The sequence below is a fragment of the Streptomyces sp. TAA486 genome (assembly GCF_000426165.1).
The window spans coordinates 172,198-229,686 of the sequence record NZ_AUEV01000006.1 but is presented as its reverse complement, the minus strand read 5'-3'; the positions used below and the strand labels follow the sequence as shown (position 1 = coordinate 229,686).

48 protein-coding genes, 2 pseudogenes and 1 riboswitch (2 of these 51 cut by a window edge) are annotated in these 57,489 nt (G+C 70.7%); of the genes and pseudogenes, 16 read left to right on the top strand and 34 right to left on the bottom strand.

Annotation, left to right across the window (positions count from 1 at the left end):
- Positions 1-705, bottom strand: partial view of an L-glutamate gamma-semialdehyde dehydrogenase gene (pruA, locus tag I004_RS0109865; protein WP_028435345.1) — the 5' portion only. Its footprint begins 927 nt before the window's first position; the window shows 705 of its 1,632 coding nt (coding positions 1-705); it begins with the start codon at positions 703-705; its stop codon lies beyond the left edge, outside the window.
- Positions 706-746: 41 nt separating this feature from the next.
- Positions 747-1,676: a proline dehydrogenase family protein gene (locus tag I004_RS0109860; RefSeq protein ID WP_028435344.1), complete on the bottom strand. Its 930-nt coding sequence runs from the start codon at positions 1,674-1,676 to the stop codon at positions 747-749.
- Positions 1,677-1,939: 263 nt separating this feature from the next.
- Between I004_RS0109860 and I004_RS0109855 the strand changes: the two genes are divergently transcribed.
- On the top strand, positions 1,940-3,169 hold the full coding sequence (locus tag I004_RS0109855; RefSeq protein ID WP_028435343.1) for a helix-turn-helix domain-containing protein: 1,230 nt from the start codon (positions 1,940-1,942) through the stop codon (positions 3,167-3,169).
- Positions 3,170-3,288: 119 nt separating this feature from the next.
- On the opposite strand, the gene I004_RS39430 is transcribed toward I004_RS0109855, so the two are convergent.
- From I004_RS39430 to I004_RS0109835, 3 genes are all read right to left on the bottom strand, one after another.
- Positions 3,289-3,960 (bottom strand): hypothetical protein, encoded by a 672-nt coding sequence (locus I004_RS39430; RefSeq protein WP_158677021.1) that lies wholly within the window; start codon positions 3,958-3,960, stop codon positions 3,289-3,291.
- 905 nt (positions 3,961-4,865) lie between these two features.
- Positions 4,866-5,240 (bottom strand): hypothetical protein, encoded by a 375-nt coding sequence (locus tag I004_RS33210; protein ID WP_037975729.1) that lies wholly within the window; start codon positions 5,238-5,240, stop codon positions 4,866-4,868.
- Between the two features lie 122 nt (positions 5,241-5,362).
- Positions 5,363-5,486: riboswitch (cobalamin riboswitch) on the bottom strand.
- Between the two features lie 207 nt (positions 5,487-5,693).
- On the bottom strand, positions 5,694-6,644 hold the full coding sequence (locus tag I004_RS0109835) for an aminoglycoside phosphotransferase family protein (protein WP_028435340.1): 951 nt from the start codon (positions 6,642-6,644) through the stop codon (positions 5,694-5,696).
- A 282-nt stretch (positions 6,645-6,926) separates the two neighbouring features.
- On the opposite strand from I004_RS0109835, the gene I004_RS33205 reads away from it, so the two are divergent.
- From I004_RS33205 to I004_RS0109820, 3 genes are all read left to right on the top strand, one after another.
- On the top strand, positions 6,927-7,190 hold the full coding sequence (locus tag I004_RS33205) for a hypothetical protein (RefSeq protein ID WP_037975634.1): 264 nt from the start codon (positions 6,927-6,929) through the stop codon (positions 7,188-7,190).
- 107 nt (positions 7,191-7,297) lie between these two features.
- Complete coding sequence (locus tag I004_RS33200; RefSeq protein WP_051344917.1) at positions 7,298-9,568, top strand: heavy metal translocating P-type ATPase; 2,271 nt, start codon at positions 7,298-7,300, stop codon at positions 9,566-9,568.
- Positions 9,565-10,074: a copper chaperone PCu(A)C gene (locus I004_RS0109820; RefSeq protein ID WP_051344891.1), complete on the top strand. Its 510-nt coding sequence runs from the start codon at positions 9,565-9,567 to the stop codon at positions 10,072-10,074. Before I004_RS33200 ends, I004_RS0109820 begins: the two co-directional genes overlap by 4 nt.
- A gap of 78 nt (positions 10,075-10,152) precedes the next feature.
- Here I004_RS0109820 and I004_RS0109815 read toward each other — a convergent pair whose 3' ends face one another.
- Positions 10,153-10,794: a sigma-70 family RNA polymerase sigma factor gene (locus I004_RS0109815; protein WP_028435338.1), complete on the bottom strand. Its 642-nt coding sequence runs from the start codon at positions 10,792-10,794 to the stop codon at positions 10,153-10,155.
- Positions 10,795-10,843: 49 nt separating this feature from the next.
- Here I004_RS0109815 and I004_RS39830 point away from each other — a divergent pair, with 49 nt between their 5' ends.
- Entirely contained in the window at positions 10,844-11,119 is a 276-nt protein-coding gene (locus I004_RS39830) for a zf-HC2 domain-containing protein (RefSeq protein ID WP_037975632.1), read from the top strand.
- 186 nt (positions 11,120-11,305) lie between these two features.
- On the opposite strand, the gene I004_RS0109805 is transcribed toward I004_RS39830, so the two are convergent.
- From I004_RS0109805 to I004_RS0109790, 4 genes are all read right to left on the bottom strand, one after another.
- Entirely contained in the window at positions 11,306-11,944 is a 639-nt protein-coding gene (locus tag I004_RS0109805; RefSeq protein WP_051344890.1) for a hypothetical protein, read from the bottom strand.
- 219 nt (positions 11,945-12,163) lie between these two features.
- Positions 12,164-12,832, bottom strand: coding sequence for a DUF5134 domain-containing protein (locus I004_RS0109800; RefSeq protein WP_028435336.1), 669 nt, complete (start codon positions 12,830-12,832; stop codon positions 12,164-12,166).
- Positions 12,829-14,247, bottom strand: a complete 1,419-nt coding sequence (locus tag I004_RS0109795; RefSeq protein ID WP_028435335.1) for a PepSY-associated TM helix domain-containing protein — start codon at positions 14,245-14,247, stop codon at positions 12,829-12,831. The genes I004_RS0109800 and I004_RS0109795 overlap by 4 nt, the downstream gene beginning before the upstream one ends.
- 301 nt (positions 14,248-14,548) lie before the next feature.
- Positions 14,549-14,764: a hypothetical protein gene (locus tag I004_RS0109790; RefSeq protein WP_028435334.1), complete on the bottom strand. Its 216-nt coding sequence runs from the start codon at positions 14,762-14,764 to the stop codon at positions 14,549-14,551.
- Positions 14,765-15,057: 293 nt separating this feature from the next.
- Here I004_RS0109790 and I004_RS0109785 point away from each other — a divergent pair, with 293 nt between their 5' ends.
- Together I004_RS0109785 and I004_RS0109780 are read left to right on the top strand one after the other, a co-directional pair.
- Complete coding sequence (locus I004_RS0109785) at positions 15,058-15,735, top strand: class I SAM-dependent methyltransferase (RefSeq protein ID WP_028435333.1); 678 nt, start codon at positions 15,058-15,060, stop codon at positions 15,733-15,735.
- A gap of 38 nt (positions 15,736-15,773) precedes the next feature.
- Positions 15,774-15,947: pseudogene (locus I004_RS0109780) on the top strand (GNAT family N-acetyltransferase); the annotation flags it as partial.
- 28 nt (positions 15,948-15,975) lie between these two features.
- On the opposite strand, the gene I004_RS0109775 reads toward I004_RS0109780, so the two are convergent.
- From I004_RS0109775 to I004_RS33190, 3 genes are all read right to left on the bottom strand, one after another.
- Positions 15,976-16,539 (bottom strand): DinB family protein, encoded by a 564-nt coding sequence (locus I004_RS0109775; protein WP_078510978.1) that lies wholly within the window; start codon positions 16,537-16,539, stop codon positions 15,976-15,978.
- A gap of 118 nt (positions 16,540-16,657) precedes the next feature.
- On the bottom strand, positions 16,658-18,301 hold the full coding sequence (gene serA / locus I004_RS0109770; protein ID WP_051344889.1) for a phosphoglycerate dehydrogenase: 1,644 nt from the start codon (positions 18,299-18,301) through the stop codon (positions 16,658-16,660).
- Between the two features lie 246 nt (positions 18,302-18,547).
- A complete protein-coding gene (locus I004_RS33190) occupies positions 18,548-21,088 on the bottom strand; it encodes a glycoside hydrolase family 3 C-terminal domain-containing protein (RefSeq protein WP_051344888.1) in 2,541 nt (846 codons plus the stop codon).
- 229 nt (positions 21,089-21,317) lie between these two features.
- Between I004_RS33190 and I004_RS0109760 the strand changes: the two genes are divergently transcribed.
- Positions 21,318-22,334, top strand: a complete 1,017-nt coding sequence (locus I004_RS0109760; RefSeq protein ID WP_028435329.1) for a GlxA family transcriptional regulator — start codon at positions 21,318-21,320, stop codon at positions 22,332-22,334.
- 103 nt (positions 22,335-22,437) lie between these two features.
- Positions 22,438-23,064: a DJ-1/PfpI family protein gene (locus tag I004_RS0109755; protein WP_028435328.1), complete on the top strand. Its 627-nt coding sequence runs from the start codon at positions 22,438-22,440 to the stop codon at positions 23,062-23,064.
- Positions 23,065-23,088: 24 nt separating this feature from the next.
- Here the strand turns inward: I004_RS0109755 and I004_RS0109750 are convergent, their stop codons facing one another.
- The 6 genes from I004_RS0109750 to I004_RS0109725 form a co-directional block, all read right to left on the bottom strand.
- A complete protein-coding gene (locus I004_RS0109750; RefSeq protein ID WP_028435327.1) occupies positions 23,089-23,712 on the bottom strand; it encodes a histidine phosphatase family protein in 624 nt (207 codons plus the stop codon).
- Positions 23,713-23,841: 129 nt separating this feature from the next.
- The gene (gene ilvC / locus I004_RS0109745) at positions 23,842-24,840 is read right to left on the bottom strand and encodes a ketol-acid reductoisomerase (RefSeq protein WP_028435326.1); all 999 of its coding nucleotides are present in this window, start codon (positions 24,838-24,840) and stop codon (positions 23,842-23,844) included.
- A gap of 156 nt (positions 24,841-24,996) precedes the next feature.
- Positions 24,997-25,521 (bottom strand): acetolactate synthase small subunit, encoded by a 525-nt coding sequence (gene ilvN, locus I004_RS0109740; RefSeq protein ID WP_028435325.1) that lies wholly within the window; start codon positions 25,519-25,521, stop codon positions 24,997-24,999.
- A gap of 48 nt (positions 25,522-25,569) precedes the next feature.
- Positions 25,570-27,438: an acetolactate synthase large subunit gene (locus I004_RS0109735; protein WP_028435324.1), complete on the bottom strand. Its 1,869-nt coding sequence runs from the start codon at positions 27,436-27,438 to the stop codon at positions 25,570-25,572.
- A 237-nt stretch (positions 27,439-27,675) separates the two neighbouring features.
- Entirely contained in the window at positions 27,676-30,840 is a 3,165-nt protein-coding gene (locus tag I004_RS33185; RefSeq protein WP_051344916.1) for a diguanylate cyclase domain-containing protein, read from the bottom strand.
- 538 nt (positions 30,841-31,378) lie between these two features.
- Positions 31,379-32,368: a 2-hydroxyacid dehydrogenase gene (locus I004_RS0109725; protein ID WP_051344887.1), complete on the bottom strand. Its 990-nt coding sequence runs from the start codon at positions 32,366-32,368 to the stop codon at positions 31,379-31,381.
- Between the two features lie 129 nt (positions 32,369-32,497).
- Between I004_RS0109725 and I004_RS0109720 the strand changes: the two genes are divergently transcribed.
- The 4 genes from I004_RS0109720 to I004_RS33180 all read left to right on the top strand — a co-directional run bounded on the left by I004_RS0109720 (position 32,498) and on the right by I004_RS33180 (position 35,315).
- Positions 32,498-33,508, top strand: a complete 1,011-nt coding sequence (locus I004_RS0109720; RefSeq protein ID WP_028435322.1) for an aldo/keto reductase — start codon at positions 32,498-32,500, stop codon at positions 33,506-33,508.
- Between the two features lie 134 nt (positions 33,509-33,642).
- On the top strand, positions 33,643-34,806 hold the full coding sequence (locus tag I004_RS0109715; protein WP_486579882.1) for a PQQ-dependent sugar dehydrogenase: 1,164 nt from the start codon (positions 33,643-33,645) through the stop codon (positions 34,804-34,806).
- 36 nt (positions 34,807-34,842) lie between these two features.
- Positions 34,843-35,070 carry a DUF6191 domain-containing protein gene (locus I004_RS0109710; RefSeq protein ID WP_028435320.1) on the top strand — a complete coding sequence of 76 codons (228 nt, stop codon included), beginning with the start codon at positions 34,843-34,845 and terminating at the stop codon, positions 35,068-35,070.
- Entirely contained in the window at positions 35,070-35,315 is a 246-nt protein-coding gene (locus I004_RS33180; RefSeq protein ID WP_037975630.1) for a DUF6191 domain-containing protein, read from the top strand. Before I004_RS0109710 ends, I004_RS33180 begins: the two co-directional genes overlap by 1 nt.
- Before the next feature lie 51 nt (positions 35,316-35,366).
- On the opposite strand, the gene I004_RS33175 is transcribed toward I004_RS33180, so the two are convergent.
- Together I004_RS33175 and I004_RS39425 are read right to left on the bottom strand one after the other, a co-directional pair.
- Positions 35,367-38,480, bottom strand: a complete 3,114-nt coding sequence (locus tag I004_RS33175; RefSeq protein WP_078510976.1) for a helix-turn-helix transcriptional regulator — start codon at positions 38,478-38,480, stop codon at positions 35,367-35,369.
- Between the two features lie 68 nt (positions 38,481-38,548).
- Positions 38,549-38,716 carry a hypothetical protein gene (locus tag I004_RS39425; RefSeq protein ID WP_158677020.1) on the bottom strand — a complete coding sequence of 56 codons (168 nt, stop codon included), beginning with the start codon at positions 38,714-38,716 and terminating at the stop codon, positions 38,549-38,551.
- 303 nt (positions 38,717-39,019) lie between these two features.
- Between I004_RS39425 and I004_RS40220 the strand changes: the two are divergent.
- A pseudogene (locus tag I004_RS40220) lies at positions 39,020-39,100 on the top strand (hypothetical protein); the annotation flags it as partial.
- A 357-nt stretch (positions 39,101-39,457) separates the two neighbouring features.
- On the opposite strand, the gene I004_RS0109690 reads toward I004_RS40220, so the two are convergent.
- The 12 genes from I004_RS0109690 to I004_RS0109635 form a co-directional block, all read right to left on the bottom strand.
- Positions 39,458-40,072: a GHMP family kinase ATP-binding protein gene (locus I004_RS0109690; protein WP_028435319.1), complete on the bottom strand. Its 615-nt coding sequence runs from the start codon at positions 40,070-40,072 to the stop codon at positions 39,458-39,460.
- Between the two features lie 6 nt (positions 40,073-40,078).
- Positions 40,079-42,436 carry an MMPL family transporter gene (locus I004_RS33170; RefSeq protein WP_051344886.1) on the bottom strand — a complete coding sequence of 786 codons (2,358 nt, stop codon included), beginning with the start codon at positions 42,434-42,436 and terminating at the stop codon, positions 40,079-40,081.
- 387 nt (positions 42,437-42,823) lie between these two features.
- The gene (gatB, locus tag I004_RS0109680; protein ID WP_028435318.1) at positions 42,824-44,332 is read right to left on the bottom strand and encodes an Asp-tRNA(Asn)/Glu-tRNA(Gln) amidotransferase subunit GatB; all 1,509 of its coding nucleotides are present in this window, start codon (positions 44,330-44,332) and stop codon (positions 42,824-42,826) included.
- Positions 44,333-44,345: 13 nt separating this feature from the next.
- Positions 44,346-44,591 carry a hypothetical protein gene (locus tag I004_RS0109675; protein WP_028435317.1) on the bottom strand — a complete coding sequence of 82 codons (246 nt, stop codon included), beginning with the start codon at positions 44,589-44,591 and terminating at the stop codon, positions 44,346-44,348.
- The gene (gene gatA, locus I004_RS0109670) at positions 44,588-46,081 is read right to left on the bottom strand and encodes an Asp-tRNA(Asn)/Glu-tRNA(Gln) amidotransferase subunit GatA (protein WP_028435316.1); all 1,494 of its coding nucleotides are present in this window, start codon (positions 46,079-46,081) and stop codon (positions 44,588-44,590) included. The genes I004_RS0109675 and gatA overlap by 4 nt, the downstream gene beginning before the upstream one ends.
- 3 nt (positions 46,082-46,084) lie before the next feature.
- The gene (gene gatC, locus I004_RS0109665) at positions 46,085-46,381 is read right to left on the bottom strand and encodes an Asp-tRNA(Asn)/Glu-tRNA(Gln) amidotransferase subunit GatC (RefSeq protein WP_028435315.1); all 297 of its coding nucleotides are present in this window, start codon (positions 46,379-46,381) and stop codon (positions 46,085-46,087) included.
- A gap of 215 nt (positions 46,382-46,596) precedes the next feature.
- A complete protein-coding gene (locus I004_RS0109660) occupies positions 46,597-47,820 on the bottom strand; it encodes a cytochrome P450 (protein WP_028435314.1) in 1,224 nt (407 codons plus the stop codon).
- A gap of 239 nt (positions 47,821-48,059) precedes the next feature.
- Positions 48,060-48,425, bottom strand: coding sequence for a PH domain-containing protein (locus I004_RS0109655; RefSeq protein ID WP_028435313.1), 366 nt, complete (start codon positions 48,423-48,425; stop codon positions 48,060-48,062).
- A 411-nt stretch (positions 48,426-48,836) separates the two neighbouring features.
- A complete protein-coding gene (locus I004_RS33165; protein ID WP_199779361.1) occupies positions 48,837-51,122 on the bottom strand; it encodes a bifunctional diguanylate cyclase/phosphodiesterase in 2,286 nt (761 codons plus the stop codon).
- Between the two features lie 256 nt (positions 51,123-51,378).
- On the bottom strand, positions 51,379-53,559 hold the full coding sequence (gene ligA / locus I004_RS0109645; protein WP_028435312.1) for an NAD-dependent DNA ligase LigA: 2,181 nt from the start codon (positions 53,557-53,559) through the stop codon (positions 51,379-51,381).
- Between the two features lie 15 nt (positions 53,560-53,574).
- Positions 53,575-54,609 (bottom strand): methionine synthase, encoded by a 1,035-nt coding sequence (locus tag I004_RS0109640; RefSeq protein WP_028435311.1) that lies wholly within the window; start codon positions 54,607-54,609, stop codon positions 53,575-53,577.
- Positions 54,606-55,295, bottom strand: a complete 690-nt coding sequence (locus I004_RS0109635; protein WP_028435310.1) for an SDR family oxidoreductase — start codon at positions 55,293-55,295, stop codon at positions 54,606-54,608. Before I004_RS0109635 ends, I004_RS0109640 begins: the two co-directional genes overlap by 4 nt.
- A 143-nt stretch (positions 55,296-55,438) precedes the next feature.
- Between I004_RS0109635 and I004_RS0109630 the strand changes: the two genes are divergently transcribed.
- Together I004_RS0109630 and I004_RS0109625 are read left to right on the top strand one after the other, a co-directional pair.
- Positions 55,439-56,467: an ATP-binding cassette domain-containing protein gene (locus tag I004_RS0109630; protein WP_028435309.1), complete on the top strand. Its 1,029-nt coding sequence runs from the start codon at positions 55,439-55,441 to the stop codon at positions 56,465-56,467.
- Positions 56,464-57,321, top strand: coding sequence for an ABC transporter permease (locus I004_RS0109625; protein WP_028435308.1), 858 nt, complete (start codon positions 56,464-56,466; stop codon positions 57,319-57,321). Before I004_RS0109630 ends, I004_RS0109625 begins: the two co-directional genes overlap by 4 nt.
- Before the next feature lie 89 nt (positions 57,322-57,410).
- Here I004_RS0109625 and I004_RS0109620 read toward each other — a convergent pair whose 3' ends face one another.
- Positions 57,411-57,489 carry the final stretch of an LOG family protein gene (locus I004_RS0109620; protein WP_028435307.1) on the bottom strand. It continues 446 nt past the right edge of the window, so the window shows 79 of its 525 coding nt (coding positions 447-525); the start codon falls outside the window, past its right edge; the stop codon is at positions 57,411-57,413.

The window sequence follows — 57,489 nt, the reverse complement described above, 5'->3', positions numbered from 1 at the left end:
GGGCATGCCGGCCTCCTCCAGCATCTCCATGAGGAGCACGGCGGAGTGGGTCTGCGTCGGGGAGGGCTTCCAGACCACCACGTTGCCCATCAGCGCCGGCGCGGTGGGCAGGTTGCCGGCGATGGCCGTGAAGTTGAAGGGCGTGATCGCGTAGACGAAGCCCTCCAGCGGCCGGTGGTCGAGGCGGTTCCACACGCCCTTGGGCTGGATGGGCGGCTGCTCCTCGAGGAGTTCGCGCGCGAAGTGCACGTTGAAGCGCCAGAAGTCGATCAGTTCGCACGGTGCGTCGATCTCGGCCTGCTGGATCGTCTTGGACTGGCCCAGCATGGTGGAGGCCGCGATCGTCTCGCGCCACGGTCCCGACAGAAGCTCGGCGGCCTTGAGGATGATCGCGGCACGGTCGTCGAAGGACAGCGCACGCCACGCGGGCGCTGCTGCGAGGGCGGCGTCGATGGCGTCCTGCGCGTCCTGCCTGGTGGCGTTCGCGTAGGTGCCGATCACCTTGCTGTGATGGTGCGGCTGCACGACGTCGACACGTGCGCCGCCGCCCATCCGCTTCTCGCCGTTGATGGTCATCGGCAGATCGACCGGGTTCTCGGCGAGCTCCTTGAGCTTGCGCTCCAGCCGGGCACGCTCGGGGCTGCCGGGCGCGTAGGTGTGGACCGGCTCGTTGTACGGGGCGGGGACCTGGGTCACAGCGTCCATGGCTGCCGTCTCTCCTTCTTACGAGGGCACTGTCTGGGTGTTCAGCCGCGGGTGGCGAGCGAGCGGAGGAAGAATCCGAGGTTGGCCGGACGCTCCGCGAGGCGCCGCATGAAGTATCCGTACCAGTCGGTCCCGTAGGGGACGTATACGCGCATCCGGTGGCCCTCGGCCACGAGCCGTGACTGCTCGCTGTCGCGGATGCCGTAGAGCATCTGAAACTCGAACTCGTCGTGCTTGCGCCCGAGACGCCGCGCCAGCTCCTGCGCGATGGTGACCATCCGCGGATCGTGCGTGCCGATCATGGGGTAGCCCTTGCCCGAGAGCAGGATCTTCAGGCACCGCACGTACGCGCGGTCCACTTCGGCCTTGTGCTGGTGGGCGACCGACGCGGGTTCTTTGTATGCCCCCTTCACCAACCGTACGCGCGAGCCCTCCCCCGCCAGGGCCCGGCAGTCCTCCTCGGTGCGGAAGAGGTAGGACTGCAGCACGGCCCCGGTCTGCGGGAAGCTCTCGCGCAGATCGGCGAGCACGGCGAGGGTGGAGTCCACGGTGGTGTGGTCCTCCATGTCCAGCGTCACGGTGGTGCCGGCCTCGGCGGCCGCCTCGACGACCGGCCGGACGTTGGCGAGCGCGACGTCGTGGCCGCCGTCCGGCAGCGCCTGCCCGAAGGCGGAGAGCTTCACCGACATCTCGGCCCGCTCGCCCAGGCCCTCGGCGGCCAGGGCGTGGGCGAGCGCGAGGTAGGCGTCGCGGTTGCGCAGCGCCTCCGCGCGGTCGGTGGTGTCCTCGCCGAGGTGATCGAGGGTGACGTCGAGACCGCGGCCGGTCAGCGACCGCACGTTCTCCATGCACGCCTCCAGCCGCTCGCCCGCCACGAAGCGGTTCACGACGGGGCGTGTGACCGGCGTCGACGCGACGAAGCGGCGGATGCCGTCACTTCGCGCGGCGGCCAGGAGCACTGGACCGAACACGGGCACCTCCACTGACGTTCTTCTTCGCGCTCCGGGCGTTACGTGGCGGGCCCGTTCGGCCGGAGGGGAAAGGCCCACGGAAGAACGGAACGCCACGGCGTCGGAAGCCACCCTGAATCTAAGGATCGCGCCATTCCGTGACCATCGACAGCTGTCACGCATCCGTGTCCCAGATCTCAGACATCTGTACGAGAATGGTGGCGCGGGGCGCCCGTAAGGGGCGGAGACGGCACGGCGGCACGACGCGGAACAGCGGGATGATCATGCGCGAGGACTACCAGGCACTCATCGACGAGGTCTGCGCGCTGCTCGGAACCCCCGCGACCCTGGAGGCCCGCGACTTCGCGCTGATCGCCTTCGGCGCCCACGAGGGCGACGGCGAGGGCGCCGAGCCCACGCTCGACCCCGTGCGCAGGCGCTCCATCCTCGGACGCCGCTCCAGCGCCGAGGTGCGGGCGTGGTTCGAGAGCTTCGGCATCACCAGGGCCGCGTCTCCCGTCCGCATCGATCCCGAACCGGCGGCCGGCGTCGAGCACGGGCGCATCTGCCTCCCCGTACGGCACGCGGGCGTCGTGCGCGGCTACATCTGGCTGATGGACGACGGAGCGCTCGACCTCGCCGACCCACGGCTGGCGTCGGCCATGGCGGTGGCGTCGCGGATCGGGGCGCTGCTGGCGGCCGAGACGCAGGCGGAGGCGCGCTCGGGCGAAGTGCTGCGGGCGATGCTCACCGAGGAAGACCGAGGCGGGGGCGAGGAGTTGGCCGCGGAACTGGCTGAGCTGCTCGGGCCCGCGGCGTCTGGCCCGCTGGCGCTGCTTGCTGTGGGCCCCTGGCCGGCGGACGACGCGAACGGCGGCGGCGAGAGCTCCGGGAGTACGGGCGCACCCGTGCTCCCGCATGTGATGGCGCAGTGCGTGCTTTCGGCGCGGCTCGCGCGGCCAGTACCCGGAGGTGCGTCGGCGTCGGAGCGTGCGCCGGACCGCGAGCCGGTGCTCGCCTCCCTGGTGCGGCTGCGCTCGGCGGAGGTCCACGCTCCGGCCCGTACGGCCGCCGGGCACCTGCTGCGCGTGCCGCGCTCCCCCGCCGCCGCGGGGGTCAGCGCGCCGCGCCGCGGGCTCTCCGACGCGGTCGCCGCCTGGCGGGAGGCGCTCGCGGCGGCACGGGCCGCGGGCGCTGAACCGGAGCGGCTGGGCCCGGTCGCCGAGTGGGACGCGATCGGCCCGTACCGGTTGCTGGCCGCCCTGCCCGCCGACGCCGCCCGTGATGCGGCCGTGGCGCCACTGCTGCATCCCGCACACGGCGAACTGGCGCGCACGGCCGAGGTGTTCCTCGACCACGCGGGCCAGGCGGGGCGAACGGCCGCCGCATTGGGCATACACCGTCAGACGCTCTACTACCGCCTCTCCCGTATCGAAGCCCTCACGGGCCTCGACCTCGACGAGGGCGGCTCCCGGCTGCTTCTGCACATGGCGCTCAAGGCCGCGCGGCTCTGACTGCTCCATGGTCCGCGATCCAGTGAGCAACGTCGGCGGAGCATGAGCACTCGACGAACAATATCGGCGCTCGCTGAGCAATGATTGCGGACAGTCCCCCGGCGCTTGTTCACGCCAGGCTACCGAGTAAAGATGTGCAGCTTGGGGGAGAATACGGTCTGATTACCCACGTCCGCAGTCAGTCGCATCTGAGCATGATTGGGAATATTCTGTTGGTAATCCTTCAGGTGTAGAACATATCGATACGGTGCCTGCGCCGGCAAATAGACCGGGTCGTCGAGGGTGTGCTCTACGCGTATATCCACTGCGTCGGGTGACATGTGGTCCATGAGGTCCACGTCGTAGTTTTCGTGCAGGTCGGGCATTGGGAGGACGTATTTATCCGTGGGTGGCTTCAGCTTGGCAGCTTGCGGGATGCCGTAAAGATATATTACCTGCTGGAGCGAGTCGAGATTCACGCCCACTTTGGACAGTACGGCAGGAGAATCCCCTCGGTTCAGCAGGACCAGGTCGAAGAAGAGATCGGCACCGTAGACGAGGCTCTTCAGGCTGAAAAGGCGATCACAGGGTTCAGTGAATTCGCATTTGAGAACCTGAGGCCTGTGCGGAAACTCGGCCCACTGCGGTTCCGTGCGGTCCGGAATTCCGATGTGCTCGAATTCGATGAGGCGAGCGGTGTTAAAATTGTTGAAATCGCCGATGTGTATACCTGTGTTGGCGTACACATTCGCTGATGCGTCCCCAGTTCGGCTGGCTCTGTACTCGGCGCTTCCCTCTGCGTGATCGCTCATGTGTTCCCCGTTGAGTTGAGTTGTCGGGTGTTTCCCGCATCGGTCACCCTTGCTGGGTCCCCGTGTTGGCGTGGCCTTCGCAGGACTCGGTATTGCCTGTGCGCTCGACCTCCGTGGAGCTCAGCGTCTCGAAACCTGGCTGACACTCCTATGCTTGCGTTGCCGATCTTGGTCGTTCCTTGCCGCAGCTATCGTCGTTGCACTCGGCGCCGCTTGCTGCGCTGCCTGGACGGCGACGGCCACGGCAGCCACAGGGCGCTGGTTCTGAAGTGGCAATCGACTTGTTTCTTCTCTCGGTGCTCGGGCGATTCTCAAGATCAGCTGTAGTCAACTCCGGTGCTGGCACTGCTGCCGGTGCCCTGGGCGGAGGCATCCCCTGTCCTCACCGCCTTCGCCGACCCGGTCCCCGCGCCTCCCGGGCGTCGCACACCAGTGTTGGCCGTGCCGCCGTTCCTTCCCTCGGCCTTTCCAGTGTCGACGGCAACGTCCACCGGTCCCACAGCTGGGGCAGGGGGACGTTGCATGAGCGCCCAGACCAGGGCGGCGATGCCGGTGGCGCCCTGGACCGAAGCGCCAACCAGCTGGCCGGCATTCGGACTCTCCAGTAGCCAGACCAACGGTGTCGACACAATGCCAGCCACGGCGGCCACGATGACCGTGATCTTCCAACCTCGCGACACATCCACCCCCTACCAACGCAATCCCCACAACTCCCCAGCCCGGGTCTCACGCCTTCCGCTGGGCTCCGGTGACCCAAGTACCGTCGTCTCACCCGCTATTGGGCACGCAGGGAACCAGAATAGTGCCACTGCCTTTCACCGCCGAACGGATGGCTACGTTCTACCGAACGCCGTGAACGCGCCCCGCGTCCGCAGTGAAAAGGCACCTGAGCAATGTCGGGGGGATCATGAGCACGAACTCGGCGACGCAGCGCGGCGATTCTCGGCAAGCCCCCGTCGCGGCGGCGTGATGGCGTGCAGATCGAGGATCTCCGGCCGCGGAGCGATGCCGGGGCCGCCCGCCCGCACCCAGGCGGTGACGTCCTCGGTCGCGTCCGGGCTGTTGACCAGTCCCAGCCAGACGGGTCGGGCGCCGGCGGCACGGCCGGCGGCAGAGGGCTGTACGACGATGACGTTGGCCTGGTCGCATACGTCCAGACAGGCGGACACGCGAACTGGTGCCTCCTCCCGCAGGCGAGCCGTCTGCGCCGCGTGATCCAGTCCGGTCACCTTGGAACTGCCGCAGCAGCAGTCCCGGCACACGACGATCCGGCACGGCACAATGCCGGCCGTCTCCGCTGTCTGCGCTTCGTCTGATGCCTCATCGACCGATGCCTCGGGCACGCCGAACCTTCCCTCTCTCCGGGGAGATCCGCCCCGGTACGTCGAGGTGGCGACCGCGTGAGTCTCCTGGCTCTCGGGTCACAGCTCGTCCCGGCCTTCCCACCCGCCTGGGGCAGTGGCCTGTCGGGGATCCGCTCGCCGATCACAGTGGCGGGACCGCGCCGGATTCACACCGGCTTCCTCGGACCGCCGTCGCCATGTCATCGGCCATCATTCCATCCGGTTGCCGTCCACGCCCGAGGGCCTCTGCGGGCGCCGATGCGGCGCCCCACGCGGAACGGCGCGAGCACGGGAGTTCAGTGCATGCCGAACGAGCAGGGAGCGATGTCCGGCCACTCCCGGGGGATCCGTGACGTGATGGCTTCCGTTGCCGGCCGTCGCTCGTCGATGTCAGCCGGCGACGCCCCCTGCGAACGGCATCGTCTGCCACTGGGTGATGGCGGGGTTCAAGTACTCGAGCAGCGGGGGCAGTTGAGGCGCGAGCGCGAGGGCGGCGATGACGCGCAGCATGCCTACGGCGTTCACGAAGCGCATGACGTCCTCGTTCAACGGCCTCAGGCCGTTGCGCTCCGCGCCGCGGTTGTAGGCGGATTCGAGGACGGGACCGAGGGTGGCCAGGTCCCACTCGACGGGGCCCAACGTGACGAGTTCGAAGTCGGCGTAGAGCTTCCCGTCCACCCCGGAGAAGATGTTGGCGGGCGGGCAGTCGCCGTGGATGGGTTGCAGGTCGATCCCCGGGAACGCCTTCTCGAACGCCGCGCGTGAGCTCACGAGCGCTTCCAGGACCTGCCACTCGCGTCGTGCGCGGTCCAGATCGCTCGGAACGATGAGGTCGGGGCGGTCGTCGAGCAGAGCAAGGCTTTCCGCGATGACCTGCGGTTCGGCCGCGGACAGGAACGACAGCCGGCCGGGGTACGCGCGCAGTGCGGCGTGCAGGTCGGCAACGATCTCGGCGTTCGCCACGTAGTCGGGCTCCTTGTCGCGGTCCTCCTCGACGAACTGCCAGAACGTCATCGAAAGTCCGTCGCGCTGTACGGGCTCCCGTGGCACGAGAGGACTGGGCGGGATCACCGGGGCTCCCTGGCCTGCGAGCCACCGCGCCACGTCCAGCTCCGCCTGCTGGCGGCCGGCCTGGGAATCGAGATCCGCGGAGTGCGGCAGGACGGTGGGAATCCGGGCCACGACGGGTGAGGGCGCGAGGTGGACGACCACGGAGAACAGCTCGTGGAGCACCTTGGCATCGGTCACGGTGAGTCCGAGAGCGCGCCCCGCTCCGACGGCCGCGTCGACTGCTGCGGAGGTGCGTCGGGCAATCTGCTCCGGCGTCACGAAATCGGGCATGGCCCGATCGTTCCATGTCGCAGCATGGCGTGGAACGGCCGGCCGACGGGCCGAGGCCGAACCGCGCGGCGATCGGCGGCCGGCACCAGGTGGTCCGGGCGTCCTCGCTGGCGCTCCTCGACTGCGGGGCCTCATGAGGTGACCCAGGCCACACGAGCCGTCTGGAACTACCCGCTCCTCGCGCCCGACACGTTGAGGGAACACATAGGGCTCGCGGCAAAGCCGCCGGGGGAGGAACCGGCAACTGCGTCCCGACGTCGTTCACCGACCAAGGGAGCGCCCATGACCGACCTCGCCTCCGACGAAGACCGGCGGCCGGCCGCACGTTTCCGGCGGTGGCTGCCGGCACCGTCCGTGGCCGGGTTCGTCCTGCTGCTTGCGGCTGTGTTCACGCTCTCGTACGCGGTCGGCACCTTCGCCGGGCCGGTGGCCCCGGGCATGCGGCCGATTCACGGTGACAGCGACGGTTCGAAGACCGGTGAGCACGGAGAGATGCGCGGCACCCATGGTCTGAGGATCCCCGCCCAGCAGGAGGCGGGACGGTGACTGACGACAGGCCCGGCGCGGCTTCGCCCCAGGAGCCCACGCCCAAGGCCGACGACGCCACTTCCCACCAGTCCCCTCCCGTCGACAGCGTGCTCGTCGTCGGAGGGATGACGTGCGCGGCGTGCGTGGGACGGGTCGAGAAGAAGCTCAATCGGCTGGAGGGGGTCTCGGCGACGGTCAACCTCGCCACCGGCCGGGCCCGGGTGGCCCACCCCGCCGCGCTCCCCCTGGAGAGGCTGATCGCCACGGTGGAGGGGGCCGGATTCACCGCGAGCCTGCCGCAGCCGGCTCCGCCGCCGACCGCCGGCAACTCGTCCGGGGCCGCTGCCCCGGCCCTTTCCGCTCCGGGTGACGAGACGAGAGAGCAGGCGTGGAACCGGCTGATGGTCACGCTCGTGCTGTCCGTGCCTGTCCTGGCGCTGTCGATGGTTCCCTCCTGGCAGTTCCGCAACTGGCAGTGGCTGTGCCTGACCCTGGCGGCGCCTGTCGCCACGTGGAGCGCCTGGCCCTTCCATCGGCGTGCCCTGCGCGGTCTGGGGCACGGCGAGGCCACCATGGACACGCTCGTCTCCCTCGGAGTCGTCGCCTCCTTCTCGTGGTCCTGCTACGCCCTCTTCGGCGGCGGGGCAGGCGTGCCGGGCATGACGATGCCCTTCTCGCTGCTCCCCTCTCCCGGCGGCACCGCCCACATCTATCTCGAAGCGGCCGTCGCCGTACCGCTGTTCGTCCTCACCGGCCGCATGCTGGAGAGCAGGGCCAGGCGCCGCACCGGATCGGCCCTGAGCTCGCTCGCGGAACTCGCCGCCAAGGACGTACTCGTGGACGTGGACGGTGACGAGCGGCGCATCCCGATCGGCGAACTGCAGGTCGGCGACCACTTCCTGGTCAAGCCCGGGGAGCGGGTGGCCACCGACGGCACTGTCGTCGAAGGCAACTCGGCCCTGGATCTCTCCCTGATCACCGGGGAGAGCCGCCCCGTCGAGGCGGGACCCGGCGCCCCGGTCGTCGGCGGGGCCCTCAACTCCGGTGGTCTGCTTCAGGTACGTGCGAGCGTCGTCGGGGCCGACACCCAACTCGCCCGCATCACAAGCCTGGTGGAGGAGGCGCAGACCGGTAAGACGACGGTGCAGCGTCTGGCCGACTCCGTCGCGTCCGTCTTCGTCCCCGCGGTGCTGACGGTTTCCGTCACCGTCCTCGGCTTCTGGCTCGGGGCCGGCGCCGCAGCTCAGTCCGCCATCACGGCAGCAGTTGCCGTGCTCGTCGTGGCCTGTCCGTGCGCGCTGGGTCTGGCGACGCCGACGGCCCTGCTGGCCGCCACCGGCCGCGGTGCACAACTGGGCATCCTGGTCAGGGGTCCACGGGCTCTTGAGGCACTGCGCCGCATCGACACCGTGGTGCTCGACAAGACAGGCACGCTCACCACCGGACGCATGAGTGTCCTCGGCGTCACCACGACCGACGACGGCGACACCGTGAAGTCCCTCCGCCTGGCAGCCTCCGTCGAACGAGCCTCGGCACATCCACTGGCAACTGCGATCACCGCGTACGCAGTGAGCCTGGAGCAGGCACAACCCCTGGCCCGTGCAAAGGACTTCAGGGACGTACCGGGCCAAGGTGTCCAGGCCGACGTCGAGGGCCACCTGGTGAAGGTGGGCCAACCCGCCGACGAGGACGGCCTGCCCGGTCCGCTCCGTGACGCCGTGCGAGCAGCGGACGAGGAGGGCCGGACCGCTGTGCTCGTCACGGTCGACGGCGTTCCCGACAGCGTCATCCGACTCGCGGACGCACTGCGCAGCGACGCCTACCGCGCCGTGGACCGTCTGCGCCGTCTCGGACTCGACCCGGTCATGGCGACGGGGGATGCCGAAGCCACAGCGCGTGCCGCCGCCGGGCAGTTGGGCATCACCGACGTCCACGCGGGAGTCCGGCCGGAGGACAAGGCGGCGCTCGTGAGAAAGCTGAAGGAGGACGGAAGCCGGGTCGCCGTGGTCGGGGACGGCGTCAACGACGCCGCGGCACTCGCAGAGGCGGATCTGGGCATCGCCATGAGCGGCGGTGCGGACGCCGCGATCGGCGCCGCCGACATCACCTTGACCCGCGAGGACATCCAATCGCTCCCGGACGCGGTGCACTTGGCGCGGCAGACCCTCGGCACCATCCGCATGAACCTGCTGTGGGCCTTCGGCTACAACCTCGTCACCGTGCCGCTGGCTGCCGTCGGCCTGCTCAACCCGATGTTCGCCGCGGCCGCCATGTCCGCGAGTTCGCTCCTCGTCGTCGGCAACAGCCTTCGGCTGCGGACCTGGAGCCCCGCGCCCACGAGGGGCCACGCTCACACGGCGTCCCCGCTCAAGACCGGCTTCCAGGAGACGGCATGAACGCACCTGCCCGTACCGGAGCCGCACGCGCCCTCATCGGACCGCTGCGGGCAGCCGTCGTTCCGATCGCGACCTGCCTCGCTGCTCTGACGGCTCTCACGGCGTGGACAACCGCAGGAAACGCCGGACAGCCACGCGGACTTGAGGTCTCGCAGGGCCGCATCTTCACACCGCTGCAGGAAGGCGCCACATCGGCCTTCTTCACCATCCGCAACACCGGTGACGTGAGCGAACGACTGACCAGTGTCACCGCGGCGCAGGGGAACCGGACCATGCTGAGCCGGAACGTCACCACGAGCGGGGGCGCCCGGAGCATGAGGATGGTGCCCTACATCTCGGTGAGCCCGCACAGCACCCTGCGCATGTCGCCGTACGCCCTGAACGTCATGGTCACGCCTGCACCGAAGATCAAGGCAGGCGAACGCGTCCGCTTCACGCTCCACTTCGAAGACCTGCGGCCTGTCACTGTGCGGGCCGTCGCCGTCCGGCCCGGAGAGGTGCGCTGACCGGCCGGATCCACGGCCTGGAGAGCAGAGGCGGCGGCCCCTGAGCGCATCACGCGTTCAAGGGCCGCCGCCTTCCCGTCAAGCGGCCGATCCCGCCAGGGCAACCTGACGGTCACTCGGTTCCGCGTACTCGCGGGCGCGGGTCGTGGCGGTGTCATCGCCCGCCGGGAGGTCCTGCTCCGCCTCGTCCAGCAAGGCGATCAGGCTTTCGCGCGCCCGGGCGACCCGGGAGCGCACCGTTCCCAACGGGCAGCCGATCACCGCTGCCGCCTGGGCGTAGGACAGTCCGAGGAGCTGGGTGAGGACGAACGCCTCGCGTCGCTGACCATCGATCACGGCCAGCAGTTCGCTCAGCGCCACTCCCTCCTCGAACCCCGGCAGACCGCGCGGCTGCGCCTTCTCCAGCGCCGCCTCCCAGTCGTCCGATCCCGTGAGCCGGGGCCGGCACGAGCTGGCGCGGATACGGTCGGCCACCGCTCGCCGGGCGATGGTGAGCAACCACGTGCGGGCCGAGGACCTGCCCTCGAACCCCGGCAGACTCCGCAGCGCGCGGAGATAGGTCTCCTGGACCAGATCGTCCGCCGCCTGTGCGTCGCCGCTGAGGTGCGTCACGAACCGGCGCACATCGAGCTGCGTGGCCCGGACGAACTGGTGCGCGGCCTCTTCGTCTCCGGCGCGGGCGGCCAACGCCCATGCCGTCGCTTCCGTGTCGTCAGCCATCGTGAGGCTCCCCACTCCACCGCCGGTGCGGATCGGGGAGGATGAAGGCATGCTCTGCTCCCGTGCCCGCACCGCGCTCTCCGCCCGGCTCGACGAGGAGGATCTGCCTCCAGGCGTCACCGAGCGGCGGTTGCAGGAGCACCTCGCGGGATGCGCCGACTGCCGTGCGTGGGAGGCCAAGGCGCTCCGTCTGCACGGTGCCGTCGCCGACGAGGTCGCGGGCGGCGCAGATTCCGTAGGGCAGGCTCCCGATCCGGGCTCGCCCGGAGAGAGCTCCGACGATCCCGCTCCTGCTTCGGGGAGTTCGGGCCGACAGGCCTGCTGAGCCGATGGGTTTCGGCGTTGTGTCCGGCGGGGCGCCGGGTTGTCCGGGCGCCCGCGTACGCGCAGGGGTCATCATCTGAGGTCCTTCGAGTGATCCGGCTGCCGGCGTGCGGCGAGCCGGTGAACGGTCCCGGTGCGCCGGTACCCACTTGGGGGGCGCCGGCAGGGGCTTTCGGCCGTGCTGTCGTCAGACAGCCAGGCCAGCCGGCGGACCTCTCAGCCAGATGACGTGGCTCAGGAACAGTTGCAGCGGCGCACGCTCGTGTCCCCACCGCTCGGGACGCAGTATGGGAAGGAGGGCCGGCAGGGACGGAGCGGGAGCGAGGACGAGCGGCGCGAACAGCCTCGCGGACGCCGCCCGCAGAAGCCGGAAGACGGCCCGTTCGCCGCCCCACATCCACCAGGCGCTGAGCAGCGCCACAAGGAGGTGGGCGGCGAGCATTCCCGCGGAGTCGGCATGTCCGCCGTGGAGCGCGCCCGAGGCGTCCGCCCCGGACCCTTCGGCTCCCGCCGGCGCATGTCCCGTCATCCCCTGATGCATCTGCGTGCCGTGAGCGTGACCGGACATCGACCCGCCCGTTCCGTGGGATGCGGCATGTCCGGCCGGATGATCGGCACCGTGGCCGGCGCCGGACGGAGCGGCTGCCGGAGGCGTCATGGCCTGGCCCAGCGAGAACGCCTGGTGCAGGAAGATCTGCGTGACAACCGTCAGAGCGCCGACCAGCAGCGGACCGCGCTCCCGACCGGTCAGGAACCAGGCGACGCCTGCGGTACCGGCCCAGCCGACGGCGAGCATCCAGCCGGGCACCGCCTGGCCGGACGTCATCGCATGCCCCAAAGCCGCAAACATCACGCAGACAGCCGCGAACACTCCGGCGCGCAGCACTCTGAGGACGCTTCCCGCTTGCATGGTCCGCTCATCGTCGCACCTGGTCAGCGGGCCGAGAACGGGAGGCCGAAAACCGCTCACTTCCGGACAGGAACTGTGAGCCCGATGCGTGACGACGTGGCGGGGCCGGGACCCCTCACATCCCGCCCCGCCACGTCAGCCGAGGAGTACGAACATGACGGCCATCAGCAGCGCCATCGTGCCGTGGCACAGAAGATCCCCGGGTACTTGCTGCGCCCCGCCGACCTGTGCCGGACCTTCCGGGCCGGGCGCTGTCGTGCGTGCCGCGTCGAACCCCCGGGCCAGCCACCACAGGGCAAGGGCCAGGAAGGCTGCGGCCAGGATCCAGGCCACGGTCTGCTGGGTCGGGCCGCGCAACGACATCGCTGCCAATTCGGTCGGCGCCGCGGCGTGATGGCCACCCGCCGCTCCGTGCCCCATGGCACCGGATGCCTGGTGGGCACCGCCCATCGAGTTGTTCATCGCGTGGAGCATCCAGGCCATCCCTGCCATGACCGCGGTGTGCGGCAACGCGGCAAGAACCTTCTGAGAACGGGAGGGGCCGGTGCTCTTCTGCCCCGCTGCGGCGGCCGCCACCGGGTACCAGAGCGCCGCGGCGCCGAAGAAGACCACCTGTGGGATGGCTGGTACGTCCATGCCCGACGGCCAGCACATCACGGCCATGGCCACCGCCATGGTGGCGTGCAGCAGGTGCGAGAGACCGGCGGCGGGCCGAGGAGACCGGACAGCCCGCCACAGTGCGTAGAGCGCCAGCAGCGCCAGTGCGGCGGTGAGTATCCAGCGCAGGCCGGGCGCGGCGATCACACGCCCACCTCCTTCGGCTGACGGTTCCGGCGCACCCTGCCCGCCAGCAGATCCAGGACCATGAACAGCAGAAGGGGGATGCCGAACCACGGGAGCCAGTAGGCAGCCAGCGCCGTCACGACGGCGGCCGGAGCCAGTACCCGACCGGGGATGCGGCGCCAGGCCCCTCGCGCGGGAGCCCGTCCGGGCCGTTGCAGCCGTCCGCTGCCGGATCCTCGCGTCGGCCTTCGCAGCCACCACATCCGGTATCCCCAGAGGATCATCGCGATCAGCGCGAGGGCCAGCAGCGCCAGCACGATCTGGTTGATCAGGCCGAACAGCAGGCCCATGTGTGCGTCGACGCCCCAGCGGGACAGCTTCGCCAGCAGGGGGTAGCCGTCGAAGCGGAGGGTCGCGGTGATCTCGCCGGAGTCCGGCGCGACCGCGACGGAGTCCTGCCGTTCGGGCCAGGAGCGCGTGTTCTCCTTCACGACATATCCGCTGCCGCTGTCAGCAGGGGGCGTGATGTCCAGAACGCCGCCGAGTCCTGCCTCCCGCGCCGCACTGACAGCACCGTCGAAGCCGATGTCCCGGCCGTCCGCCTTCCCGGGGTCCTCAGCGTGCGGAGCGGTGGCCGCGACCTCCGGCGTGGGGCTGTTCAACTGCTCCCGCAGCTGCGTGATGTTGGCCCCCGCGTACGCGGACCAGGTCAGACCCGTCGCAGCCAGACCCAGCAGGCCGGCGGCCGCCCACAGCCCGACCGCGCCGTGCCAGGACCTCACCCGCCGCCGCCCGGCAGGTGCCGACTGCTCCGGCAGCAGGGTGCGGCGCAGCCTCCGGCGTGAACGGCGCATCCCGATCCACAGCACCAGCCCGCCACCGACCTCGACCCACAGCCAACTCGCCGCGATCTCGCTGTAGTTCCGGCCGAACTCGCCCAGGTGGAGATTGCGGTGCAGATCGTCGAACCAGGCGCGGACCGGGAGCCACTGCCCGAAGGTCTCCAGCGTGCCGAGCACCGAGTGGTCGTAGGGATCGACGAAGGCAGTCCGCGTGTACCCCTCCTTCAGCCCGGGCTCCTCGAAGACGACCCGGGTGCTGTCCTCGGGATCCGGCCCTGTCGTGACCGAAACGAGGGTGCCGTCCGGCACGGCCTTCTTCGCGGCTGCCACCTGAGCCGCCAGCCGATCCGGTTCACCTCGCGGGGTCACCTTCAACTCGTGCTGGTAGAGCGTCCTCTCCAGCTGCGGAGTCGCCGTGTAGAGGAGACCGGTGACAGCCGCGACGAGCAGGAACGGAGCGATGAAGACACCGGCGTAGAAGTGCAGGCGCAGCAGCAGCGCTCGCAACCCCGCCCGCGTACCGGTGGGTCCGGTTGCCGGGGCATCGGAAGGCAGCTCCTCCACCTGCGGCGATGTGGCCGTGCTGGTCACCATGGTGTCCTCTCCCTGCTGCCATCGGTCCCCGAAGGGCGGGGTGCAGGGAGGTAGTCGGACCGAGGGACGAGGGGGTTCCCGTCCGCTCCACACATGGCTGTGTGAAGCACCTCACGTGGCCACTTTCGAGCGAGTCCTGGCGGTCCGGCCACGTCGACGAGCGGCGCCCCGGACAGCACGCGCGTCTCTCCCCGTTCGGCGAGCCTGAGCCCGCCGAACAAGGAGCCTCGTTGCCGGATCGACGACCCGGGCTTCACTGCGGATGCGGGGCCGGTGACGAGGTAGGCCACGCGAGCACGCGCTAACTCATGCCGAGCCCGTCCAGGCGGCCGGCCTTCGCCTCCTCGACAAGCGAGGAGAACTGGTCGGCGCTCATCTGCACCTGCTGCCCGAAGTCGTCGGTGAGCAGCACCCGGCGCTCGACGGGAGCAGAAGAATCCACGAACAACTGCGGACAACCGCAGTTGCATTGACCGCAGAGTGCGACCACCGGCTCCAGACCGTTCACACCCGTCATGTTGATCATCCCTCCAAGACGCCGGGAAACTCTCGTTCCTTCATGGAGTCGGACGGCGGATGCGTGGAGTTCCGCGCCAAGGTGTCCTGATCCGCGAGTAGTTGACTTCCCGACGCCTCGGGCCTGGTCGGATCGCGTTGGAGCGGCCAGCGCTCAGAGAAACCGGTTCCGCCGGGGGAGGAAATCGGAGCCGGAGGCCGACGCGTGGGCAGGTGATGAAGCAACGACAGCTGCGGGCCCCGGGGAGCCGGTCGCCAAGGGGTCGCGCGGCGGAGGAACGGAGGGGGGAAGTCATGTCAGCAGCGGCATATGACCAGATCGCCGAATGGTACGAGCAGGATTTCCTGGGCGGGCAGGATGCCGAGACCTCGGACGGAAACCCCCGCAGCCTGAGCCGCCTGCTCGGGGACCTTCTCGGGACGGGCAGCGGTACGTGCCTGGAGATCGGCTGCGGCACGGGTGTCCACGCTGCCGCACTCCGCGACCTGGGCTGGGCGCCGATCGGCGTGGACCTGTCGCGAGGGATGCTCGACCACGCCCGCAACCGGCTGCCGGTCGCGCAGGCGGACGCCGCGAGGCTGCCGGTCCGCGACAACTCCGTCCCGGCCGCCGTCGCCGTCATGGTGCACACGGACATGCCGCACTATCCGGCGGTGCTGCGCGAAGCAACTCGCGTCCTCCGGCCCGGTGGACTGTTCGTGCACATCGGCGTCCACCCCTGCTTCTGCGGGGCGTTCGCCGACCGCGCGGACCCCGAGGCGATCGTGGTCCGCCCTGGCTATCTCGACGGCGCCTGGACGAAGGCTTCCTGGACCGACCAGGGCGTACGCGACAAGGTCGGGGCCACACACCTTCCGCTGCCGGGTCTCCTCCACGCCTTCCTCGACGCGGGACTGGCACTCGAACGGTTCGCCGAGCACGGCGCCCCCACCCCGATCGTCATGGCCCTGACGGCACGCAAGCACGGTTGATCTCCCACACGCCGGCGGCGAGCCACCCCGGTCCGCCCGGGCGGGGCGTCTACCGGGCGCTTGTCACCGAGCGCGCCCGGATCGCGGCCGCGCGCCGCGTGCCGTATCTGCAGGTCGACGCCTCGGACGACACTCTGCCGATCCTGCGCCGGCTGGGCTTCCGCGCCGTGACGACCGTGACGCCGTATGTGTGGACGCTCACCCCCGGCTGACGACCGGATCAGGCTCCCGTGGTACCGGTCAGGCTCCCGTGGTGCCGTCGATGGCCTCGCGGAGGAAGTCGGCATGCCCGTTGTGGCGTGCGTATTCGTGGATGAGGTGCAGCATCACCAGCCGCAGCGAGACCTCCTTGCCCCAACGGGCCTGGTAGCCGGTGACGTCCAGGGACTCCGCCTCCTTCTCGATGCGGCGCGCGTGCCCGACCTCCGCCTGCCAGGCGTCGAACGCATCGGCCCATGTGGACCGGCTGGCGTCGTAGGCCACCTGGAAGTCGCCGTCGTCGGACCACACCAGCGGGATGTCCTCGCCGTTCATGGCCCGCCGGAACCAGGCGCGTTCGACCTCCGCCATGTGCCGCACCAGGCCGAGCAGCGAGAGAGTTGACGGCGGTGACGAGGCGAGCCGCAGCTGTTCGTCGCTCAGCCCCGCGCATTTCATGGCAAGGGTCTCGCGGTGGAATTCGAGGAAGGCCCGCAGGGTCTCGCGCTCTCCCCCGGTCAGTGGGGGCTCGGTCCGTTCGGCCCCCTCGGCCCTGGCGGGCCTGGGGGGACCCCCACCCTCGGCCCTGGGTGTAGCCCCAGTCATGTCCTGTGCCCTGCCTTTCGGTTGTGTACGGTCCGTCCCGCAGCCCCCTGAACAGGCGTGCGCCCGGGCCGTGTCCTCACGGCCCGGGCGCGCCCCGGTGTGCTGTCCCGCTCCCGGGTCAGTCGGAGAGATCGACGCTTCGCGCGGACGTCGCCCCGATCTCGCCCTTGATCTCGGCGAGTACGGGAGCCGGGATGTTGTCGTCGACGGTCAGCGCCACCAGCGCCTCGCCGCCCGCGGTGGCGCGGCCGACCTGCATGCCGGCGATGTTGATGCCGGCCTCACCGAGGATCCGGCCGACGGTGCCGACCATGCCGGGACGGTCGGTGTACCGGAAGAAGGCCAGGTGCTCGGCCAGCGGCAGGTCCACGTCGTGCTCGCCGACGGCGACGATCTTCTGCAGGTGCTTGGGCCCGGTCAGCGTGCCGGAGACCGAGACCTCCTCGCCGCTGCTGAGGGTGCCCCGCACCGTCACCATGTTGCGGTGATCCGCGGACTCGCTGGAGGTCGTCAGCCGCACCTCGACGCCGCGCTCCTGCGCGAAGAGCGGCGCGTTGACGTAGCTGACCGTGTCGTCGACGACGTCCTCGAAGACGCCCTTGAGCGCGGAGAGTTCGAGCACCTTCACATCGTGCTGCGTGATCTCGCCGTACACCTCCACATCCAGCCGCACGGCGACCTCTCCCGCGAGCGCGGTGAAGATCCGGCCGAGGCCCTCGGCCAGCGGCAGCGCGGGCCGGACGTCCTCGGCGATGACTCCGCCCTGGACGTTGACGGCGTCGGGAACGAGCTCGCCCGCCAGCGCCAGACGCACCGACTTGGCGACCGCGATGCCCGCCTTCTCCTGCGCCTCGCCAGTGGAGGCACCCAGGTGCGGCGTGCACACGACCTGGTCGAACTCGAAGAGCGGCGAGTCGGTGCAGGGCTCGCTGGCGTAGACGTCCAGACCCGCACCGGCGACGCGGCCCTCCTTGAGCGCGGAGGCCAGCGCCGCCTCGTCGACGATTCCGCCGCGGGCGGCGTTGACGACGCGGACGCTCGGCTTGACCTTGTGCAGTGCGTCGTCGCCGATCAGACCCAGCGTCTCGGGCGTCTTGGGCAGGTGGACGGTGATGAAGTCCGAGACCTCCAGCAGCTCGTCCAGGGAGAGCAGCTTGACGCCCATCTGCGCGGCCCGCGCGGGCTGCACGAACGGGTCGTAGGCGACGACCTTCATCCCGAACGCCGACATCCGTTGCGCCACGAGCACGCCGATGCGGCCGAGACCGACGACGCCGAGGGTCTTCTCGCTCAGCTCCACGCCGGTGTACTTGCTGCGCTTCCACTCGCCGTTCTTCAGCGCCGTGTTGGCCTGCGGGATGTTGCGGGCACTGGCGATCAGCAGACCGCAGGCGAGTTCGGCGGCGGTGACGATGTTGGAGGTGGGTGCGTTCACCACCATCACGCCGGCCTTGGTTGCGGCCGGGACGTCGACATTGTCCAGCCCGACGCCCGCGCGGGCGACGACCTTGAGTTTCCGTGCGGCCGCCACCGCCTCGGCGTCGACCTTCGTCGCGGAGCGGACGAGGATCGCGTCCACGTCGGCGATGGCGGTGAGGAGTTCGTCCCGGTCGGCGCCGTTGCAGTTCCGGATCTCGAAGTCCGGGCCCAGGGCGTCGACGGTGGCGGGCGAGAGCTCTTCGGCGATCAGTACTACGGGCTTGCTCACGTGGTCTCCAGTTCGGGGGTACCTCCCAGGCCGGAGGCCCAGGGGGAGGGTCATCCTCGCTGCGAGCAGCGGCGGGGAACTACGGCCGCGTCCCGGCGACCGTAGTCGGTGGAGGGGGTCGTCCCCGCGGGCGGCGGCGCAGGGCAGACGCACGACGCTGTGAGCCTGTGGCGCGCTCGGCTTGCCCGTGCAGTGTAGCTACGTGGATGCGGTGCGGGCTGCCCCTCCCCGTAAACGACCGACCACGGACCGGCATCCCTGCCGGTCCGGGTCCTCAGTGCCCGGCGCCGGTCCGGGTCCTCAGTGCCCGGGGTGGGCGTCCGTGCCGGCGGACACGGCGGCCTCGCCTCGCACGTCACGGCTGGAGTGCGCCGCCAGGAGGCGGTACTCCCCTGCCGGGGTGTGCCAGGAGTGCGTGTCCTCGTCCCACACTTCGAAGGCGCGCGGCTCGACGGCGACGGTGGCCCGTACGGTCTCACCGGGACCCGCCGCGACGACGGTGAAGCCGGCGAGCCAGCGCAGCGGCCGGTGCGGATGCCCCTCCCCGCTCGGGGGCTCCACATAGACCTGCACGACCTCACGGGAGGGGCGCCGGCCGGTGTTGCGCACGGGCACCGTCACCTCCACCGGCTGCCCTTCGCGCCAGTGCCCGGCGGACGGCTCGCCGTAGGACCAGTCCGAGTAGCCCAGCCCGTAGCCGAAGTCACGCGCGGGCCGGCGCCCGAGGCGGTCCCAGCCACGGTGGCCCACGTCGAGGTCCTCGGTGTAGTCGATCACGCCGTCGATGGGGATGCCGTCCGGAACGGGCACGTCGCCCGCGTCGGCGGGAAGCGTCCAGGGCAGACGCCCGGACGGTTCGCACACGCCGGTCAGTACATCGGCGAGGGAGCCCCCCGCCTCTTGTCCGGGCAGCCACCACCACAGCACCGCCGGGACGTCGTCGAGCCAGGGCAGCAGAACCGGCGCGCCCGCGTTGACGACGACGACCGTACGGGGATTTGCCTCGGCGACGCGGCGCACCAACTCGTGCTGGCGGCCCGGGAGTCCGAGGTCGGCACGGTCCCAGCCCTCGGACTCCGACTCGGGGTTGGTGCCCACGACCACGACCGCTGCGTCCGCCTCGCGGGCCGCTCGTACGGCCTCCGCGATCTCCTCGCCCGTGCCGGGCTCCGGCGGCAGATGGCGCAGCTCCAGGCGCGCGAAGCGGCCGAACCCGGTGACCTCGACGACCTGCACCGTCGCTGAGACCGTCACCTCCAGGGCCTGGTCTCCCACGGTGACGCGGCGCACGCGGCCCTCCGGATGTCCGGCGGAGGCGTCGAGCAGGACCTCCTCGGCGACCCTGTGGGTGCTCTCGCTGAGCAGCTCCCCGTCGATCTCGATGCGGTGCGCGCCGACGGGGGCGATCTCCAGCAGATGCTCGCCGGGCTCGTCGAGCCGCAGCCTCGCTTCGGCCCGTACGGACACCGCTCCCTCGGGCAGCGCGCGCAGCGCACCGTCCCAGGGCGCGGGACGGGTCAGGGCCGACAGCTCCCGTCCGTCGGCGTCGTGCACGCTCAGCTCGACGCCGTCGCCCTGCAGGACGGCCGCGTCGGCGAGCGGCGCGTGGCGCATCGTGCGGCCGCCGCGGTGGGCGGTGACCACGGCCGACGGGAACGCCGCTCGCAAGGCGTCCAGCGGGGCGCTCACGTAGGGCGGGGTGACGCTCGCGCTGCCGCCGCCCTGGACGAACGGGGCGAGGGCGTTGGCCCCGATCAGCGCTATCCGGGAGGTGTCCCGCGGCAGGGGAAGCAGATCGTCCTCGTTGCGCAGGACGACGGTGGCGCGGGCGGCGGTCCGCCGCAGCAAGGACGCGGTGGCGAGCTGGTGACCGGAGGCCTCCTCCTGCGGGGCCGGGCCGCCGCCGTCCGGGTCCTGGCCGTCCGCCTCCGAGGGATCCGACAGGGCACCCACGCGGGCCGCGAGACGGAGGATGCGGCGCACCTTGTCGTCGATGTCCTCCTCGGGCACCTCACCGGCGCGCACGGCGTCGAGCAGGCCGTCGGCCCAGGGGCCGCCGGGGCCGGGCATCACCAGGTCGAGACCGTTGCGGGCGGAGTCGGCGGTGCTCTTCGTCGCGAGCCAGTCGCTGACCACGACGCCGTCGAACTCCCATTCTTCCTTGAGCAGTTCGCGCAGCAGCCTCCGGTGCTCGGTGGCCGGCGCCTCCTCACCCCAGGCGAGCCCGTTGTAGGCGGCCATGACCATCCATACCCCGGCGTCCTTGACGACCCGCTCGAACGGCGCCAGATACACCTCGCGCAGCGCGCGGACACTCAACCGCGAGGTGTAAAGCGTGCGTTGGGTCTCCGAGTCGTTGGCGACGAAGTGCTTGATGCACGCACCCACGCCCTCCTGCTGGAGCGCGGCGACGTACGGGACGGCCATGCGCCCGCTGAGCAGCGGATCCTCCGAGAAGCACTCGAAATGGCGTCCCGCCAGCGGCGTCCGCTGAAGGTTGACCACCGGCGCCAGGACCACGTCCGCGCTCTTCGCGCGCGCCTCCCCGGCCATCAGTGCGCCCAACTCCCCTGCCAGCGACTCGTCCCAGGTGGCGGCGAGAGCAGAGGGCGCGGGCATCTGCGCCGACGTCGTGGGCGCGAGCCCCCTGCCGCGCACACCGATCGGTCCGTCCGAGACGGTGAGTGCCCGAAGCCCGGCCGAAGGAAGCGGATACAGCATCCAGTTGGTCTCACCGGTGAGCACCCGCACGCGTTCCTCGAGGCTCAACCCGGCGACCAGCGCGTCGAGTCGGTCATCGGTCGGCTGCCAGGACGGAGCGGGCCGGCCAGCGACGGTCATGAGCTTCTCCCGGAGGACGTCGTAGGGGTATCCCCGGACCCGCCAGGGTCCAGGGGAAGGCGCCGAGGCCGCCTCACCCCAGGCATGCTCCCCAGGCACGGCCGTCCGAACCGCGACTAAGGCCGTGCCGCTCGTACGCGCGTACGGCAGCTCGATGGCAGCTGCCATGGCAGAAAAGGTGGGATCTTTGTCATTGCTGACATCGCGAGCGCCCTGAAGAATCGAGTCCATGACCAGGCACCCCCGAAGACGCGGCGGAGACGTGCTGATCGTCGTCTTCGACGGCGTGCAGAGCCTCGACGTGACGGGCCCTTTCGAGGTCTTCGCGGGCGCCTGCCTGTCCGCCGGCGACCCTGACGCGTACCGCCTGCGCACGGCCTCGCTCGACGGCGGACCTGTCCGCACCTTCAGCGGCCTCACCCTCGTCCCTGACCTCGCGCTCACCGACGCACCCGCACCGGACACGCTCCTGGTGCCGGGCGGTCAGGGCACCCGTGCGCCCGACCCTCGTCTGATCGACTGGCTCCGCGCACACGGGCCGTCCGCCCGGCGGCTCGTCTCCGTCTGCACCGGCGCGATGCTGCTCGCCGAGGCGGGGCTGCTGCGCGGCCGCCGGGCGACGACCCACTGGGCGTACAGCCACACGCTCGCCCGCCTCCACCCCGACACCGAGGTCGACCCGGGCCCCATCTACATACGCGACGGGAACGTCTCGACGTCCGCCGGCGTGACGGCGGGCATCGACCTCGCGCTCTCCCTCGTCGAGGAGGATCTGGGCCGCGACGTCGCACTCGACGTCGCGCGCCACCTGGTGGTCTTCCTCCACCGTCCGGGAAACCAGGCGCAGTTCAGCACCCAGCTCTCCGCACAGACCGCACAGCGCGAGCCACTGCGCGAAGTCCAGCAGTGGATCAGTGAGCACACGGACGGCGATCTCTCCGTCGCGTCACTCGCCGAACGCGCCCGCCTCTCGCCGCGGCACTTCGCCCGAGCCTTTCTCGCCGAGACCGGCGTGACGCCCGGCCGCTACGTGGACCGCGTACGCCTGGAACAGGCCCGCAGGCTGCTGGAGGAGAGCAACGACAGCGTCGCGGAGATAGCGCGCGCCTGCGGATACGGCACTCCGGAGGCGCTGCGCCGGGCCTTCGTGAGGGTGCTGGGGTCGGCACCCGCCGAATACCGGCGCCGCTTCCGGCCTCCATCAGGCGGTGCACGCCGCGAACAACTCGCCGTCGACGAAACCTGACCGACGCCCGAACGGGCCCTGTCTCACGGCTCGTTCCGGGTCTCGCGCACGTTCCGGCCGCCCCGGGACTCCGACCGATGAACCCGTCTCCGGAAGGGAAGTCATGCAGATCGCGATTCTCCTCTACGACAACTGCACCGTCCTCGACGCCGTGGGCCCCTATCAGACGCTCGGCCCGCTGCCGGACGCCGAGACCGTCTTCGTCGCCGAACAGGCAGGTCCCGTACTGGACGACAACCGGAGCCTCTCGCTGGTGGCCGCGAAGTCCCTGTCCGAAGTCACCCGGCCGGACATCGTGATCGTCCCCGGCGGCCCCGAACCGGATCTGGGCAACGAGACGGTGCTCGACTGGCTGCGGGCGGTCGACGCGACCTCCACATGGACGGTCTCCGTGTGCACCGGCTCGCTGCTGCTCGCGGCCGCGGGACTGCTGGACGGTCGGCGGGCCACGTCCCACTGGACGACACTGGAGCGGCTGAGGGAATTCGGAGCCGAGCCGTCGCGTGAACGCGTGGTGTTCGACGGCAAGTACGTCACAGCCGCCGGAGTGTCCGCCGGCATCGACATGGGGCTCACACTCGCGGGCAAGATCGCGGGCGACGAACACGCGCAGGCCGTACAGCTGATGATCGAGTACGACCCGCAGCCGCCGTACGACGCCGGCTCCCCGGACAAGGCGCCGGCGGCGCTGGTGGAGCTCATCAGCGGGGTACCGGCCCCCGGGCGCTGAGGCCCGCGTTCCGGCCCCCGAACCTCAGACGTCGATCTCACGCGGCTGGCCCGTGCCACGGAGCTGCGGTGGGAGGTGGCCCGTGTCGTTGAAGTGGAGCAGCGAGGCGGGACGTCCGGGCGCGTACCGGATGACGGTCAGGGCCGCGTTGGCGTGGTTGAGGCCCATCCAGCGCCACTTCGGTGCGTCGAGGGCGTCCCGTACGAGCCAGCCGATGAGGAAGGTGTGGGTGACGACCAGCTCGTGGCGGGGTTCGTCGCCCTCGGCCGGGCCGGTGAACGCCGCGAGCGCCTGCCGTGCCTGCTCGGGGCCGGCCTCGCGCTCGTCCGCCGGGATCTGCTCCAGCCGTCCGAGCAGGAAGCCGGCCGATTCCGGAGGGAGTTCGTCCCGCTCGGGCACGTGTGGAACGTAGTCCCCGGCCGCTTCCGAAGCTTCCATGGGCACGCCGTCGAGCTGGTCGCGGATCAGCCCCGCTGTCTGCGCGGCTCGCGCGAGCGGTCCATGACGGATGACGGCGAGGGGACTTCGCCGAAGCCGCTCACCGAGCAGTACGGCCTGACGACGCCCCCTTTCCGTCAGCGCGCGCTCATCCGACGAAGCTTCGCCATGACGCGCGAGGTAGAGGTGACGGACAGCGGATCGGGCCATCGATATGCAGTCCTCCCGTGAGCGACCAGGCACATGCGTCCGGTCCGTACCCCCACCGGACTGCGGGGGTACGGACCGGACAGGCGCACGGCCGCGCAGGCCTGCCTGGCCGGGCGCGGCGAGGCGTGCTTACGCCTCCTCGTCGACCCAGCTCATCAGCCCGCGCAGCTTGCGGCCCGTGCTCTCCAGAAGGTGGTCGTTGGCGGCCTTCTTGTACTCGTTGTACTTGGGCAGGCCCGCGTTGTACTCCTGCATCCACTTGTTGGCGAAGGTGCCGTCCTGGATGTCGTCGAGAAGCTTGCGCATCTCGGCCTTGACCTGGTCGTTGATGATGCGCGGACCGCTGACGTAGTCGCCCCACTCGGCGGTCTCGGAGACCGACCAGCGCATCTTCTCCAGGCCGCCCTCGTACATGAGGTCCACGATCAGCTTCAGCTCGTGGAGGCACTCGAAGTAGGCGATCTCCGGCTGGTAACCGGCCTCGACCAGCGTCTCGAAGCCCGCCTTGACCAGTGCCGACGTACCGCCGCACAGCACGGCCTGCTCGCCGAAGAGGTCCGTCTCGGTCTCCTCGGTGAAGGTCGTCTTGATGACGCCGGCGCGGGTGCCGCCGATCCCCTTGGAGTAGGAGAGTGCGAGCTGGAACGCCCGCCCCGTCGCGTCCTGTTCGACGGCGACGATGCAGGGAACGCCCCGGCCCTCCTCGAACTGGCGGCGTACCAGGTGGCCCGGGCCCTTCGGCGCGACCATGCACACGTCGATGTTGGACGGGGGCTTGATGAAGTCGTAGCGGATGTTGAGTCCGTGGCCGAAGAAGATGGCGTCGCCGTCCTTGAGGTTCGGGGCGACGGACTCCTGGTAGACCTTGGCCTGGATCGGGTCCGGGACCAGGATCATGATCACGTCGGCCTCGGCGGAGGCCTCCGCGGGCGTGGTGACCTTCAGGCCCTGCTCCTCGGCCTTCGCGCGGGACTTGGAGCCCTCGTGCAGGCCCACCCGCACGTCGACCCCGGAGTCGCGCAGGGACAGCGCGTGGGCGTGGCCCTGGCTGCCGAAGCCGAGAACCGCCACCTTGCGGCCCTGGATGATGGACAGGTCGGCGTCGTCGTCGTAGAACAGCTCGGCCACTTGGGAATTCTCCTCTTTCGGGGTCCGGGGACTCCCCCGGGGTGGTTCTGAAGGGGTTTTCGAAGGGGACGCGCCGCCCAACCTACGACGGCCGGGCGACTCGCACGGTGAGGGGTCACCGACCGGTGCCGGGTGCGCCCTGAGCGGGCGCACACCCTACGCGGACCGGTCAAGCGCGCGCAGGCTCCGGTCTGTGATGGAGCGGGCGCCGCGCCCGACGGCGATGGTCCCTGACTGCACCAGCTCCTTGATGCCGTACGGCTCCAGCATCTTGAGCATGGCGTCGAGCTTGTCGCTGCTGCCGGTGGCTTCGATGGTGACGGCCTCCGGCGAAACATCCACGGTCTTGGCGCGGAAGAGCGACACGATCTCGATGATCTGGGAGCGGGCCTCGTTGTCCGCACGGACCTTCACCAGAACGAGTTCACGCTGGACGGCCGAGGCCGGGTCCAGCTCAACGATCTTGAGAACGTTGACGAGTTTGTTGAGCTGCTTGGTGACCTGCTCCAGCGGAAGGTCCTCCACGTTCACGACGATCGTGATGCGGGAGATCTCGGGATGCTCGGTCACGCCGACGGCGAGCGAGTCGATGTTGAAGCCGCGGCGGGAGAACAGCGAGGCGATCCTGGCGAGGATGCCTGGGGTGTTCTCCACCAGGACGGAGAGCGTGTGCTTGGACATCTGTCTTTCCTTCTTCTCAAGCTTCCTTGAGTCCTTGGGCTTCCGTGCTCACTCTTCGCTGTCGCCGAAGTCGGGACGGACGCCACGCGCCGCCATGACCTCGTCGTTGGACGTGCCGGCGGCCACCATCGGCCAGACCATCGCGTCCTCGTGGACGATGAAGTCGACGACGACGGGGCGGTCGTTGACGGCGTTGGCCTTCTCGATCACCGAGTCCAGCTCGTCGGGGTCCTCGCAGCGGATGCCGACGCAGCCCATTGCCTCGGCCAGCTTCACGAAGTCGGGGCAGCGCGTGCCCTTGTTGGGCTGCTGCACGTCCTCCGCGCCGGAGCCGGTGTGCAGCTTCGTGTTGGAGTAGCGCTGGTTGTAGAAGAGCGTCTGCCACTGGCGCACCATGCCCAGCGCGCCGTTGTTGATGATCGCGACCTTGATGGGCACGCCGTTGAGCGCGGCCGTGGCCAGCTCCTGGTTCGTCATCTGGAAGCAGCCGTCGCCGTCGATCGCCCACACGGTGCTCTGCGGCCTGCCGACCTTCGCACCCAGGGCGGCCGGGACGGCGTAGCCCATGGTGCCCAGACCGCCGGAATTGAGCCAGGTCGCGGGCCGCTCGTAGCCGATGTAGTGGGCGGCCCACATCTGGTGCTGGCCGACCCCTGCCGCGTAGACGGTGTCGTCCGGGGCCAGTTCGCCGATGCGCTCGATGACCTGCTGCGGGGAGAGGCTGCCGTCGTCGGGCAGGTCGTACCCGAGCGGGTACGTCTCCCGCCAGCGGTCGAGCTGCTTCCACCAGTCCGCGTATCCGGCCGCGGCGGCGCTGCCGGCGGGCGCCTCGCCAAGCTCGGCCTGCACCGCCACCACCAGGTCGGCGATCACCTCGCGGGCGTCACCCACGATCGGCACGTCGGCGGCGCGGTTCTTGCCGATCTCGGCGGGGTCGATGTCGGCGTGCACGATCTTCGCCAGCGGCGCGAAGGAGTCGAGCTTGCCGGTGACCCGGTCGTCGAAGCGTGCGCCGAGCGCGACGATCAGGTCCGCCTTCTGCAGCGATGTGACGGCCGCCACACTGCCGTGCATGCCGGGCATGCCCAGGTGCTGCGGGTGGCTGTCGGGGAAGGAGCCCAGAGCCATCAGCGTGGTGGTCACCGGGGCCTTGGTCAGCTCGGCGAGGACCTTCAGCTCTCCGGTCGCCTGGGCCTTCATGACGCCGCCGCCCACGTACAGCACGGGCCGACGGGCCTCCGCGATCAGCTTCGCCGCCTCGCGGATCTGCTTCGCGTGCGGCTTGGTCACCGGGCGGTAGCCGGGCAGGTCGCAGGTGGGCGGCCAGTTGAAGAACGTGCGGCCCTGAAGGGCGTCCTTGGCGATGTCGACCACGACCGGGCCGGGGCGGCCGGTCGAGGCGATGTGGAAGGCCTCGGCGATGGTGCGCGGGATGTCGTCCGGATCGGTGACCAGGAAGTTGTGCTTGGTGACGGGCATCGAAATGCCGCAGATGTCCGCTTCCTGGAAGGCGTCCGTCCCGATCGCACCCGAAGCGACCTGACCGGTGATGGCGACCAGCGGCACCGAGTCCATGTGCGCGTCGGCGAGGGGGGTTACCAGGTTGGTCGCGCCGGGGCCCGAGGTGGCCATGCAGACACCGACCTTGCCGGTGGCCTGGGCGTAACCGGTGGCCGCGTGCCCAGCGCCCTGCTCGTGCCGCACCAGGACGTGGCGCACGCGGGCGGAGTCCATCATCGGGTCGTACGCCGGAAGAATCGCCCCACCCGGAATGCCGAATACGGTGTCGGCGCCGACCTCCTCGAGAGCACGAATGAGGGACTGGGCGCCCGTCATCGCGGCCGGCGCGGCCTTCTGCTGTCCGACGGTGCGGGCCCGCGGCTGGGGTTTCGGGGCCGCGGTTGACTGCTCGGTCATCGGTGATCTCTTCTCGAGAGTGAGGTTGACGCTCGTTTTGTGCGGTTGATGCTCGGAGGCGGAGCTTGCGCTCCGGGTCTGATGCAACAAAAAACCCCTCGTGCCGTGAGGCAAGCGAGGGGAGCGCGCCGCTGTGGTCGCAGGTCAGGAAATGAGGACCCGGTCAGTCGACGCGCTTTCCAAGTACGAGAATTCGGGTGCGCATGGCACAGACCCTCCCCCGGCTCACTTTCCGTGTCAAGTGGGTGGGACGCGCGTCTCAGCATGCGGGCACGGTGCGGGGGGACGTGTGACCGGTTCCACTTCCTCCCGCATGTCCCCCGAGACGAGCCACGGAGGCATGTTCTCCCGCCGCTCCTGCAACCGTACGGGCAGGGCTCCGGCGACCACGACGGAGCGGCCGCCGCCACGACTGGAGGAGGTGCGCCCGCTCCTGCTGCCCGTCGGCGCGCCCGCCGCGCCCGGCGGGCTCCCGCACGCGGGAACCCCGCGCGCGGGCGTGCGGTCCTCGGGCAGGGGCAGTACGCCCCGGGACAGAGCGTGACGTAACCGGTGCTCGTCCAGCGGCCCGGCGAAGACCGCGCCCTGGCCGTGGGTGCAGCCCATCTCCCGCAGCTTGGCTGCCTGTTCGGGAAGGTCGACGCCCTCGGCGACCGACATCAGACCGAGGTCGCCCGCGATGCGCAGCAGCCCCTTGGTGATCTTGCGTTGCCGCGTGGAGTCGACGACGCCCTCGACGAGGTCGCGTTCGAGTCTCACGATGTCCACGGGCAGCCGCCGCAGTGCCGATACCGCCAGCGGGCCGCTGCCGAACCCGTCCAGGGCGACGAGCGCGCCGAGCCGGCGCAGCGCGCTCAGCCTCGACTCCAGCTCGTCCAGGGGGACGCGGGCGTCGGCGCCCGTCAGCTCCAGGATGAGCGACCCCGGCGGCAGCTCCTGGCGGCCCAGCACGTCCTCGACCGTGAGGCCGCGCCGGGCCGGCTCCGTGAGACATGCCACGGGCAGTCGTACGGATACGGGCACCGGGAAGCCCGCGCCGTGCCGCGCCACCGTCTGCTTCACGGCCTCTTCCAGCAGGGTGTGGCCCGTCTCGGCCGCTGCACCCGCCAGGACCGGGTCACACGGCACATGGGCACCGTTCGCGTCGCCGACGGACTCGGCTCCGTCACCGCCTCCCGCGCGGAGGAACTCGGCCGGCGTGAACAGAACCCCTTGGGCGGAACGCCTGCGCGGATGTGCCGTGACCGCCGTGATCCTGCCCCCGGCCAGTTCGACGACGGGCTGGTGCAGCAGCGTGAACTCACTGCCTCGCTGCGGCACCGCAACCGGAGCCGACGTCCTCGGTGCCTCGTCGGCTCCCTGGCCCTCGCGCACGGCAACGGTTGTACGGTCCGTGCCGTCGGGCGAGACGGTCGCCTGCGTGCCCGCCGCCTCGTCCTGCGTCCGCGGCGTGTACAGCTCGACCCTCGCCTTGCCCGCCTGCTTGGCCCGGTACATCGCGAGGTCCGCATTGCGCATCAGCGTGGTGGGAGTGATGCCGGGCTGCGCGAAGGCGATACCGATCGACGCGGCGACGCAGACCTCACGGCCCTCCACGTCGTAGGGCTCGGAGAGGGTCATCCGCAGACGGTCGGCGATCTCGTGGATGCGCAGTTCCCGTTCGCCATCGGCATGCGTGCTGGGGTTGCCGTCGCCGAGGATGAGCACCGCGAACTCGTCGCCGCCGAGACGGGCCGCCGTGTCGCCCGCCCTGACCGACTCCTGGAGCCTGCGGGCGGCCGCCACGAGCAGCTCGTCCCCGCCCTGGTGGCCGATGCTGTCGTTGACCGCCTTGAAGCCGTCGAGGTCGATGAAGAGCACGGCGTGCTCACTGTCACCTCCGCGGCGGCCGACCAGCGCCTTGCGCACGCGCTCCGTGAACAGCGCCCGGTTGGGCAGGTCGGTGAGCGGGTCGTGGGACGCGTTGTGCTGCAACTGCGCCTGAAGACGCACTCGTTCGGTCACGTCGCGGCTGTTGAAGATGAGGCCGCTGCGGTAGCGGTTGACCGTCGACTCGACGTTGAGCCAGTGCCCGCGGCCGTGCCGGAAGCGGCACTCGATCCGCGTCGAGGGCTCCTGATCGGGCGGCGTCGCCAGGAAGCGGCGCAGCTCGTGCAGCACCCGCGCGAGGTCCTCGGGGTGGATCAGCGCGGCGAGTTCGGAACCGATGAGGGCGTCGCCGTCGCGCCCGTAGACGCCTGCCGCCGCGGGGGAGACGTAGCGCAGCATCCCCGTGGGCGAAGCGATCATGATGACGTCGCTTGACCCCTGGACCAGCGAGCGGAAGTGGTTCTCCTTCTGGGCCAGTTCCTGGGTGAGGCTGATGTTGTCGAGCAGCATGATGCCCTGCCGCACGACGAGGGAGAGCACGACCGTGCAGGCGGTGAAGAGCACAACGCGGTCGATCTCGCGCCCCGCGACGGCGTTGTAGAGAATCCCCAGCGTGCAGACGGCGGCGGCCAGGTACGGGGTGAGCGCCGTCAGCGAGCCCGCGATCGGGCGGCTCGGGCTGTCCCCGTGCAGGGCGGTCTCCCGATCGGCGACCGGTGCGGCTGCCCCGGCAGCGGCAGCCTTCGGGGCCGGGCCGCGCCGAGCGGACTCCCGCTCGCCCTTGACCCACGGCGCGTACGCGAGCAGCAGCGAGCCCGCGAACCAGCCGGCGTCGAGCAACTGCCCCGACGTGTAGTGCTCGCGGAGCAGCGGCGACGTGAACAGCGCATCGCACAGCACGGTCAGCGCGAGGGCGCCGATGGCCGTGTTGATCGCCGAACGGTGCGCAGCGGACCGCCTGAAGTGCAGCGCCAGCACCATGCTCACCAGCACGATGTCGAGCAGCGGGTAGGCGAGACTGAGCGCGGCACGCGCCACCGAGTCGCCCTCCCAGTACGCCGTGTGGACGAGCGCGAGGGACCAGGAGATCGTGAGCAGCGAACCGCCGATGAGCCACGAGTCGAGCCCCAGGCAGACCCAACCGGCCCGCGTGACGGGCCTCTTGGCCAGCACGAGCAGGCCGATGATGGCGAACGGGGCGAAGAGAAGGAAGCAGAAGTCGGCGGCCGAGGGACGGGGCACCGGCTGGTGCAGCACGACCTCGTACCATCCCCACACCGCGTTGCCCGCCGCCGCCATGATCGACGAGAGGCCGAACAGCAGCCATGCGGGGCCCAGTTGAGTGTCCCGGTGAGCACGGGCATACCGCACGCACGAGGCGGCGGCGAGCAGTCCGGCGGCGCTCAGCCCGAAGTCGCCCATGATGAGTGAGACCTGCCCGGATCCCCAGCCGATGGCCGCACCGATCGCATAGCCGCCGCAGAGGACGACGAGCAGGAACTGGGGCAGCACACCCAGCGCCCGCGCACGCATCGGCGGGCCGGGCTCGCGGGGCGTCGCCGCGTCACGCGGTGTTCCTGCTGGCCTTCCGCCGCCGGAGAGCTCACCGGTGTGCGGTGTGAGCGCCGGTCCGGCGCTCGGCGCGAATGCCGGCGCACCGGCCGGGGCCCGCACGATGCCCTGGCGCGTGGCGGCGCCCCCGGCGGTCATCGGGTCCCCGTGTGGAACGGAGGCTTCTCGTACCTCCGGGCCGCGCGGACGCGGCACAGGCACGCGGGCACGCCCGCCCTCCGCCCTTGTTGCGGGACCGGCCGACGGCGGCGTGTTCGTGGTGTATGACGCTTCGTCCACCGGCAGTTCGTCCATTGACCGCGCATTCGCCCGTCGCCCCCCTCGTGTCCGGGTTCGCCCCCTCTTGGACGATACACCAGAACAGTCACGGAGGGACATAGTGCCGATACAGAACGTGACGACCAGGCACGTTGTGGATACTGCGAGCGTTCGTACGCCTCCGGAGCGTATTTTCCGGGCCTATTGGGGCGCCCTCGGGACAACTCCGGGCGCCCCGGGATCACTCGGCGACGGCCACCGTGTGCTCCAGCGGCTCGCCCCGCGCCCACCGTCCCAGCTGATCGCGCAACAGCCGCTTGGCGCGCGGCAGGAAGGCCGTCGTGGGACCGCCGACGTGTGGCGTGATGAGCACCCCCGGGGCATGCCAGAGCGGGTGCCCGGCGGGCAGCGGCTCGGGGTCGGTGACGTCGAGCGCCGCGCGCAGCCGGCCCGACTCCACCTCGGCCAGGAGTGACTTGGTGTCCACCACTCCCCCGCGTGCGACGTTGACCAGCAGCGCGCCGTCCTTCATCCGGGAGAGGAACTCGGCGCCCGCCAGGCCCCGGGTCTCCTCCGTCAACGGCGTGCAGAGGATCACCACGTCGGCGTGCGGCAGGAGGGCGGGAAGGCTGTCGAGTGCGTGCACGGGGCCGCGCGGCGCCTCGCGCGCCGTGCGTGCCACGCGAGTCACCTCTCCGACCTCGAAGGGCACGAGCCGCTCCTCGACGGCCGAACCGATCGCTCCGTGGCCCACGATGAGCACGGACTTGTCGGCGAGCGCGTCGTAGACCCCGGGGCTCCACTCCTCGGCGTCCTGCGCCCGTACGAACGTGGGAACCCGGCGGAGCGCCGCCAGCGTCAGCGTGAGCGCCAGCTCGGCGGTCGATGCGTCGTGCACACCGCGGGCGTTGCACAGCAGCGTCCCGGTGGGGAGGTCCGGCACGGCGGCGGCGACATGGTCTATCCCCGCCGTGAGCGTCTGCACCACGCGCAGCCCCGGCATCTCCCGCAGCGGGCGCACGGCAACGGCCTGCCCCTTCATGTACGGGACGACGTAGAAGCAGCAGAGGGCCGGGTCTGCGGGGAAGTCCTCGTCGCCGTCCCAGAAGCGGTACGTGAAGCCGTCGGGGAGTCCTTCGATCTGCGCGGGCGGAATGGGCAGCCAGACGTCTGTGGCGGCTCGCGCCGCCGACGGTGTCCCCGATTCCTGCGGTGCCGGTGAGGGTGCCATGGTCAGAGGCTAGTTGCTGACGGGCACCCGGCCGGAAGAGGTCCGGTACGGGTGACGCACGCGCCCTCGTCGGACGCCGTTGTGAGCAGGCGTTAGTTTTGGGGGCGGTCAGAGGGGAGTCGGTTCCAGGTGGAGCGCAGGACGATCGGTGCGGCAGCACTCGAAGTGGGTGCGATCGGCCTCGGCTGCATGCCGATGAGCTGGGCGTACTCGACCTCCGAGCAGAACGGTGAGGAGTCCGTCCGTACGGTCCACGCCGCGCTCGACCGCGGGATGACGCTGCTGGACACGGCCGACATGTACGGGCCGTTCACGAACGAGTTGCTGATCGGCCGCGTCCTCAAGGAGCGCCGCCACGACGCGTTCGTCTCCACCAAGTGCGGGCTGCTGGTGGGAGAGCAGCACATCGTCGCCAACGGCCGCCCCTCCTACGTGAAACGGGCCTGTGACGCGTCGCTGCGGAGGCTGCAGACGGACTTCATCGATCTCTACCAACTGCACCGCGTCGACCCGGAGGTACCCGTCGAGGAGACCTGGGGCGCCATGTCCGAGCTGGTCGCCGCGGGCAAGGTCCGCGCGCTCGGCTTCTGCGCCGTCGGCGCACGGGCGGACCACAGGAAAAGCAAGACCCCTGGTGCCGCCGGGATACACGCCACGACGATCCGGCAGCTGGAACGGGTGCAGGGCGTCTTCCCCGTCAGCGGCGTACAGGCGGAGCTGGCCGTCTGGTCGCGTGAGGCACTGGAGTCGCTGCTGCCCTGGTGCGTCTCGCACGGGGTGGGCTTCATGGCCGCGATGCCGCTCGGCAACGGCTACTTGAGCGGCACCCTCACCACGGGCGGCGGCTTCGAGGGGGACGACGTACGTGCCCGGCACCCGCGCTTCACCGCCGAGATGATGGCCGCCAACCAGCCCGTCGTGGCGGGTCTGCGCCGGATCGCGGAGCGGCACGACGACGCGACGCCCGCACAGGTGGCGCTCGCGTGGCTGCTGGGGCAGGGCCGGCAGGTGATTCCGCTGCCGGGCACGAAGAAGGAGCGCCTCCTGGCGGAGAACTGCCGGGCGGCGGAACTGGTGCTCACGCCCGCCGACATGGCCGAACTGGGCGCGCTGCCCGCCGCACGCGGCTCCTGGGAGTAGCCCCGGGCTCCTCCCTGTGCGCGTATCCGTACGGGAAGTTCCGCTGTGCCCGCCGTCGTGGTGACGGATGTGGTGTGCTGAGTCCTCCGCTCACACTGTGACCGGAGTACAACCGACACCGGGAGGCGCTGACCGTGCGAAGCCGCTATCTGCCGTCCGTACGAGCCGCCGCGGCGGGGCTCGTCGCCCTGGCGCTGGTGACCACGGGTTGCTCCGACGACTCCGGCGGACCCGCGCCCGAGAAGTCCGAGTCGGGCACGCCCAGCGCGGAGACGGGGCCGAACGCGACGGCTTCGGCGGCGCCCGCGAAGGGCTCGGTGAAGGTGGAGCGCACCATCACCACGCGGCTGAAGTCGCCCTGGGGCCTGGCGCCGCTGCCCGGCGGCGGACTGCTGGTCTCGCAGCGGGACGACGGCAAGATCCTCCGCGTCGACGAACGCAGCGGCAAGAAGACCGCGGTCGGCACGGTGCCGGGGGTGCAGGCGAGCGGCGAGGGCGGCCTGCTCGGCATCGCCGTGCCGCCGGACAGCGCCAAGCTGGTCTACGCGTATCTGACGACGGCGTCCGACAACCGCATCGTCCGCATGGTCTACGACCCGAAGAAGCCCAGCGGCAACCAGCTCGGAGCGCCCGACACGATCCTCAAGGGCATCCCCAAGGGCGAGATCCACAACGGCGGACGCATCGCGTTCGGCCCCGACAAGATGCTCTACGCGGGCACGGGAGAGTCGGGCCAGGGCGGGCTCGCGCAGAACAAGAAGTCCCTGGGCGGCAAGATCCTCCGCATGACGCCCGACGGCGACCCGCCCGGTCAGGGCAACCCCGAGCGCGACTCGTTCTTCTACACCTACGGCCACCGCAACGTGCAGGGCATCGCCTGGGACGCCGACAAGCGGCTGTGGGCGAGCGAGTTCGGCCAGAACACGTGGGACGAGCTGAACCTGATCCGCCCCGGCAGGAACTACGGCTGGCCCGAGGCCGAGGGACGGGCCGGCAAGTCCGGCTTCGTCGACCCGGTCGAGCAGTGGCGCACGGCCGACGCATCCCCCAGCGGCATCGCCATCGTCAAGGGATCCGTGTGGATGGCGGGCCTGCGCGGCGAACGGCTGTGGCGCATCCCGCTGAAGGGCACTGCCCCGGCGGCGGATCCGCAGGCGTTCCTGGAGGGCAAGTACGGGCGGCTGCGTACCGTCGTCGCCGACGGCAGCGGAGGTCTGTGGCTCATGACGAGCGAGACGGACGGACGCGGGAGCCCGGAAAGGCCCGATGACCGTATCCTGAAGCTGAAGGTGAGCTAGGCGGCGCCCAGCGACGGGCGCCGGGCCGGAGGGCCGATGTTCAACCTGATCGAGGAGCTCTTCTCCCCGGGCCGCAGGCACACGGAGGACGAACGCCGGCGGCGGGAGCACACACGGGTCGAAGAGGGCAGCAACGATCCGGGGCAGGGCCCGATCGACCTCAGCTCCGGGCACGTGCTGATCCGCCCGAGGGAACAGCAGGCCACGAAGACGGACACGACGGCGGACGCAGGCACCGAACCGAACGGCGACGGGAGCCGGTGATGGACATCGCGGGCGACATCTTCCTTCCGAGCCAGCAGCACGCTCAGCACGAGCAGCAGCGGCTGGAGCACACGTACGTCGTCGAGGGCACCCACGAGCCGGGCTGCGGCCCCGTGGACCTCGGCTCGGGCAAGATCGTGATCGCGCTGCAGGAACAGCACGCGATCCTGCCCGCGCGGCCGAAGCTCGAAGAGGAGGCCGACGGCGACGACTCCGGCGGTGACGGTCCGCCGGACCTTCTCTGACCCTGCGGCGCACGGCCCTCCCGCCGCGCGGTTACCGGCCCGGAGCGGCTCTCAGCCCGCGGCGGAGCGTGTGTCCGCGTCGGTGAGCAGCCGCAGCCGGTGAGCCATGGCCGCAGCCTCACCGCGCCCGCCCACGCCCAGCTTCGCCAGGATGTTGGAGACGTGCACGCTCGCCGTCTTGGGCGAGATGAACAGCTGCTCGGCTATCTGCCTGTTGCTGCGCCCCGCGGCCACGAGACGGAGCACGTCGCGCTCACGCTGTGTCAGTCCGAAGGTGTCCGCGGGCTCCTCCGCCTGTGCGGGGGAACGCCTGGATCCCGCTGACGCCGCCGGGGAGGCAGGCAGCCGGGCACGTATGGAGAGCTGCTCGATCTCGGTGCGGAGCGGCTCCGCGCCGAGCCGCCGGGCGACCGTGTACGCCGCTGCCAGCAGTTCGTTGGCGCGCTCGCGTGCCTCGCGGCTCTGCGCCCCGTCCTCGAGCAGCGCCTCCGCCCAGCGGTGACGCGCCATCGCCAGGTGGTACGGGCGCTCCATCGCCTCGTAAGCCTCCGTGACCGCCTGCCAGGCCCCGGGCGCCGAACGCCCTTCGGCCCGGCCGATCTCCGCCGAGACGAGCGCCGAGTGCGCCTCCCAGACGGGCGCCGGGTGCGCAAGGCGCCGTGCGGCGGTGCGCAGTTCCTCCAGCACGGCCTCGCGTCCCTCCTCGGCGGCGGGCAGGCCACGCAGACCGGCCTCGTGGACCGCCGCGGCATGCAGCAGCGGCCAGGCGTAGCGGTGCGTGCCGGGCGGGAAGCCCGCTTCCAGCGCGGCCCTCAACTCGGCGCGTACGGCCGTGAAATCGCCGCGGCCCGCGGCCACCTCCAGCTCGAAGAGCCGCAGCTGCACGGCGGCGTTCGCGGCGGCCGCGTGGCTGCCCATCACCTCGCGGGCCGCCTCCACGGCGGCCTTCAGCCCTTCCAGATCGCCGCGGCCGAGCTGGAGATGGGCCTTCATCAACGCGGCGAAGCCCCTGGTCTCCGCCGAGCGTGCCGCGGCCGCGGCCTCCTCCGTGATCCGGGCGGCGTCCGCCCACTCCCCCATGGCGTACAGCGACTCGGCCTGGTTGCCCAGCGCGAAGCCGCACATGTCGGGACGTCCGTGCATCGCCGCTCCCTCAGCCGCCCGTACGGCGGCGGCGACCGATTCCCGGGAGCGGCCCGCGGCCTCCAGCTCGGTGGCGATGTTGATGTCCGCTCTTCCGACGACGCCGAACGCGCCCGCAGCCAGGGCCTGTTCACGCGCGAGGCTCATCTCGTCGATGCCCGCGCCGAGATCCCCCGAGTCGGCCATGAGGATGCCGAGGGTGATGCGGCCCTGCCATTCGATAGTGGTGGCGCCGACGACGCGGGCGAGCTCGACGGCCCGCACGGCGGTGCTCATGGCCTCCGGACCGGGCCGGTGCATCATGCCCCAGCTCGCGGCGCTGGTCAGTACGTCCGCGTGCACGGCGGACGGCGGGAGGCCGCGCACGAGCTCCTGGGCGCGGGCGATCTCGGCCCATCCGTCACCGCGGCCCAGCGCCTCGACGGTCTTGGAGCGGCTGACCCAGAACCACGCTGCGCGCAGCGGGTCCACATCGTGGTCCAGCAGGTCGATGGCGCGCTTGGTCAGGGCGAGTGCGCGCTCGACGTCGCCGCCGGTGCGGGCGGCCACGACGGCCTCGGCCAGCAGCTCCATGAACGAGAGCGATTCCGCTGCCGGTTCCTCGGGGCAGTCGGCCGGGCGGGGATAGACCTCGGCCTCGTCCATGGGGCGCAGCCGCTCCCGTACCTCCTGCGGGACCTCGTGCCACAGCTCGATGGCGCGCTCCAGCAGCTGGTGCTGCTCGGCGAAGGCGTGTCTGCGCCGCGCCTCGACGGCCGCCGCGAGCACGGCGGGCAGCGCCTTGGCGGCGTCACGGCCGTGGTACCAGTAGTGCGCCAGGCGCGTCGTGCACTCCTCGGACCGTACGAGCGAGGGGTCGGCCTCGAGGGATCTGGCATAACGGCGGTTGAGGCCGGCGGCCTCCCCCGGCAGCAGGTCCTCGCTGACGGCCTCGCGCAGCAGGGCGTGCCGGAAGCGGTAGCCGTCGCCGTCCTCGGTCGGCAGCAGCACGTTGGCGCCGACCGCCACGCGCAGCGCGTCCAGCAGTTCGGTGGTGGGCAGCTCGCAAACGGCGGCGAGCAGGGCGTGCCCGACGGCGGAGCCGCCCTGTGCGGCGATCCTCAGCACCTGCTGGGCGTGCTCAGGAAGCGCTTCGACACGTACGAGCAGCAGGTCTCGCAGGGAGTCGCTTATGCAGCACGTGGAGCAGTTGGCCGTGAGTTCCTCGACGAAGAAGGGATTGCCGTCGGAGCGTTCGAAGATGACGCGGGCCTGCTCGGGCTCGGGCTCCGGGACCCCCTGGATCCCCGCTATCTGTGCGTGCACCTCCGCGCGGGTCAGCCGGGGCAGTTCGATCCGGCGGACGCTGCGGAGCCTGTCCAGCTCCGCCAGGAAGGGACGCAGCGGGTGCCGGCGGTGGATGTCGTCCGAGCGGTAGGTCGCGAGCAGGATCAGCCGGGAGGTGTGCACGGAGCGGTACAGATAGCCGAGGAGTTCGCGGGTGGAGCGGTCCGCCCAGTGCAGATCCTCCAGGGCGATCACGACGGTGCGGCGGGTGGCCAGCCGCTCCAGGAGCTGTGCCGTCAGCTCGAACAGGCGGGCGCGGCCGTCCTCCTCGTCGTACGCCCCGGCGGCCGCTGCTCCGGGACTGCCGGGCGCGGGCGCCAGGTCGGGCAGCAGACGGGCCAGCTCCGCCTCCCTGCCCGCGACGGCGTCGGCCAGCTCGGCCTCGCCCAGGCTGCGGTGCAGGCCGCGCAGGGCGGTGGCGAAAGGCGCGAACGGCAGCCCGTCCGCGCCCAGTTCGAGACAGCCGCCTACGGCCGTGGTGGCGCCGGCGGCGCGGGCGACCGAGAGGAACTCCTCCAGCAGGCGGCTCTTGCCGACGCCTGCCTCGCCGCCCAGCAGCAATGCCTGCGGCTCGCCCGCGTCGGCGCGGGCGAGCGCATCCTCGAGCAGCGTCAGCTCGTCCCTGCGGCCGACGAATACGGGACTGATGGTGGATTGGCTGGACACATCGCCCAGCATGGCACCTGCCACCGACATTGCGGCAGCCGGTTTCTCGCCCGGCGCCCGCTCCTTCACGACGAAGGGCAGTGGCGCCGGTACCTGGTTCACGCGGACCTGAGCCAGAAGCGGCGCGCACGCTTCGAGTGACGCGCAAGCTCCTCCCGGTGCTGGTGCCCGCCTGCGGCGTTCTCGAGGGCGCGGCGCTCGACCGCGGCCTTCTGACGCATTTCGGCGATGCGCAGGAGCCCTGCCTCGTGGCCGTAGTAGTGCATCACTGACTCTCCTGGTGTCGTGTGGACGGACTGCTTTTCGCTGTCTCCACAGTCGTCTCCCAGGTGGGCCGGCCACATCGGGCACCTGACCGGTCTTGTCGGCCTCCGGGGCCTTAGTCCCACCACCCCGGGGTCTTAGGCACCTCACGGCACGGCTGAGCCGCCCCTCAGGGGTCCTCAGACCTGTGGACGGACCGGCGCGGTGGGGACTCGTCGTGCTCGGCGTCGTCGCGGGGCTGATCTCCCTGGCCTGCGGCTACTGGGACCCCTACGGCGGTAGAGCCCGCCGCCACCACCCTTACCGGCCCCGACAGATCACTCATCGATCTGGCGTTCAGCCCGGACCGCAAGACGCTCGCCACCGCCACCCGCGAGGGCAAGATGTGGCTGTGGGACATGGGCAGTCGCGATCAACGCGCCTACCTGACGGACCTCCCACCGGGCGACGTGCAGCACGTGGCGTTCAGCCCGGACGGCCGGCGCATCGCGGTCGGCGGCAGCCGCGGCCGGATACGACTCCGGAAGAACCCCGCCTGGAGCGCGCCCTGCCGCATGGCCGGCGATTCCCGTGCGCGGAACGCGGCGAACGGCCGCCGCCCGACTCCCTTCTCCGACCGTGGACTTGGGCCTGACGCGCGTCCCGGAATGATCCGGTTCCGGACACGTCCGAGCCGCCCGTGGGGGTCTTGGACCCCGCTCGCGGGCGGCTCGGCCGGTGGTTCCTTCAGTTGTGAACTGCGGTCACTGCGCGGGCGGCGTGGGCGGCGCGGCCGGCATCTCGGGGGCCGGTGCGAACAGGTCCAGGTACATGCCGCCGGCCACGACGAGGCCGATCACGCCGAGGATGACCCCGCCCAAGGCGACCGCCTTGACCCAGGAGGCCGTCTCGGCGCGCTTGGCGACGAGCCCGAGCAGCACACCGCCCACGAGCACGGCGATCAGCGCGAAGATCCCGTTGAGGAGAGCGGTGGCGTGCCAGGGTGCCCCGTAGAGCGCGGTGATCTGGTCGGCTCCGCCGCCGCCCTGCTGGCCCTGGGCACTGCTCTCGATCTGCCCGATGAGCTGTTTGCGATCGCGCAGCATCTCGCTGAGAGAGGTGCCCGTGATGGAGGCGAGGCCGAACGCGGCGCTCACGACGGCGCCCGCTCCGGCGCCCAGGCCGCCGCGGGGGGCCTCGGCCACCAGGACGGTCTCTTCCACGTGGACGTCGGCGGCGGAGTCGTCGTCCTGGAGCACCTCGGCGCGGGTGTCTTCGGTGACGCCGGTCTCTCCGGCCTTGCCTGCGGTCTTCTTGTCGTTATCGGTCTCCGCCTGCTCGGCGGCGGTCTTCTCGGTCTTGGTCGTCTCGGTAGCCATGGGGCGTCACCGTAGGGGCCCTTTCTGAGAGTCAGATGAGAGTTCGTTCCGGGGCTCTGGGACCACCCCTCCGGCCGCCGCGGCGACCGGTTCCGGCAGCGCTTCGGGCACGGGTTCCGGCACGGGCTCCGGCTCGATGCTGACGCGCGGGAGCAACCGGTCCATCCAGCGGGGCAGCCACCAGTTGGCGCCGCCCAGCATGTGCATCAGGGCCGGGACCAGCAACGTACGCAGCACGAACGCGTCCAGCGCGACGGCGGCCGCGAGACCGATGCCGAACATCGCGATGATCCTGTCGCCGCTGAGTACGAAGGCACCGAAGACCGCGATCATGATGACGGCAGCGGAGTTGATCACCCGTCCCGTCTCGGCGAGCCCCACGCGTACGGATCTGCGGTTGTCGCCGGTCAGGCGCCACTCCTCGTACATGCGGCTGACGAGGAAGACCTGGTAGTCCATCGACAGCCCGAAGAGCACCGACACCATGATCACCGGCAGGAACGGTTCGATCGGGCCGGATCCGCCCAGACCCATCAGGCCGCTGCCCCAGCCCCACTGGAACACGGCGACGACGACCCCGGAGGACGCGGCCACCGCCATCACGTTCATCAGTGCGGCCTTCAGCGGGATCCCGATGCTGCGGAAGGCGAGCAGGAGGAGCGCACAGCCGAGCGAGACCACGACGCCGACGAACAGCGGCAGCTTGCCGAGGATCACCGAGGCGAAGTCGTCGTGCGCCGCCGTGACTCCGCCGACCTTCACGTCCAGGGAGCTGGAGTCCGTCGCCTCGGGCAGCACGTCCTCGCGCAGATCCTCCACGAGCTGTGAGGTGCTCTCGGCCTGCGGGGCGCTGTCGGGAACGACCGTGATCACGCCTGTCTTTCCGCTGCCGTTCAGTTCGCCGCCCGAGACGTGGGCGACGCCTTGGACGTCGCGCAGCTTGCCCGACAGCTCCTCGAAGTCGAGCTTCGCGGCGGCGTCGTCGATCTCGCCGACCAGCGTGAGCGGGCCGTTCGTGCCCGGCCCGAACCCGTCCGCCATCAGGTCGTAGGCCTGCCGGGTCGTCGTCGTACTCGGATTGCTGCCCTGGTCGGACGTGCCGAGCTGGAGCCCGCTCACCGGAATCGCCAGCGCCACCATCAGCAGCGCGGCGACCCCTCCGAGCAGCCGTGGATGGCGCGCGACGAAGGCCGACCAGCGCGCTGCCGCGCAGGCGCGGGCGCGGCCGGCGGTCTTCTTCCCGCTCCCGTCCTCGTCCTCCGCATGCAGGTCGGCGGGCTCGTCCGGTCCGTGTTCGGCGAGCCTGCGCCGTTCGCGTCTGCTCAGTGCCCGCTTGCCGATCACCCCCAGGAGGGCGGGCACCAGCGTCACCGAGGAGAGCACCGCCAGTACCACCGTCAGCGAGGCGGCGACGGCGACACCGTTCAGGAAGCTCAGCTGCAGTACGAGCATGCCGAGGAGGGCTATGCACACCGTCACACCAGCGAACACCACGGCCCGTCCCGCCGACGCCACCGCACGCTCCGCCGCCTCCGCGACGGGCATGCCCTCCTTGAGGCCGCGGCGGTGTCTGGTGACGATGAAGAGGGCGTAGTCGATGCCGACGCCGAGCCCGATGAGGGTGCCGAGCATCGGCGCGAAGTCGGCCACCGTCATCACATGACTGAGCAGCCCGATGCCGAGGATCGCCGTGCCGACGCTGACGAGCGCCGTCACCAGGGGCAGCAGCATCGCCGCCAGCGAGCCGAACGCGACCAGCAGCACGACGGCCGCCACGGCGATGCCGACGGCCTCGCTCATGTGGCCTTCCTGCTTCTCGGTCAGCGCGATGCCGGGACCGCCGGCCTCGACGTCCATGCCGGGGACGTCCTCGCCCGCGCGCTGCGCCGTGTCGACGACGCGCTGCACGTCCTTCTTGTCGAGCTCCTCGACGGGAGCGTCGAACGTCACCGTGGCGTAGGCCGTGCGCCCGTCCCGGCTGATGCGGTCCTGCTGCTCTCCGCGGTCGCCCGAGCCGGCGCCGCCGTAGGGGCTCTGGACCGAGCCCACCCCCGGCAGGGCCGCGACATCGTCGAGGGTCCGGTCCATGGTCTTCTCGACCTGGGTGTCCCGGACCCTGTCGGTGGAGGCGTCCGTGCCCTTGCCCGTGTGCCACACGATGGTGTCGCTGTCGCCCTCACGGCCGGGGAAGCTCTGGCTGATCAGAGTGTTGGCCCGCCCGGACTCGGTGCCCGGCACGTCGTACTTGTTGGAGAAGGCCGAACCGGTGAGGAGGGCGGAGGTGCCCACGCCCAGCAGAACGGCGCACCAGAGAAGGATCACGGCCAGACGGCGGCGCAGGCACCAGCGAGCGATAGCCGTCATATACGCGTCGACCTCTTCCGGGGGACATGGGGCGTGTGCGGGTCCCACGGGCCGGGCGTTCCGTCGTTCCGTACGGCGCCCCCGGCGGGGAGCGGGTTTGTGGGGTCCCCCCAGGCCGTTAGGCCGAGGGGGAACATCGTAATGCGGTCGTGATGTTCCGTCCTGGCAGCGTGACACCCCAGGAAGATCCTTTGCCACCTTTGTGTTCATGGCCACACATGACGGACTGGCCTGGCGTTTCGGCAGGTCATCCCGTACGGCGATCCAGGACGGATTCTGTGCCGGCGCAAAGCGGCGGTGGCGGGCGGGGCCGGACGCACGGCGAAGGGGCGGCCCCTGAGGACCGCCCCTTCCTGTGCAATCGGCTCCTGGACGCGGAGCCCGGCCTCAGCCCTCGACGCCGAGCTTCTCCAGGATCAGCTCCCGCACGCGTGCCGCGTCCGCCTGCCCGCGCGTGGCCTTCATGACCGCGCCGACGAGCGCACCGGCTGCCTGCACCTTGCCGCCGCGGATCTTCTCCGCGATGTCGGCGTTGCCCGCGATCGCCTCGTCCACGGCGGCGCCGAGCGCGCCCTCGTCGGAGACGACCTTCAGCCCGCGCTTCTCCACGACCTCGTCCGGCGTGCCCTCGCCATCCAGCACGCCCTCGATGGTCTGGCGGGCCAGCTTGTCGTTGAGCGAGCCCTCCTCGACGAGTGCGCAGACCCGGGCAACGTCCTCCGGACCGATGGGCAGGTCCGCGAGTTCGGTGCCCGACTCGTTGGCGCGGCGGGCGAGTTCGCCCATCCACCACTTGCGGGCCTGATCGGCGGGCGCGCCCGCGTCGACCGTGGCCACGATCAGGCCGACGGCACCCGCATTGAGTGCGGACTGCATCTCGTGCTGCGAGATGCCCCACTCCTCCCGAAGCCTGTTGCGGCGCAAGCGCGGCAGTTCGGGCAGGCCCGCCCGCAGCTCCTCGACCCATTCGCGCGGCGGAGCCACGGGGACCAGGTCCGGCTCGGGGAAGTAGCGGTAGTCCTCCGCCTCCTCCTTGACGCGGCCGGAGGTGGTGGAGCCGTCCTCCTCGTGGAAGTGCCGGGTCTCCTGGACGATCTTCTCGCCCGCGGACAGCACCGCCGCGTGCCGCTGGATCTCGAACCGGGCCGCACGCTCGACGCTGCGCAGCGAGTTGACGTTCTTCGTCTCGCTGCGCGTGCCGAACGTCGTCTCGTCCTTGGGACGCAGCGACAGGTTGACGTCGCAGCGCATCTGGCCCATCTCCATGCGGGCGTCGGAGACGCCCAACGCCTTGATGAGCTCCCGCAGTTCGGCGACGTACGCCTTCGCGACCTCGGGCGCGCGCTCCCCGGCGCCCTCGATCGGCTTGGTGACGATCTCGATGAGGGGAATGCCGGCGCGGTTGTAGTCGAGCAGCGAGTGCGAGGCGCCGTGGATTCGGCCCGTGGCACCGCCGATGTGCGTCGACTTGCCGGTGTCTTCCTCCATGTGTGCGCGCTCGATGTCGACCCGGAAGACCTCGCCGTCCTCCAGCTGCACGTCGAGGTGGCCGTTGAAGGCGATCGGCTCGTCGTACTGGGAGGTCTGGAAGTTCTTCGGCATGTCCGGGTAGAAGTAGTTCTTCCGCGCGAAGCGGCACCACTCCGCGATCTCGCAGTTCAACGCGAGACCGATGCGCACGGCGGACTCGACGCCCTTCGCGTTGACGACCGGAAGCGCGCCGGGAAGCCCGAGACAGGTCGGGCACGTCTGGCTGTTGGCGTCGGCGCCGAGGCTCGTCGAGCAGCCGCAGAACATCTTCGTCGCGGTGCCGAGCTCGACGTGGACCTCCAGCCCCATGACGGGGTCGTAGGTGGCCAACGCGTCCTCGTACGACACCAGTTCAGTGACGGTCACGGATTTTCGCCTCTCAGTCGTCCCAGAGGACATCGTCGATGTCGAGCCGTCGCAGCTCCCGCACGAGCAGAGCCACCCCGGTGACGATGCCCGCCGCCGAGACGGCGACGTCGATCATCTGGAGCGTGTCACCCTCGCGCCGGGCCTCCCTGCCGCGCTTGACCGTGCCGACCACCCCGAAGAGTGATGCCGCGATGGACACGTACATCCCGGTGCGGGACTTCTTGAACCCCTTGGCCTTCTGCAGCTTTCCACTCACAGCGACGGTGCCTCCTCAAGCAGCGGGTGACCCCAACGTGCCTGGTGAGCGGCTTCCAGCGCCGCACCGACACGATAGAGACGGTCATCGGCCATGGCCGGGGCGATGATCTGCAGCCCCACCGGCAGGCAGTCCTCCGGGGCCAGCCCGCACGGTACGGACATGGCGGCGTTCCCCGCCAGGTTGGACGGGATGGTGCACAGGTCGGCCAGGTACATGGCCATCGGGTCGTCGGCGCGCTCGCCGATCGGGAAGGCCGTGGTCGGCGTCGTGGGCGAGACCAGCACGTCCACCTCGCCGAAGGCACGCTCGAAGTCGCGGGTGATGAGCGTGCGAACCTTCTGCGCCGAGCCGTAGTAGGCGTCGTAGTAGCCGGAGCTGAGCGCGTACGTGCCCAGCATGACGCGGCGCTTGACCTCGTCACCGAAGCCGGCCTCGCGGGTGAGCGCGGTGACCTCCTCCGCGGAGCGCGTGCCGTCGTCGCCCACGCGCAGGCCGTAGCGCATCGCGTCGAAGCGGGCCAGGTTGGAGGAGCACTCCGACGGCGCGATCAGGTAGTACGCGGCCAGCGCCTTGGTGAACGACGGGCAGGAGACCTCGACGACCTCGGCGCCCAGTTCGCGAAGCAACTCCACGGTCTCGTCGACGCGCTGGAGCACACCCGCCTGGTAGCCCTCGCCGCGGAACTCCTTGACGACGCCGACGCGCAGACCCTTCACGTCGCCGTTGCGGGCGGCCGCGACGACGTCCGGGACGGGCTCGTCGATCGAGGTCGAGTCCAGCTCGTCGTGGCCCGCGATCACGGAGTGCAGCAGCGCCGCGTCCAGCACGGTACGGGCGCAGGGCCCGCCCTGGTCGAGGGAGGACGAGAAGGCGACCATGCCGTAGCGGGAGACCCCGCCGTAGGTGGGCTTCACGCCCACGGTGCCGGTGACGGCGGCGGGCTGGCGGATGGAGCCGCCGGTGTCGGTGCCGATCGCCAGCGGCGCCTCGTACGCGGTGATCGCGGCGGAGGAGCCGCCGCCGGAACCGCCGGGGACACGCGTGAGGTCCCACGGGTTGCCGGTCGGTCCATACGCGCTGTTCTCGGTCGAGGACCCCATGGCGAACTCGTCCATGTTGGTCTTGCCGAGGATGACGACGTCCGCCTCCTTCAGCTTCCGCACCACGGTCGCGTCGTACTGCGGGACCCAGCCCTCGAGGATCTTCGAACCGACGGTCGTGGTCACGCCCTCGGTGGTGAAGAGGTCCTTCACGGCGATCGGGACGCCGGCCAGCGGGCCGAGCCGCTCACCACGGGCGCGCTTCTCGTCGACCTCGCGGGCCTTGGCGAGCGCCCCCTGGCGGTCGACGTACAGGAACGCGTGCACCTTCTCGTCCACAGCGTCGATGCGCGCCAGGTGCGCCTCGGTGACCTCGACGGCGGTGACCCCGCCGCTCGCGATCAGTTCCGCGGTCTCCGCCGCGGTCAGTCTCGTCAGATCGGCCATCGGTCAGTCCTCCCCCAGGATCTGCGGCACCTTGAATCGCTGCTGCTCCTGTGCGGGTGCCCCCGAGAGTGCCTGCTCGGGGGTCAGGCTCGGACGCACGTCGTCCGGGCGCATCACATTGGTGAGCGGCAGCGGGTGGGAGGTCGGCGGTACGTCCTCGTCGGCGACATCGGAGACGGTGGCGACAGCACCGATGATGTCGTCGAGCTGACCGGCGAAGTGATCCAGCTCTTCGTCCTTCAGCTCCAGGCGCGCCAGCCGGGCGAGGTGGGCGACCTCCTCGCGCGAGATGCCAGGCATGCAGCGGTCCTCTGGGTGAGTGTTGGATTTTCCGTCCCCAATCCTATGGCTCCCGCGAGGGCGGCTGCGCCGCCGGGCGGTTTCCGCGTTCCGGCTCAAGCCGTTCAAGCCCTGCTCGGGTCACTCACCCAGGTGACCGGCCCCAGGGGCGTCCGGGACCGTGGGTGCGTTCGCCGCCCTGCTCTGAGCCGTACGTCTGCGGGCGGTGCCGTCCCTCAGCGCCGCACAGCCCGTGTGAAGCGCACCGGCAAGGACTCCAGGCCGCGCGTGAAGATCCCTCGCTCCACGAGTTCGCAATGCTCCGCCAACTTCAACTCGGGCATGGCATCCAGGAGTTGGCCGACGCCCACCTCGACCTCCGTCTTGGCGAGCAGCGCGCCCACGCAGAAATGCCGGCCGAGCGCGAACGCAAGGTGCCGGGCCGCCGCCGAGAACGCGGACCGCGTGGGCAGGTCGGTGCGGAAGATGTCGAAGGAGTCCGGGTCGGCGAAGCGCGTGGCGTCCCGATTGGCTGCCCCGATCAGGCAATTGACGGTGGAGCCCGCCGGGACGGTCCCGCCGGAGAGTTCGACGTCGTTGTCCGTCTCCCTAATGATCATGTGCACCGGAGGGGTGCAGCGCAACGTCTCCGCGAGGGCCTGTTCGATCAGCGCGCGGTCCTCCTGCACGGCCGCCATCTGCTCCGGGCGGCGCAGCAGATTCCCGAAAAGGCTGGAGATCGCCTTGTCGGTGGTCTCGCCGCCCGCGGCGAACAGAATGCTGATGAACGCCTTGATGTCCTCGTCGCTCATCGCCGTTCCATCCACCTCCGCCTCGCACAGCACGGAGAGCAGATCGTCCCCGGGATTCTCCCGGCGCTCGCGTATGACGGGGATCATGTACGCGGCCAGCTCGTCGCGCGTGCGGTGCCCGGCCCGAGTGATCTCCGGGTCCTGGGAGAGATTGCTGAAGTAGGCCACGATGGCGGTGTACCAGCCGTGGAATCGCGGGTGGTCGGACTTGTCCAGACCCAGCATGTCGACGATCACGTTGATCGGGAAGTGGGTGGCGAAGTCCTCCACCAGGTCGGCCGACCCGGCGTCCCGTAACGGATCGATGAGGTCGCGTGCGTTCTGCTCGATCACCGGCAGGAACTTCTCCTCCAGCATCCTGCCGCGGAACGCAGGGGCGACCAGCGCGCGGTGCGCCGCGTGCTCCCGGCCGCTCATCTGCACCAGGGTCCGCCCGTGCACCGGCTCCAGTTGCCAGTCGTAGTTGCGGGTGGTGAAAACCTCGTCGCGGAAGGCGCGTTCGACGTCCTCGTAGCGGGAGATGATGTAGCTGCCGGTGCCCTCGTGCCACAGCAACGGGAAGTACTCGCGCAGGACGCGGTACGCGGAATAGGGGTCGGCCGCGAACTGCGGGGAGAGGATGTCGGGCGCTTCCGGGGCGGTGGGCACGGGCGTACCTCGCTTCGTTCGGCAGGGCCAGAAGCTGATCATGGATCACGCTATGAGCCCCGCACCGGGCCGTCCAGGGCAGTTCACGCCGATCGGGTGCACGCCTTGGCACAGGGCGTACGGACGCGCCGGCAGCCCGGGAGCGCGGACGAGCGTCACCGCCGGCCGCACGCTGCGGCAGGCCGCCGCCGGCTGCCGCCCACGTCCGCGGGCTGGGGCGCCGCCGTACGGTGCGTGGGTCAGCGCGCCACGAACTCCGTGAGCACGGCCTGCACTTCGTAGATGTCGACGCCCTTGGTGAAGGTCTTCTGGAGCGGAGTCGGATTGCCGGAGATCCAGATCTTCAGCTCCGCATCGAGATCGAAGGTCCCCGCCGTCTCCACCGAGAAGTGCGTGATGCTCCTGTACGGAACGGAGTGGTACTCCACTTTCCGTCCTGTCATGCCCTGCTTGTCGACGAGAATCAGCCGCCGGTCGGTGAAGAGGATGGTGTCGCGTATCAGCAGGAACGCGGCGTGCACCTGCTCGGTCCGCCCCAGCAGACGCTCGTACTCCTGCTGAGCCGTCGCCGGATCGATGGTGTGTGCGTTCCCGAACAGCGCCATGCGGGCCCCCAGTTGTCGTCCTCGCCCGCAGGGTATCCACGTCCCGATCCTCGCCGCGTCGTCCGGTGGGAGGAGTGTCCGGACATGGCCCCCTGCGCGTCCCCCGCCCTTCCGTCCGTCCGCGGCTTCCCCAGGTGGCCCTGGTGAGCACCCTTTCTCTCCCGACGGGACCAACTGCGGCTCGACCGCGGGGCGTTGGCCCGGTCCTGCCCATTCGCCGAGCCAGAGCGTGGGCCGTACCAGCAGGAGTCAACAGGCGTGCGGTACAGGGAGGTAAGAATCATGGCTCCGGACGTGTGCGCCGGAGCGGCACGCGCCCCGCACCACGAACCCACCGGAGGCGCGCCTCCGGTACGCAAGACGCACCGGAGGCGAACCCCCTGGAGAAACGGCGCCCCAGGGCAAGGCGCTCTACTGCACCGGCTGCCACCCCGTGGGGCGGTTCGCGTCGTGGGACTGGGTCGGTTTGGACGGCGGGCCCGGGGGACGCGGGCCGCCCCCCGTGGAACCGGTGTGCGGGCGCGTGGAGCCCGTGGCCGACGCAGACGGGCCGCACTCCAACTGCGGCCGCGGAGGGGCGCTCTCCAGGGAGTGCGGGACCCCTTCCCGCGCCCGCAGCCACGCCGTCGTCTCGTCCGGCGGCATAGCCGCTGCCACCAGCCAGCCCTGCACCGCGTCGCACCCCAGGTCCCGCAGCCGCTCCCAGGTCTCGTCGTCCTCGACGCCCTCGGCGACGACCAACAGGCCCAGCGAGTGCGCCAGATCGACCGTGCAGCGCACGATCTCGGCGTCCTCCGCGTCGACCGCGAGCCGTGCGACGAAGGACCGGTCGATCTTCAGCTCGCTCACCGGCAGCCTGCGCAGATGTACGAGCGAGGAGTAGCCGGTGCCGAAGTCGTCGAGCGACATCTTCACGCCGTGCCCGGCCAGCGCCGCCAGGGTGTCGGCGGCGCGCTGCGGGTCCTCCAGCAGGACGTGTTCGGTGATCTCCAACTGGAGGGCGCCGGCGGGTACTCCGTGCCGGGCGAGACGTCCGGCGACGGCGCCGGCGAAGCCGGGTGCGTGGACGTCTCGGGGCGAGACATTCACGGCGACGGGCACCGTGAGCCCGTCGGAGCGCCATCGGGAGACCTGCGCGAGCGCCGTCTCCAGCACGTACTCGGTGAGACGGGGCATCAGCCCTGACGTCTCGGCGATCGCGATGAACTCGTCCGGGGGGACGCGTCCCCGCTCGGGGTGGACCCATCGCACCAGCGCCTCCAGACCGGAGACGACACCGTCGAAGCCGACCTTCGGCTGGTAGTGCAGCTCGACCTCACCCGCGTCGAGAGCCCGTCGCAGGTCGGCCAGCAGGCCCAGCCTGTCGGGGGTGTTGCCGTCGCGCGTGGCTTCGTAGACCTCGACGCCCGTACGGTCGCGCTTGGCCTCGTACATCGCCACGTCCGCGCGCCGCAGCAGCCCTTCGGCCTCCCGCGCGTGCTCCGGGAAGACCGCGACTCCCGCGCTGGCTTCGAGGACGAGCGTCAGCCCGTCCAGGTCCAGCGGCGAGCCCAGCGCGGAGACGAGAGTGCGGGCTGCGCGCATCGCGCTGGTGGTGGAGTCGGCCAGCGGCAGGAGGACGGCGAACTCGTCGCCGCCGAGGCGGGCCGCCTCCGCGCCGCGCGGAAGCTCCGCGCGGAGCCGCTCGGCGATTTTCAACAGCAGCCTGTCGCCCGCGAGATGCCCCAGGGTGTCGTTGACGGAGCGGAAGCGGTCGAGGTCGATGAGGACGAGCGCGGAGCGGGCCTCCGTGCGGTCCGCCTCGTCCAGGGCCGACCAGGTGCGCTCCAGCAGCCACTGGCGGTTGGGCAGACCGGTGAGCGGATCGCGCAGCGCCTCCTCCGCGCGGACGCGGGCGATCCACAGCGTCGAGTCCAGCGCGATGAGCGGCACCGCGAACAGCGGCAGCAGCACGGGCCGGTACGCGGCGACCACCGCTATCAGCGGCGATATGCCCAGCAGGGCGACGGCGACGAGGCCCTGGCGCATCAGCGCCCTGCGCAGCGCGGTCGGCAGCCCCGTCTTGCGCGGGGCCGAGGAGAACCACAGCAACACGCGCGTGACCACGAGATAGGCGAAGGCGGCCACGACGACCTCGGGCAGGGCGATGTAGCCCCAGTCGTCGGGACTCCAGGGATGCCCCACCGAGGGGTGCACGCCCACAGCGGACAGCCACAGCGCCGCGGCTCCGATGCCGAGGATGTCGACGGCGCCCTGCACCACCGCCTGCCGCCAGTGGCGGCGCACCGCGCCCACCAGCACCACGACGGCAAGGCTGACCAGCACGGCCGGCGTCCACCCGTACAGCAGCAGGATCGCCAGCGTCAGCGCGGCGCCGGATCCGGTGCCGCTCCACCAGCGGTCACGTCCGAGCGCGACGAGATGGCCGACGATCAGGGCCGTGAGGACCGCCAGCGACCATCCCGTGACCGCGTCCGGGAAAAGCGCTCTGCCGTCCGTCACGACCCGGAAGATGCCTGTGCCGAGAAGTGCGCCCGCCCCGACGACGACGAGTACGGGCAGTCCGGGTACCCGCAGCGCTGCGATGCGTTGCACCCACGGCACGTCCTCCGCTCCGCCCGTGGACCCCGTACTGCCACTCGTGCCGTCGGGCAGGCTGGAGTACGGGGGGCCGTGGCCCCCAGGAATTTCCTGCATGCCCGTCCCTCCGCCGGCCGTCCGTGCCTGCTTCCCCACATCAGGCACACACATCAACAGTAGGCCGCACACCGCTTCCAGGGCAGCGATCGGCCCGGGTTGGCTGTGCGCGACCCGGCTGATCCAGCCCCTTTCGCACACAGCAGCCGATAACAGTGCGGCTTCTCAGTGCATACCCGGGCGCAAACGCATGGGACACCTGTGACTGGCACACAACAGTGGGAAAACTGGGACGACTTGACGAGCCCTCAGTGCCCTATTCGGGATGCTTTTCGGCCACTTCGCGCGCAGCGTCCGGGCCTTGCTCCAGAAGAACGGCGAGACCGTCATCGTCCAAAATAGGCACCTTCAACTGGACGGCCTTGTCGTACTTGGACCCAGGGCTTTCTCCAACAACCACGAACCCGGTCTTCTTCGAAACGGATCCGGTCACTTTCGCGCCCCGTTCCTGGAGGGCCTCCTTCGCGCTGTCCCGCGTGAGGGTCGCGAGCGTCCCGGTGACCACGACGGTGATCCCTTCCAGGGGCCGCGGACCCGACTCCCCCGAGCCCTCCTCCTCCATCCGCACGCCGGCCGCACGCCACCGTTCGACGATGTCGTGGTGCCAGTCCTCCGCGAACCAGGCCTTGAGCGAGGCCGCGATGGTGGGCCCGACGCCCTCCGTCGCCGCCAGTTCCTCCTCGTCGGCCTCGGCGATCCGCTCCAGGGAGCGGAACTCGCGGGCCAGCGCCTCGGCGGCCACCGGCCCCACGTGACGGATCGAGAGCCCGGTGATGATCCGGGTCAGCGGGCGCTCCTTGGCGGCCTGGATGTTCTCCAGCATCGCCAGCGTGTTCTTGCGCGGCTCGCCCTTCTGGTTGGCGAAGAGGGTGACGACCTTCTCCTCACCCGTCTCCGGATCGCGCTTGGGCAGACCGCTGTCCGTGTCCAGCACATAGGACTTGATGGGCAGCAGATCCTCGACCTTCAGGTCGAACAGGCCGCCCTCGTCCTTCAGCGGCGGATCGGACGGCTCCAGCGGCTGGGTGAGCGCCGTGGCCACGACATAGCCGAAGTGCTCGATGTCGAGGGACTTGCGGCCCGCCAGATAGAACAGTCGCTCCCTCAACTGGGCAGGACACGAGCGGGCATTGGGGCACCGCAGGTCGATGTCGCCCTCCTTCATCGGGCGCAGCGCCGTCCCGCAGTCGGGGCAGTGCGCGGGCATCTCGAACTCCCGCTCGCTGCCGTCCCGCAGGTCGACGACCGGCCCCAGGATCTCCGGGATCACGTCGCCGGCCTTGCGCAGCACCACCGTGTCCCCGATGAGGACGCCCTTGGACCGGACGACCTCCTGGTTGTGGAGGGTGGCGAACTCGACCTCCGAGCCGGCGACCGTCACCGGCTCCACCACCGCGAACGGCGTGACACGGCCCGTGCGGCCGACGCCGACGCGGATGTCGACCAGCTTCGTGTTCACCTCCTCCGGGGCGTACTTCCACGCGATCGCCCAGCGCGGCGCGCGCGAGGTGGAGCCCAGGCGGCCCTGGAGCCGCACCTCGTCGAGCTTCACCACGACGCCGTCGATCTCGTGCGCCACCGAGTGGCGGTGCTCCCCGTAGTAGGCGATGAACTCGCGGACGCCGTCGAGCCCTTCCACCACCTTCGTGTGGTCGGAGGTGGGCAGGCCCCACTCCCGCAGCAGGTCGTAGGCGCCGCTGAGCTTGTTCACGTCGAAGCCGTCGCGGGCGCCGATGCCGTGCACGACCATGCGCAGCGGACGCGTCGCAGTGATCTTCGGGTCCTTCTGGCGGAGCGAACCGGCCGCCGCGTTGCGCGGATTGGCGAACGGCTTGTCGCCGGCTTCCACCAGGCGGGCGTTGAGCTCCTCGAAGCGCTCCATCGGGAAGAAGACCTCCCCGCGGACCTCCACCAGCGCCGGGATGCGCTCGCCGCTGAGCCGCTCGGGGATGTCGGCGATCGTGCGGACATTGGGCGTGATGTCCTCGCCCGTACGCCCGTCGCCGCGGGTGGCCGCGCGGGTGAGCCTGCCGTGCTCGTACGTCAGATTGACCGCCAGGCCATCGATCTTCAGCTCGCAGAGGAAGTGGTGCTCCACGCCCTCCAGTTCGCGCCCGACACGCACGGCCCATTCGTCGAGCTCCGCGTCGTCGAAGGCGTTGTCCAGCGACAGCATCCGCTCGCGGTGTGCGACCTCGGTGAACTCCGTCTCGTACTGGCCCGCGACCTTCTGCGTCGGCGAATCCGGCGTCACCAGCTCCGGGTGGTCCGCCTCCACCGCCTCCAGCTCGCGCAGCAGACGGTCGAACTCGGCGTCGCTGACGACGGGTGCGTCCTTCACGTAGTAGCGGAAGCGGTGCTCCTCGATCTGCTCAGCCAGACGCTGATGCCGCTCCCGCACATCCGCGGGCGCTGGGGCTTGCTCTCTGCCGGCCACCGTCTCGTCCTCCCGTCACTCAGGGTCGTCAGCGAGGGATCTCGCGGCCCGGACGCAGTGCGCGAGCACCGCCCGCGCGTACGCGGGCGAGGCACCCGCCATACCGCACGCCGGGGTGACCACGACCGACTCCGTGAGGAGGGCCGGGGACAGCCCGAGCCTGCGCCACAGCGACCTGACACCACTGACGCTACCGGCAGGGTCCGACAGTCCACCCTGAGGCGGCCCGTCCCCCGGCACGACACCGGCGAAGAGCACCGTGCCGCCCTCGACGGCCTCGCCGATCGCCTCGTCCTCACGCTCGGTGATCAGGCTCGCGTCGAAGGAGACGCCGGTGACGCCCGCGCGACGCAGCAGCCCGAAGGGAGGCCGCGGCGCGCACGAGTGCACGACGACGGGCACCCCGTCCGCCTCGCACGCTCCGACGATCTCCCGCAGCGCGCCCTCGGCCACGGCACGGTCGACGGCGCCGTGGCTGCGGTACCCGCTCGCGGTCGGGACGCGGCCCAGCAGCACGGCCGTCAGCATCGGCTCGTCCAGCTGCAGCACGGGACGCGCACCGGGCACGCGGCGCCGCACGTCCGCGAGATGTGCGCGCAGCCCCTCGGTGAGGGACGCCGTCACGTCGCGGCACGCGCCCGGGTCACCGAGCACGGCCTCGCCGTTGCGCCGTTCCAGGGTGGCGGCGAGCGTCCACGGGCCGACCGCGGAGACCTTCAGCGCGCGCCGTCCCGCGGCATCCCCCTGTGTGAACTCCTCCAGCGCGTCGAGGTCTTCGCTCAACCAGGAGCGCGCACGCCGGGTGTCACGGCCCGGCCTGTCGCTGATCCGCCAACCGCTGGGCTCGACATGCGCGTACAGCTCCGTGAGCAGTCCGACGGTGCGGCCGGTCATGTCGGCGCCGGGCCCGCGTGCGGGCAGCTCCGGGAGGAAGGGGAACCCCTCCAGCGTTCCCGTGACCGTGCGGGCCGTCTCCCGCGGGTCCTCGCCGGGCATCGAACCGACGCCGGTGGCGGCCGCGGCGCCCCACACCTCTTTGCCGAGGCTCATGCGCCCGGCCGCACGGTCAGATCGGTGACCTCCGAGCCCCGCGGCATGTCCAGCGCGGTGATCAGCGCGGTCGCGATGGAATCGGGGCTGATCCACCGGTCCGGGTCGTACTCCTTGCCCTCCTGCCGGTGCACCTTCTCCTGCATGGGCGTCGCCGTGCGTCCGGGGTAGACGGTCGTCACACGCAGTCCGTTGCCGCCCTCTTCGGCGCGCAAGGCGTCCGCCAGTGCCTTCAGGCCGTGCTTGCTCGCCGCGTACGCGGACCACTGCGCGCCTGCGTGCAGACCGGCACCGGAGTTGACGAAGAGGACGTGCCCGCGAGCCAGGCGCAGTTGCGGCAAAAGCAGGCGCGTCAGCTCGGCCGGTGAGACGAGGTTCGCCGCGAGGGTGTGGTTCCAGACCTTGGTGCTCAGTTCGCCCACGCCGCCCAGCTCGACGACGCCCGCGATGTGCTGCAGCGAGTCCAGCTCCCCCGGCAGCCCCTGCTGGCCGAGGGCCCATGAGAGCCGGTCGGGCTCGCCGAGGTCGCCGACGACCGTACGGGCGCCCTCGAACTGCTCCCTCAGCTCCCTGGCGCGGCCGGCGTCCCGCGCGAGCAGCCACAGTTCGTCACCACGCTCGAGAAGCCGCCGGGTGACGGCGGCGCCGATGCCCGAACCGGCACCGGTGATCAGATGCGTTGCCATGCCCCCATCGTCCCCCAGTGGCGTCGCGGTCCATGAACCGGCCGCACGCCGATGAGTTTCCGTCGCGGTACGGGTCTGATCGCTGTGAGCCGGGCGGCGCCCGCGTGCGGGCGTCCCGGATGGCGCGGACAAGGAGGGCAGCGATGCCGACCGACACGAAAGACGCGGACGTCCCCGCGGTCGAGACGTCGGGCCTGGTGAAGGTCTTCGGTGACAACCGGGCCGTGGACGGCATCGACCTGCGCGTCCCTGCCGGTTCGGTCTACGGGGTGCTGGGCCCCAACGGCGCGGGCAAGACGACCGCCGTGAAGGTGCTGGCCACGCTGCTGCGCCCGGACGGCGGGCAGGCGCGGGTGTTCGGTCACGACGTGGTGCGGGAGCCTGCCGCGGTGCGGGCGAGGGTCAGCCTCACCGGCCAGTACGCCTCCGTCGACGAGGATCTGACGGGCACGGAGAACCTGGTGCTGCTGGCCCGCCTCCTCGGCCACTCCAAGCCCGCCGCGCGCACGCGCGCCGCCCGGCTGCTGGACGCCTTCGGCCTCGCGGACGCGGCACGGCGCCAGGTCAAGCAGTACTCGGGCGGCATGCGACGGCGCATCGACATCGCGGCGAGCATCCTGAGCACACCCGATCTGCTCTTCCTCGACGAGCCGACCACCGGCCTGGATCCGAGGAGCCGCAACCAGGTGTGGGACATCGTGCGAGCCGTCGTCGCGCTGGGCACGACGGTGCTGCTGACCACGCAGTACCTGGACGAGGCCGATCAACTCGCGGACCGTATCGCGGTGATCGACCACGGCAGGGTCATCGCCGAGGGCACACCGGGCCAGTTGAAGTCGTCCGTCGGCGCCGGTTCCGTGCATCTGCGGCTGCGCGACGCCGGACAGCGCACGGAGGCGCACCAAGTGCTCTCGCGTGCCCTGGTCGCCCAGGTGCAGCTGGAGAGCGACCCCGTGGCGCTGACGGCACGCGTACCCGGGGACGGCACCGAGGCAGGAGCCGCAGAACAGGCCGCGCAGGCGCTGGCCGAACTCACCCGCTCCGGGATCACCGTCGACCACTTCTCGCTGGGCCAGCCCAGCCTGGACGAGGTCTTCCTCGCCCTGACCGACCACCCCGCACACGACGCCGAGCACGCCACGGCGGCAGCAGCCGAGGAGACGAGACGATGAGCACCGCGCCCACCCAGCCCCGTACACCCGCTCCCCGCTCAGGCGGCGCACCTGCCGCCTCGCTGCCCGCGGCTCTCGTCGCCGGGCCGCGGCCACCCCGTCCGGGCGCCCTGTCCGTGTGCATGACCTTCGGCTGGCGGGCGATGCTGAAGATCAAGCACGTGCCGGAGCAGCTCTTCGACGTCACAGCGTTCCCGATCATGATGACGCTGATGTTCACCTACCTCTTCGGCGGTGCGCTGGCGGGCTCGACGGGCGAGTACCTGCAGTTCCTGCTGCCGGGGATCATGGTGATGAGCGTCGTGATGACCACGATGTACACGGGTGTCTCGGTCAACACCGACATCGAGAAAGGGGTGTTCGACCGCTTCCGCACGCTGCCGATCTGGCGGCCCGCACCGATGGTCGGCTATCTGCTCGGCGACGCCTTCCGCTACACGGCGGCCTCGGTCGTGATCCTGGCCGTCGGGCTGGTGATGGGCTTCCGCCCGGCGGGCGGCCTGCCGGGGGTCGTGGCGGGGATCGCGCTGCTGGTGGCCTTCTCCTTCGCGTTCTCGTGGCTGTGGACGATGTTCGGACTGCTGCTGCGCACGGAGAAGTCCGTGATGGGCGTCAGCATGATGGTGCTCTTCCCGCTCACCTTCCTCAGCAACATCCTCGTCGAGCCGAGGACCATGCCGGGGTGGCTGCAGGCGTTCGTGGAGGTCAATCCGGTCACCCATCTCGTCGCCGCCGTACGGGGGTTGATGGAGGGCGAGTGGATCGGCGCGGAGATCGTATGGACGCTCATCGCCGCGGCCGTGCTGATGGCGGTGTTCGGGACGCTCACCATGCGGCTCTACAACCGCAAGTAAGGGGTCAGGGACTCAACCGCCAGAAGCGGGGCGCGGAAGACGGACACGGCCGGTCCCGGTCCGCCTCCCGCGTTGCTGCCGCGGCTCGTTCAGGCCTCCAGCAGCCGCAGCGCGCTCGCACCGTCGTCGGCGAAGACGACCAGTTCGGACAGCGGCAGAGGGAGGAAG

Coding starts and splice junctions, on each gene's coding strand:
- I004_RS0109855 (WP_028435343.1), top strand. CDS start 1,940: ATGCGCGAGGACTACCAGGCACTCATCGACGAGGTCTGCGCGCTGCTC.
- I004_RS39430 (WP_158677021.1), bottom strand. CDS start 3,960: ATGAGCGATCACGCAGAGGGAAGCGCCGAGTACAGAGCCAGCCGAACT.
- I004_RS0109835 (WP_028435340.1), bottom strand. CDS start 6,644: ATGCCCGATTTCGTGACGCCGGAGCAGATTGCCCGACGCACCTCCGCA.
- I004_RS33205 (WP_037975634.1), top strand. CDS start 6,927: ATGACCGACCTCGCCTCCGACGAAGACCGGCGGCCGGCCGCACGTTTC.
- I004_RS33200 (WP_051344917.1), top strand. CDS start 7,298: ATGACGTGCGCGGCGTGCGTGGGACGGGTCGAGAAGAAGCTCAATCGG.
- I004_RS0109820 (WP_051344891.1), top strand. CDS start 9,565: ATGAACGCACCTGCCCGTACCGGAGCCGCACGCGCCCTCATCGGACCG.
- I004_RS0109815 (WP_028435338.1), bottom strand. CDS start 10,794: ATGGCTGACGACACGGAAGCGACGGCATGGGCGTTGGCCGCCCGCGCC.
- I004_RS39830 (WP_037975632.1), top strand. CDS start 10,844: ATGCTCTGCTCCCGTGCCCGCACCGCGCTCTCCGCCCGGCTCGACGAG.
- I004_RS0109805 (WP_051344890.1), bottom strand. CDS start 11,944: ATGACGTCCGGCCAGGCGGTGCCCGGCTGGATGCTCGCCGTCGGCTGG.
- I004_RS0109795 (WP_028435335.1), bottom strand. CDS start 14,247: ATGGTGACCAGCACGGCCACATCGCCGCAGGTGGAGGAGCTGCCTTCC.
- I004_RS0109790 (WP_028435334.1), bottom strand. CDS start 14,764: ATGACGGGTGTGAACGGTCTGGAGCCGGTGGTCGCACTCTGCGGTCAA.
- I004_RS0109785 (WP_028435333.1), top strand. CDS start 15,058: ATGTCAGCAGCGGCATATGACCAGATCGCCGAATGGTACGAGCAGGAT.
- I004_RS0109775 (WP_078510978.1), bottom strand. CDS start 16,539: ATGACTGGGGCTACACCCAGGGCCGAGGGTGGGGGTCCCCCCAGGCCC.
- serA (WP_051344889.1), bottom strand. CDS start 18,301: ATGACCCTCCCCCTGGGCCTCCGGCCTGGGAGGTACCCCCGAACTGGA.
- I004_RS33190 (WP_051344888.1), bottom strand. CDS start 21,088: ATGACCGTCGCTGGCCGGCCCGCTCCGTCCTGGCAGCCGACCGATGAC.
- I004_RS0109760 (WP_028435329.1), top strand. CDS start 21,318: ATGACCAGGCACCCCCGAAGACGCGGCGGAGACGTGCTGATCGTCGTC.
- I004_RS0109755 (WP_028435328.1), top strand. CDS start 22,438: ATGCAGATCGCGATTCTCCTCTACGACAACTGCACCGTCCTCGACGCC.
- I004_RS0109750 (WP_028435327.1), bottom strand. CDS start 23,712: ATGGCCCGATCCGCTGTCCGTCACCTCTACCTCGCGCGTCATGGCGAA.
- ilvN (WP_028435325.1), bottom strand. CDS start 25,521: ATGTCCAAGCACACGCTCTCCGTCCTGGTGGAGAACACCCCAGGCATC.
- I004_RS0109735 (WP_028435324.1), bottom strand. CDS start 27,438: ATGACCGAGCAGTCAACCGCGGCCCCGAAACCCCAGCCGCGGGCCCGC.
- I004_RS33185 (WP_051344916.1), bottom strand. CDS start 30,840: ATGCGTGCGCGGGCGCTGGGTGTGCTGCCCCAGTTCCTGCTCGTCGTC.
- I004_RS0109725 (WP_051344887.1), bottom strand. CDS start 32,368: ATGGCACCCTCACCGGCACCGCAGGAATCGGGGACACCGTCGGCGGCG.
- I004_RS0109710 (WP_028435320.1), top strand. CDS start 34,843: ATGTTCAACCTGATCGAGGAGCTCTTCTCCCCGGGCCGCAGGCACACG.
- I004_RS33180 (WP_037975630.1), top strand. CDS start 35,070: ATGGACATCGCGGGCGACATCTTCCTTCCGAGCCAGCAGCACGCTCAG.
- I004_RS33175 (WP_078510976.1), bottom strand. CDS start 38,480: ATGTCGGTGGCAGGTGCCATGCTGGGCGATGTGTCCAGCCAATCCACC.
- I004_RS39425 (WP_158677020.1), bottom strand. CDS start 38,716: ATGCACTACTACGGCCACGAGGCAGGGCTCCTGCGCATCGCCGAAATG.
- I004_RS0109690 (WP_028435319.1), bottom strand. CDS start 40,072: ATGGCTACCGAGACGACCAAGACCGAGAAGACCGCCGCCGAGCAGGCG.
- I004_RS33170 (WP_051344886.1), bottom strand. CDS start 42,436: ATGACGGCTATCGCTCGCTGGTGCCTGCGCCGCCGTCTGGCCGTGATC.
- gatA (WP_028435316.1), bottom strand. CDS start 46,081: ATGGCCGATCTGACGAGACTGACCGCGGCGGAGACCGCGGAACTGATC.
- gatC (WP_028435315.1), bottom strand. CDS start 46,381: ATGCCTGGCATCTCGCGCGAGGAGGTCGCCCACCTCGCCCGGCTGGCG.
- I004_RS0109655 (WP_028435313.1), bottom strand. CDS start 48,425: ATGGCGCTGTTCGGGAACGCACACACCATCGATCCGGCGACGGCTCAG.
- I004_RS33165 (WP_199779361.1), bottom strand. CDS start 51,122: ATGCAGGAAATTCCTGGGGGCCACGGCCCCCCGTACTCCAGCCTGCCC.
- I004_RS0109640 (WP_028435311.1), bottom strand. CDS start 54,609: ATGAGCCTCGGCAAAGAGGTGTGGGGCGCCGCGGCCGCCACCGGCGTC.
- I004_RS0109635 (WP_028435310.1), bottom strand. CDS start 55,295: ATGGCAACGCATCTGATCACCGGTGCCGGTTCGGGCATCGGCGCCGCC.
- I004_RS0109630 (WP_028435309.1), top strand. CDS start 55,439: ATGCCGACCGACACGAAAGACGCGGACGTCCCCGCGGTCGAGACGTCG.
- I004_RS0109625 (WP_028435308.1), top strand. CDS start 56,464: ATGAGCACCGCGCCCACCCAGCCCCGTACACCCGCTCCCCGCTCAGGC.